General features: G+C 69.8%; 50 protein-coding genes and 1 pseudogene. 23 read left to right on the plus strand and 28 right to left on the minus strand.

The window, feature by feature from the left end:
* Both gspM and EK403_RS17230 read left to right on the plus strand, forming a co-directional pair.
* Positions 1-377, plus strand: a 377-nt coding sequence (gene gspM / locus EK403_RS17225) for a type II secretion system protein GspM (protein ID WP_245479763.1), incomplete at its 5' end; no start/stop codon positions are given.
* Complete coding sequence (locus tag EK403_RS17230) at positions 374-1,003, plus strand: hypothetical protein (RefSeq protein ID WP_128778704.1); 630 nt, start codon at positions 374-376, stop codon at positions 1,001-1,003. The genes gspM and EK403_RS17230, both read left to right, overlap by 4 nt.
* A gap of 15 nt (positions 1,004-1,018) precedes the next feature.
* On the opposite strand, the gene EK403_RS17235 is transcribed toward EK403_RS17230, so the two are convergent.
* Positions 1,019-1,591 (minus strand): ActR/PrrA/RegA family redox response regulator transcription factor, encoded by a 573-nt coding sequence (locus tag EK403_RS17235; protein WP_128778705.1) that lies wholly within the window; start codon positions 1,589-1,591, stop codon positions 1,019-1,021.
* Between the two features lie 173 nt (positions 1,592-1,764).
* Positions 1,765-2,304 carry a translation initiation factor IF-3 gene (gene infC / locus EK403_RS17240; RefSeq protein ID WP_245479766.1) on the minus strand — a complete coding sequence of 180 codons (540 nt, stop codon included), beginning with the start codon at positions 2,302-2,304 and terminating at the stop codon, positions 1,765-1,767.
* 284 nt (positions 2,305-2,588) lie between these two features.
* Between infC and EK403_RS17245 the strand changes: the two genes are divergently transcribed.
* Both EK403_RS17245 and EK403_RS17250 read left to right on the plus strand, forming a co-directional pair.
* Complete coding sequence (locus EK403_RS17245; protein ID WP_128778707.1) at positions 2,589-3,080, plus strand: YaiI/YqxD family protein; 492 nt, start codon at positions 2,589-2,591, stop codon at positions 3,078-3,080.
* Positions 3,077-4,141, plus strand: coding sequence for an MBL fold metallo-hydrolase (locus tag EK403_RS17250; RefSeq protein WP_128778708.1), 1,065 nt, complete (start codon positions 3,077-3,079; stop codon positions 4,139-4,141). The genes EK403_RS17245 and EK403_RS17250 overlap by 4 nt, the downstream gene beginning before the upstream one ends.
* 12 nt (positions 4,142-4,153) lie before the next feature.
* Here the strand turns inward: EK403_RS17250 and EK403_RS17255 are convergent, their stop codons facing one another.
* The 3 genes and pseudogenes from EK403_RS17255 to EK403_RS17265 form a co-directional block, all read right to left on the minus strand.
* On the minus strand, positions 4,154-4,741 hold the full coding sequence (locus tag EK403_RS17255; RefSeq protein ID WP_128778709.1) for a Smr/MutS family protein: 588 nt from the start codon (positions 4,739-4,741) through the stop codon (positions 4,154-4,156).
* On the minus strand, positions 4,738-5,862 hold the full coding sequence (gene mltA / locus EK403_RS17260; RefSeq protein WP_128778710.1) for a murein transglycosylase A: 1,125 nt from the start codon (positions 5,860-5,862) through the stop codon (positions 4,738-4,740). Before mltA ends, EK403_RS17255 begins: the two co-directional genes overlap by 4 nt.
* 10 nt (positions 5,863-5,872) lie before the next feature.
* Positions 5,873-6,593 (minus strand): annotated as a pseudogene (locus EK403_RS17265) (Tim44/TimA family putative adaptor protein).
* 237 nt (positions 6,594-6,830) lie between these two features.
* On the opposite strand from EK403_RS17265, the gene EK403_RS17270 reads away from it, so the two are divergent.
* Positions 6,831-7,289 (plus strand): FxsA family protein, encoded by a 459-nt coding sequence (locus EK403_RS17270; RefSeq protein WP_128778711.1) that lies wholly within the window; start codon positions 6,831-6,833, stop codon positions 7,287-7,289.
* 135 nt (positions 7,290-7,424) lie between these two features.
* Positions 7,425-7,904, plus strand: a complete 480-nt coding sequence (secB, locus tag EK403_RS17275) for a protein-export chaperone SecB (protein WP_128778712.1) — start codon at positions 7,425-7,427, stop codon at positions 7,902-7,904.
* Between the two features lie 7 nt (positions 7,905-7,911).
* On the opposite strand, the gene dnaQ is transcribed toward secB, so the two are convergent.
* The 5 genes from dnaQ to EK403_RS17300 form a co-directional block, all read right to left on the minus strand.
* Complete coding sequence (gene dnaQ, locus EK403_RS17280; protein WP_128778713.1) at positions 7,912-8,616, minus strand: DNA polymerase III subunit epsilon; 705 nt, start codon at positions 8,614-8,616, stop codon at positions 7,912-7,914.
* 6 nt (positions 8,617-8,622) lie between these two features.
* Complete coding sequence (gene coaE, locus EK403_RS17285; RefSeq protein ID WP_128778714.1) at positions 8,623-9,207, minus strand: dephospho-CoA kinase; 585 nt, start codon at positions 9,205-9,207, stop codon at positions 8,623-8,625.
* A 145-nt stretch (positions 9,208-9,352) separates the two neighbouring features.
* Entirely contained in the window at positions 9,353-10,189 is an 837-nt protein-coding gene (locus EK403_RS17290; RefSeq protein ID WP_128778715.1) for a shikimate dehydrogenase, read from the minus strand.
* Positions 10,186-10,803, minus strand: coding sequence for a Maf family protein (locus EK403_RS17295; RefSeq protein ID WP_128778716.1), 618 nt, complete (start codon positions 10,801-10,803; stop codon positions 10,186-10,188). The genes EK403_RS17290 and EK403_RS17295 overlap by 4 nt, the downstream gene beginning before the upstream one ends.
* Positions 10,800-11,678: a pyruvate, water dikinase regulatory protein gene (locus tag EK403_RS17300; RefSeq protein WP_128778717.1), complete on the minus strand. Its 879-nt coding sequence runs from the start codon at positions 11,676-11,678 to the stop codon at positions 10,800-10,802. The genes EK403_RS17295 and EK403_RS17300 overlap by 4 nt, the downstream gene beginning before the upstream one ends.
* Positions 11,679-12,010: 332 nt before the next feature.
* Here EK403_RS17300 and hemE point away from each other — a divergent pair, with 332 nt between their 5' ends.
* From hemE to EK403_RS17325, 5 genes are all read left to right on the plus strand, one after another.
* Positions 12,011-13,081 (plus strand): uroporphyrinogen decarboxylase, encoded by a 1,071-nt coding sequence (gene hemE / locus EK403_RS17305; protein ID WP_428979624.1) that lies wholly within the window; start codon positions 12,011-12,013, stop codon positions 13,079-13,081.
* A 222-nt stretch (positions 13,082-13,303) separates the two neighbouring features.
* Complete coding sequence (gene hemJ / locus EK403_RS17310; protein WP_128778718.1) at positions 13,304-13,732, plus strand: protoporphyrinogen oxidase HemJ; 429 nt, start codon at positions 13,304-13,306, stop codon at positions 13,730-13,732.
* A 279-nt stretch (positions 13,733-14,011) separates the two neighbouring features.
* Complete coding sequence (gene rho / locus EK403_RS17315) at positions 14,012-15,277, plus strand: transcription termination factor Rho (protein WP_128778719.1); 1,266 nt, start codon at positions 14,012-14,014, stop codon at positions 15,275-15,277.
* A gap of 166 nt (positions 15,278-15,443) precedes the next feature.
* Positions 15,444-16,235, plus strand: a complete 792-nt coding sequence (locus EK403_RS17320; protein ID WP_428979625.1) for a TPM domain-containing protein — start codon at positions 15,444-15,446, stop codon at positions 16,233-16,235.
* Positions 16,229-16,885, plus strand: coding sequence for a TPM domain-containing protein (locus EK403_RS17325; RefSeq protein WP_128778721.1), 657 nt, complete (start codon positions 16,229-16,231; stop codon positions 16,883-16,885). Before EK403_RS17320 ends, EK403_RS17325 begins: the two co-directional genes overlap by 7 nt.
* 48 nt (positions 16,886-16,933) lie before the next feature.
* Here the strand turns inward: EK403_RS17325 and cysK are convergent, their stop codons facing one another.
* The 8 genes from cysK to ubiE all read right to left on the minus strand — a co-directional run bounded on the left by cysK (position 16,934) and on the right by ubiE (position 23,471).
* On the minus strand, positions 16,934-17,920 hold the full coding sequence (gene cysK, locus EK403_RS17330) for a cysteine synthase A (RefSeq protein ID WP_128778722.1): 987 nt from the start codon (positions 17,918-17,920) through the stop codon (positions 16,934-16,936).
* 114 nt (positions 17,921-18,034) lie between these two features.
* Positions 18,035-18,493: an RrF2 family transcriptional regulator gene (locus EK403_RS17335; RefSeq protein WP_128778723.1), complete on the minus strand. Its 459-nt coding sequence runs from the start codon at positions 18,491-18,493 to the stop codon at positions 18,035-18,037.
* An 18-nt stretch (positions 18,494-18,511) separates the two neighbouring features.
* Positions 18,512-18,967 (minus strand): dUTP diphosphatase, encoded by a 456-nt coding sequence (dut, locus tag EK403_RS17340; RefSeq protein ID WP_128778724.1) that lies wholly within the window; start codon positions 18,965-18,967, stop codon positions 18,512-18,514.
* Positions 18,964-20,175 carry a bifunctional phosphopantothenoylcysteine decarboxylase/phosphopantothenate--cysteine ligase CoaBC gene (gene coaBC, locus EK403_RS17345; RefSeq protein WP_128778725.1) on the minus strand — a complete coding sequence of 404 codons (1,212 nt, stop codon included), beginning with the start codon at positions 20,173-20,175 and terminating at the stop codon, positions 18,964-18,966. The genes dut and coaBC overlap by 4 nt, the downstream gene beginning before the upstream one ends.
* Positions 20,172-20,609, minus strand: a complete 438-nt coding sequence (locus EK403_RS17350) for a type II toxin-antitoxin system VapC family toxin (RefSeq protein ID WP_128778726.1) — start codon at positions 20,607-20,609, stop codon at positions 20,172-20,174. The genes coaBC and EK403_RS17350 overlap by 4 nt, the downstream gene beginning before the upstream one ends.
* Positions 20,606-20,881, minus strand: coding sequence for a FitA-like ribbon-helix-helix domain-containing protein (locus EK403_RS17355; protein ID WP_128778727.1), 276 nt, complete (start codon positions 20,879-20,881; stop codon positions 20,606-20,608). The genes EK403_RS17350 and EK403_RS17355 overlap by 4 nt, the downstream gene beginning before the upstream one ends.
* Before the next feature lie 63 nt (positions 20,882-20,944).
* A complete protein-coding gene (ubiB, locus tag EK403_RS17360; protein WP_128778728.1) occupies positions 20,945-22,522 on the minus strand; it encodes a 2-polyprenylphenol 6-hydroxylase in 1,578 nt (525 codons plus the stop codon).
* 175 nt (positions 22,523-22,697) lie between these two features.
* Positions 22,698-23,471 (minus strand): bifunctional demethylmenaquinone methyltransferase/2-methoxy-6-polyprenyl-1,4-benzoquinol methylase UbiE, encoded by a 774-nt coding sequence (gene ubiE, locus EK403_RS17365; RefSeq protein ID WP_128778729.1) that lies wholly within the window; start codon positions 23,469-23,471, stop codon positions 22,698-22,700.
* A 198-nt stretch (positions 23,472-23,669) separates the two neighbouring features.
* Here ubiE and mutM point away from each other — a divergent pair, with 198 nt between their 5' ends.
* Positions 23,670-24,551 carry a bifunctional DNA-formamidopyrimidine glycosylase/DNA-(apurinic or apyrimidinic site) lyase gene (gene mutM, locus EK403_RS17370; RefSeq protein ID WP_128778730.1) on the plus strand — a complete coding sequence of 294 codons (882 nt, stop codon included), beginning with the start codon at positions 23,670-23,672 and terminating at the stop codon, positions 24,549-24,551.
* Positions 24,552-24,685: 134 nt separating this feature from the next.
* On the plus strand, positions 24,686-25,468 hold the full coding sequence (locus EK403_RS17375; protein WP_128778731.1) for an enoyl-CoA hydratase: 783 nt from the start codon (positions 24,686-24,688) through the stop codon (positions 25,466-25,468).
* Positions 25,469-25,617: 149 nt separating this feature from the next.
* Here the strand turns inward: EK403_RS17375 and hslU are convergent, their stop codons facing one another.
* A complete protein-coding gene (hslU, locus tag EK403_RS17380; RefSeq protein ID WP_128778732.1) occupies positions 25,618-26,910 on the minus strand; it encodes an ATP-dependent protease ATPase subunit HslU in 1,293 nt (430 codons plus the stop codon).
* Between the two features lie 191 nt (positions 26,911-27,101).
* Positions 27,102-27,650 (minus strand): ATP-dependent protease subunit HslV, encoded by a 549-nt coding sequence (hslV, locus tag EK403_RS17385; protein WP_128778733.1) that lies wholly within the window; start codon positions 27,648-27,650, stop codon positions 27,102-27,104.
* A gap of 154 nt (positions 27,651-27,804) precedes the next feature.
* Here hslV and EK403_RS17390 point away from each other — a divergent pair, with 154 nt between their 5' ends.
* The 10 genes from EK403_RS17390 to coaA all read left to right on the plus strand — a co-directional run bounded on the left by EK403_RS17390 (position 27,805) and on the right by coaA (position 34,412).
* Entirely contained in the window at positions 27,805-28,785 is a 981-nt protein-coding gene (locus tag EK403_RS17390; protein WP_164919656.1) for an ELM1/GtrOC1 family putative glycosyltransferase, read from the plus strand.
* Between the two features lie 91 nt (positions 28,786-28,876).
* Positions 28,877-29,470 carry an imidazoleglycerol-phosphate dehydratase HisB gene (gene hisB, locus EK403_RS17395; protein ID WP_128778735.1) on the plus strand — a complete coding sequence of 198 codons (594 nt, stop codon included), beginning with the start codon at positions 28,877-28,879 and terminating at the stop codon, positions 29,468-29,470.
* Between the two features lie 19 nt (positions 29,471-29,489).
* The gene (locus EK403_RS17400; protein WP_128778736.1) at positions 29,490-29,972 is read left to right on the plus strand and encodes a DUF2628 domain-containing protein; all 483 of its coding nucleotides are present in this window, start codon (positions 29,490-29,492) and stop codon (positions 29,970-29,972) included.
* 28 nt (positions 29,973-30,000) lie between these two features.
* The gene (gene hisH, locus EK403_RS17405) at positions 30,001-30,636 is read left to right on the plus strand and encodes an imidazole glycerol phosphate synthase subunit HisH (RefSeq protein ID WP_128778737.1); all 636 of its coding nucleotides are present in this window, start codon (positions 30,001-30,003) and stop codon (positions 30,634-30,636) included.
* A complete protein-coding gene (gene hisA, locus EK403_RS17410) occupies positions 30,633-31,379 on the plus strand; it encodes a 1-(5-phosphoribosyl)-5-[(5-phosphoribosylamino)methylideneamino]imidazole-4-carboxamide isomerase (protein ID WP_128778738.1) in 747 nt (248 codons plus the stop codon). The genes hisH and hisA overlap by 4 nt, the downstream gene beginning before the upstream one ends.
* Positions 31,380-31,441: 62 nt before the next feature.
* On the plus strand, positions 31,442-31,759 hold the full coding sequence (locus tag EK403_RS17415; RefSeq protein ID WP_128778739.1) for a hypothetical protein: 318 nt from the start codon (positions 31,442-31,444) through the stop codon (positions 31,757-31,759).
* 187 nt (positions 31,760-31,946) lie between these two features.
* Positions 31,947-32,183, plus strand: coding sequence for a hypothetical protein (locus EK403_RS17420; RefSeq protein ID WP_164919657.1), 237 nt, complete (start codon positions 31,947-31,949; stop codon positions 32,181-32,183).
* A 96-nt stretch (positions 32,184-32,279) separates the two neighbouring features.
* Positions 32,280-33,068 carry an imidazole glycerol phosphate synthase subunit HisF gene (gene hisF, locus EK403_RS17425; protein ID WP_128778741.1) on the plus strand — a complete coding sequence of 263 codons (789 nt, stop codon included), beginning with the start codon at positions 32,280-32,282 and terminating at the stop codon, positions 33,066-33,068.
* 67 nt (positions 33,069-33,135) lie between these two features.
* Positions 33,136-33,450: a phosphoribosyl-ATP diphosphatase gene (locus EK403_RS17430; RefSeq protein WP_128778742.1), complete on the plus strand. Its 315-nt coding sequence runs from the start codon at positions 33,136-33,138 to the stop codon at positions 33,448-33,450.
* Between the two features lie 5 nt (positions 33,451-33,455).
* Positions 33,456-34,412, plus strand: coding sequence for a type I pantothenate kinase (gene coaA / locus EK403_RS17435; protein WP_128778743.1), 957 nt, complete (start codon positions 33,456-33,458; stop codon positions 34,410-34,412).
* Between the two features lie 10 nt (positions 34,413-34,422).
* On the opposite strand, the gene EK403_RS17440 is transcribed toward coaA, so the two are convergent.
* The 8 genes from EK403_RS17440 to EK403_RS17475 form a co-directional block, all read right to left on the minus strand.
* Positions 34,423-35,235 (minus strand): lipo-like protein, encoded by an 813-nt coding sequence (locus EK403_RS17440; RefSeq protein ID WP_128778744.1) that lies wholly within the window; start codon positions 35,233-35,235, stop codon positions 34,423-34,425.
* A 474-nt stretch (positions 35,236-35,709) separates the two neighbouring features.
* Positions 35,710-38,130: a phenylalanine--tRNA ligase subunit beta gene (gene pheT, locus EK403_RS17445; RefSeq protein ID WP_128778745.1), complete on the minus strand. Its 2,421-nt coding sequence runs from the start codon at positions 38,128-38,130 to the stop codon at positions 35,710-35,712.
* A gap of 160 nt (positions 38,131-38,290) precedes the next feature.
* Positions 38,291-39,382 carry a phenylalanine--tRNA ligase subunit alpha gene (pheS, locus tag EK403_RS17450; protein WP_128778746.1) on the minus strand — a complete coding sequence of 364 codons (1,092 nt, stop codon included), beginning with the start codon at positions 39,380-39,382 and terminating at the stop codon, positions 38,291-38,293.
* Between the two features lie 180 nt (positions 39,383-39,562).
* Positions 39,563-39,928 carry a 50S ribosomal protein L20 gene (gene rplT, locus EK403_RS17455; protein ID WP_128778747.1) on the minus strand — a complete coding sequence of 122 codons (366 nt, stop codon included), beginning with the start codon at positions 39,926-39,928 and terminating at the stop codon, positions 39,563-39,565.
* Between the two features lie 45 nt (positions 39,929-39,973).
* Entirely contained in the window at positions 39,974-40,171 is a 198-nt protein-coding gene (rpmI, locus tag EK403_RS17460) for a 50S ribosomal protein L35 (protein WP_128778748.1), read from the minus strand.
* Between the two features lie 176 nt (positions 40,172-40,347).
* Positions 40,348-40,878 carry a hypothetical protein gene (locus tag EK403_RS17465; RefSeq protein ID WP_128778749.1) on the minus strand — a complete coding sequence of 177 codons (531 nt, stop codon included), beginning with the start codon at positions 40,876-40,878 and terminating at the stop codon, positions 40,348-40,350.
* Positions 40,879-40,909: 31 nt separating this feature from the next.
* On the minus strand, positions 40,910-41,710 hold the full coding sequence (locus EK403_RS17470) for a TSUP family transporter (RefSeq protein ID WP_245479764.1): 801 nt from the start codon (positions 41,708-41,710) through the stop codon (positions 40,910-40,912).
* A gap of 223 nt (positions 41,711-41,933) precedes the next feature.
* Positions 41,934-42,803 (minus strand): DUF1194 domain-containing protein, encoded by an 870-nt coding sequence (locus tag EK403_RS17475; protein ID WP_128778751.1) that lies wholly within the window; start codon positions 42,801-42,803, stop codon positions 41,934-41,936.
* Positions 42,804-42,920: the final 117 nt, after the last annotated feature.

The following is a 42,920-nucleotide window of genomic DNA, read 5'->3' on the forward strand; positions in this document are numbered from 1 at the left end:
CCGAGAACCAGAAGAAGCTCGACGCCAGGTCGATCTATCTGCCGGGGGACGGGGTGGAGCTCGCCCGGGCTGAGCTCCAGAAGCTTCTGGTCGAGGCGGTCAGCGCCGCCGACGGCAAGCTGATCGAGAGCCAGGAGCCCGGAACCGAGCGCGCCTCCGACGCGCCGGACGACGGCCGCGTCGACCTCCGCGTCACCTTCGACGCGACCAATGACGGGCTGCTCGACCTGATCTACGGGCTCGAGACCCGGCTGCCGCTGCTCACCATCGAGCGACTCGAGACGCGCCGACTCGACGTGACCGGCGAGGACGATCCCGAGGATCCGACTTTGCGGGTTTCGCTCGTGGTGCGTGGCCACCGGAAGGTGACGTCGTGAGGGCCGCGCTCATCGCCGTGGCGCTCGCGCTCGGAGCCGCGACGGCGCTCGCCGGGCCGTCCGGCGGCCCCGTCGACGAAGCCGCTGACGCGGCCGAGGACTCCGGCGCGGCCCCGTCGCCCGAGACGCTCGCCCTCAACCCGCTGGCGGCGCTCGACAAGGGTTCGCTCACGGGCTTCCGGGACATGCCGCTGTTCACGCCGTCGCGCCGCCGGCCCGAGCCGCCGCCCCCGGTCGCCGAGGCCCCGCCGCCTCCGCCGCCGCCCCCGCCGGCGCGCAAGCCGTCCCCGCCCCCCGAGCTCAAGCTCGCCGGCGTCGTGGAGGGTCCGGAGGGATCGATCGCCGTCGTGGAGAATACCGGCGGCGGCGGGAAGATCGAGCGCCTGCGGCTCGGCGATCAGGTCGGCGGCTGGCTGGTGACGGCGATCGACGCCTCGACCCTCAAGCTCACGCTCGACGAGCGCGAGGAGCAGTACCGCATGTTCGAGCGGACGGAGCCGTCCGCCGCTTCCGCAGACGAGGAGACGCCCGACCTCGACGTGGACGGCGCGCCGCCCCGCCGACCGAAGCCGCCCCGTCAGTCGAACCGCGCGACGCAGCCCGACGATGAGGACGAGGATCAGTAGGCTGAATCTAGGGCCTCAGCGCGGGGCGCGCTTGGCGAGGATCCGCTGCAGGGTGCGGCGGTGCATGCTGAGCCGCCGGGCGGTCTCCGAGACGTTGCGTCCGCAGAGCTCGTAAACCCGCTGGATGTGCTCCCAGCGCACGCGGTCGGCTGACATCGGGTTCTCGGGCGGTTCGGGCTTGTGGTCGCCGGCGATCAGGGCGTTGTGGATCTCGTCCGCGTCGGCGGGCTTGGCCAGATAGTCGACTGCGCCGAGCTTCACGGCCGTCACCGCCGTCGCGATGTTGCCGTAGCCCGTGAGCACGATGCCGCGAGCGTCCGGACGTCGCGCCTTCAGCGCGGAGATGACGTCGAGGCCCGAGCCGTCGCCGAGCCGCATGTCCACCACCGCGAAGGCCGGCGGCGACCGGTCGACCGCCTCGAGCCCTTCGCGGACCGACTCGGCGACGGTCACGGCGTAGCCGCGCGCCTCCATGGCGCGTCCGAGGCGCTGCACGAAAGCGCGGTCGTCATCCACGATCAGGAGGCTCATGTCTCCGCCGGGCGCCGTGGTCTCGGCTCCCGATGCATGCTCGGCGCTCACTTGCATCGTCTCTCTCGGCCTGGGTACGCAAAGGCCGCCGACTTCAAGCGCGACCAATCGAAGCACTATACCGTCGCCCGCAGCCGATCAATGGGCGCGCATCGGCGCCTTCGGCGGAGCCAGGCAGGGCTTTGTCTCAGGGTTAAGCGCGCCGGAGGGGCCCCGGCGCGGGGAGCCGGTCAGCGCGGGGCCAGGACCATCGTCATCTGGCGGCCTTCGAGCGACGGATCGCTCTCGACCTTCGCCAGCAGCGAAACCTCCTCGCGGACCTTCACCAGCAGCTTGAGCCCGAGGTCCTGGTGCGCCATCTCGCGGCCGCGGAACCGCAGGGTCACCTTGACCTTGTCGCCCTCGTCGAAGAATCGGCGCATCGCCTTCATCTTCACGTCGTAGTCGTGATCGTCGATGTTGGGACGCATCTTGATCTCTTTGACTTCGACGATCTTCTGGTTCTTGCGCGCCTCGGCGGCCTTTTTCTGGCTCTGATACTTATATTTGCCGTAGTCGAGCAGCTTGCAGACCGGCGGGACCGAATTCGGCGCGATCTCGACGAGGTCGAGCCCGGCGTCCTCTGCGGCCTGCAGCGCGTCGTTGATCTTTGTCGGGCCGAGATTGTGCCCATCGGCGTCGATGAGCTGGACTTCGAGGACTCGGATCTCCTTGTTGACGCGCGGTCCTTCTTTCTGAACCGGCGCGACGGGCCTCATGGGACGACGAATGGCGGCGCTCTCCTCTTGACGACGATGGGGCGACAACCGGCAGAACGCAAAAAACCCCGTGACAAAACACGAGGCGCTCGCGTCGGCGTGCAGCCGCCGGCGTCTTGGCCAAAGATCGTGACAAAGCGCCGCGAAGTCAATGACCGTGCGGTTCCCGCCCGCGGCGGACCGGGCGGCGCCGCTGGATTTTTGGGCTCGCAGTCGCGGACCGGGCGCGCCATGTTCTTGGCGATCCGGGCTGCGGCGAGAGCCGTTCCGCCCCGTTCCGCAGCAAACAGAGGCCCATGTCGTCCGATCGACGCCTCCCCCGAATCCTGGTCGACGCCGACGCCTGCCCAGTCAAGGACGAGGCGATGCGCGTCGCCGACAGGCACGGGCTGGACGTGATCTTCGTCGCGAACCGCTTCATCGCGGTTCCCCGCGTAGAAGGCGTCAGGCTCCAGGTGGTGAGCGACGGCCCGGACGCCGCCGACGACTGGATCGTCGACGAAGTTGAAGCGCATGACATCGTGGTCACGGCCGACATCCCGCTCGCCGCGCGCAGCCTCGAGAAGGGCGCGGCGGTCCTCGGCCCCACGGGCAAGCCCTTCACGACGGCTTCGATCGGCGCGGCGCTCGCGACCCGCGACCTGATGAGCCATCTGCGCGAGACCGGCGAGATCACCGGAGGGCCGAGGCCCTTCGCGGCCCGCGACCGGTCGCGCTTCCTGCAGGAGCTCGAGCACGCGGCGAACCGGTCGAAACGGACGCTCGCCGCCGAGGCGGCCGAGGCGTGACGCGGCGAGGCGTGCTCGCGGCGCTCGCCGCGCCCGTGCTGGGCTCCGCCTGGTTCGCGCACGCCCGCGGGCGCAACCCCTATTACGAGGGGCCGGTCACCGACCATTTCGACGGCCTGCGCTTCTTCAACCCCGACCATCGCTGGTCCAAGACCCCGGTCGAGGCGTTCCGCGCGCTGACGCTCGCCGAGAAGGAGCCTTGGCCCCTGACCTGGCCGAGCCCGTTCGCCGACCGTCCGCCGGCGCGCGTCGAGGGCGCGGGCCTGCGGCTCGCCGCGATCGGCCACGCCACCCACCTGATCCAGACGGCCGGGCTCAATCTGCTGACCGACCCGGTCTGGTCGGAGCGCGCCTCGCCGGTCGGCTTCGCGGGGCCGAAGCGCGCCAATCCGCCAGGGATCGCGTTCGACGACCTGCCGAAGATCGACGTCGTCCTGCTGTCCCACAACCATTACGATCACATGGACCTGGAGACGCTCACGCGGCTCCATCTGCGCGACGCGCCGCGCGTCGTCACCCCGCTCGGCAACGACGCGATCCTGAAGGCGCGCGATCCGCGGATCCGCGCCGAGGCCTTCGACTGGGGCGACCGCGTCGAGCTTTCCGACAAGGTCTCGGCGACTCTCACGCCCGCCTATCACTGGTCGGCCCGCGGCGTGACCGACCGGCGCAAGGCGCTCTGGGCGGCCTTCGCGATCGACGCAGGCAGCGCGGGACGAATCTATTTCGCGGGCGACACCGGGCTCGCGGGCGGCGCGATCTTCACCGAGGCGCGCGAGCGGCACGGCCCCTTCCGCCTCGCGATCCTCCCGATCGGCGCCTATGAGCCGCGCTGGTTCATGAAGGACCAGCACATGAACCCGGCCGACGCCGTGACGGCCTTCCGCCTGCTCGGCGCGGAGCACGCGGTCGGCTGCCACTGGGGAGTTTTCCGGCTGACCGCCGAAGGCGTGGAAGCGCCCGCGGGCGCGCTCGCCGAAGCGCTCGCGGCCGAGGGCGTTGCCGACGAGCGCTTCAGGGCGCTGAAACCCGGCGAAGTCTGGGAGGCGCCGGTCGCCTGACCGCGCCCAGGATCACGGCCGGCCGCCCTTGCGGATCCGCACATAGAGCGCGCCTATGCCGCCATGGACCGGGTCGGCGGGCTCGAACCCCACCACCACGCTCCGGGCCGCCGGCGACGACAGCCAGATCGGCACCGACCGCCGCAGCACGCCGCGCTCGGCATAGGGGTCGCCTTCGAGCCGCGCAGGGCCGCCCTTGCCGGTGATGACCAGCACGATCTTGTGGCCGCGCGCCTGCGCGCCCGACAGGAAGGAGGCGAGCCTGCGATGGGCCTCCTCCTGCCGCAGCCCATGCAGGTCGATGCGGGCGTCGATCGCCACCACGCCGCGCGCGAGGCGGCGGCGGAAGCGAGTCTCGAGCGGCGCAAGCGGGGGCGGGGCCGGAGAGGCGGGGGGACGCGGGGCGGACGGCGGAGCGCCGCCCTCTTGCGGGTTCGGACGCCGCGAAGGCGCGGCCTCCGCGACGGCGGCCGCCTCGGCCTTGAGAGCCGCCGCTGCGGCCTCCTTGTCGGAGCGCGACAGCGGCTTGACCGACTCCACGACCTTGGCCCAAAGCGCGAGCTCCGCTTCGCTCAGCCGCCTGCGACGGCGCTCCGTCACGGGCCGGCCTCGCGCGGCAAAAGCACGAAGAACTCGGTCTTCTGCTTCATGCCGCCCGCGATCGCCCCGGCGCGGTCGCCCGTCCCGGCGAAGTAGTCGCCGCGCGCCGCGCCGAGGATCGCCGAGCCGGTGTCCTGGGCGACGGTGAGCCGACGGATCGCTTCGCCGCCTGGAAACCGGCCCTCGAGCCAGAACGGCATCCCATAAGACCAGAGGCCGCGGTCGACCGCGATCGACCGCCCGGGGGTCAGCGGCACGTTCTGCGCGCCGAGCGGCCCGTCGGCATGGCTCAGCGTCTCGTCGGTCCGGAAGAAGATGTAGGACTGGTTCTCGCGCATCAGCGCGCGGCCCTCTCGCGGATTGTCGGCGAGCCACCGGCGGATCGACGCCATGCTGGCCGCGCCCTTTTCGATCGCGCCGCGCTCGACCAGAAGACGGCCGATGCCCGTGAATTTGCGCCCGTTCCGCCCGTCGAAGGCGAGCCGCATGGTCGACCCGTCCGGAAGGCGGACCCGGGTCGAGCCCTGGATGTGGACGAAGAAGGCGTCGACGCGCTCGGCGTAGACGAGCTCCAGCCCGCGGCCCGACAGGGCGCCGTCCTCGATCGACGCGCGGTCGGGATAGGGCTCGTAGCCGCCGGGCGCTTTCCGCGCGCCGCCGAGCCCCTCGGCAACGCCGGGCAGCGTCTCGCCGTCCGGGATCGTGACGAGGTCCATGGGCCGCGCCAGCAGCGGCGTGTCGAAGCGCGCGGTCGGGACGCGAGAACCGTCGATCTCAGGCTCGTAATAGCCGGTGAGCGTCCCGGGGCCGACGCGATAGGGCTGGAACGCGGTTTCGAAGAAGGCGCGGGCCGCAGTCGCGCCGAGCCGGTCCATAGAGGCCGCCTTTTTGCAGACCGCCTTCAGGGCGTCGCCGGGCGGCTGCGCCGGGCGGGACGGCGGACGATCCTCGAGGATCGCGCCGCAGGAGGACCGGAACGTCTCGAAGGCGGCCGCATGATCGTCCTGCGCCCAACCATCCAGCGCGTCGAAGGAGACGGGCGCGAGTCCCTGCGGAGCGGCGGCGGCGACCTGCGCGCCGAGCATCATGCCGGCCACGAGCGCAGCGCCTCGTCCGCCCATGTCAGGGCTGTCAGACCGCTTCGGTCGAGATCAGCCGCCAGTTCGGGTCGCGCGAATTGAGCTCGCGCGCGAAGGTCCAGACGTCGACGAGATCGGCGATCTCGGTCGGGCTGCCGTCGATCACGGCGCCGGTCCGGTCGCGTGTCGCGGTGATCAGCTTGGAGACGAAGCGCACGGTGATCTGCGCCGTGCGGCCCACGACCTCGACCACGGTGATCTCGGACTTCTCGATCGAGACGAAATTCGATTCGACCGACTCGCCGCGATTCTCGCGATCGGCGATGGCGGCCGAGAAGCTCTCGAACACGTCGCGGGCGAGCAGCGGCTTCAGGGTTTTGCGGTCGCCGGCCGCGAACGCCGTGACGATCATTTCATAGGCCGCGCGCGCCGGCCACGAACTCGCGGGCGTCGAAGCCGCGTTCGGCCTCGGCGAGCTGGTCGAGGCCGCGGGCGACCGGCGTGCCGGGCTCCGCGACGCCGGTCCAGCGGGCGCCGGCGTCCTCTGGCTCCTCGGTAGGCTCCGCCTTTGGCTGCGGCTCGGAATTGCGCTGGGGCAGCGGGATCACTTTATCGGCGCCGGCCTCCGGATTGGGCTGGGGGCGGCCGACGAAGGGGTCCTGCGGGCGCCGCTCATTGCCCGTGCGCGTGCCCAGCACGGAGCGCAGCCGCAGGAAGATGAACACCGCCAGCACGAGGATGATGATCGTGTAGATGTCGAAGCCGTCGTTCATCTCGTCTCGCAGTCGTGGGTCTCTTGGCCCTGACGCCGGCGCCGCTCCTCTGGCCGAAGGCTTCGGAGCGTCCGGAGCGCCGTGCGCCGTCCGCTCACGCGAAGGGCATCCGCCTATATGTGAGGAGATCGCGCCGCTATTCCAGCCGCCCGCCGCGCCGGCTTGAATTCCGTCGCATCCTCTCCCCACATAACCCACTGTCGCGCATTGCGCATCAAGGGACGCTGACAGACGACCATGCCCCGACTTCTCGGCCTTGTTCTCCTCCTGCCGGTGATCGAGCTGATCGCCTTCGCGCTGGTCGCCATGGCCATCGGTCTCGGCAAGGCGGTGCTTCTGCAGCTCGCGATCTCGCTGATCGGCGTCGCCATGCTGGGTTCGCTCATCACCGAGGCGAAAGCCAAGGCGCGGCGCAATGGCGGCCTCGTCTCCTTCGCGCTCGACCAGCAGCACGGCCTTCGCGGGCTGGCGGGCCTGCTGTTCGCGATCCCGGGCTTCGTGACCGACGCGCTCGGCGTGCTGGCGCTCGTGCCCGAAGCCCGCCGCAGGATCCGCCGGCTGATCGTCGGCCCCGAACGGCCGACGGCCGCCACGAGGACGCCGCGCGGTCCGGCGCGTCCGGCGGAGGTCGGCACGGTCGACCTCGACACGCGCGAATGGCGCGAGGTCGAACCCGCGGGCGGCCCGAAGACCTGAGCCGGCCGGCTGGCGTCGCCGGTCTCATCCTTTCGCCTGAAGGGGGCGCGCCTTGCCGTTTCGGCGAGGCGCGTGTTACGCCGCGCCCGATCGCGGCGCGCGGCGCCCGGACCCCTTTCGGACAAGAGACCAGACATGGCCAACACCAACGGCGCGCCGGCGCCCGAGAACAAGGCTCCCGCCATCAACGTGCTGGCGCAGTACGCCAAGGACATGTCGTTCGAGAACCCGAACGCGCCGCGCTCGATGGCGCCGCGCCAGACCTCCCCGCAGATCGAGATCAACGTCAACGTCAACGCCCGCAAGGTCGGCGACACGGATTTCGAGGTCGAGCTCGCGATCGAGGGCCAGGCCAAGGACGCCGATTTCCAGATCTTCCGCGTCGACCTCACCTATGGCGGGGTGTTCCGCGTCATCAACATCCCCGAGGACCAGATCCATCCGGTGGTGATGATCGAGTGCCCGCGCCTGCTGTTCCCTTTCGCCCGGCAGATCGTGGCCGACTCGGTGCGGAACGGCGGCTTCCCGCCGCTGATGATCGACCCGGTCGATTTCGCCGCGCTCTACCGCGCCCGCGCCGAAGAAGCGCAGCGCTCCGGCCAGCAGCCGTCCTGAGGACGGCTCAGGCGGTCGCGCCGTCCGCTTCGGCCAAATATTCCCGCCAGATCGGCGTCCCGCTGAGCGTCGCGACGAAGGCCGCGTGCGCGGCGATCTCGGCCTCGGTGATCCGCGGCGCGAGCGGGACCGGCCGTTGCGCCACCTTGGCCCCGCTCAGCCCGCCCTTGCCGGCCAGATGCGACAGGCCGAGCGAGGCCTGCCGCCCGCCCAGCAGCTCCAGATAGACCTCCGCGAGAATCTCGCTGTCGAGCAGAGCGCCGTGCTTGGTGCGGCGTGAATTGTCGATCCCGTAGCGCTGGCAGAGCGCGTCGAGCGAAGCCTGGCCGCCGGGATTCTTGCGGCGGGCGAGCATCAGCGTGTCGACGACCCGCTCGCGCGCGATCTTCGGCTTGCCGACCTTGCCCAGCTCGGCGTCCAGGAAGCCGACGTCGAAGGCCGCGTTGTGGATCACCAGCGCGTCGTCGGCGATGAATTCCAGGAACCCGTCCGCGATCTCGGCGAAGCGCGGCTTGTCCGACAGGAATTCGGTCGAGAGGCCGTGAACGCGGAACGCCCCTTCGGGCATGTCGCGCTCGGGATTGACGTAGACGTGGTAGCTCGCGCCGGTCGGGATGCGGTTCAGGAGCTCCACGCAGCCGATCTCGACCACCCGGTCGCCGGTCAGCGGATCGAGCCCGGTGGTCTCGGTGTCGAGCACGATCTCGCGCATGGCGGCTCAGCCTCCCGCGAGCTTCGCCAGCGCCGCGCGCACCTGGGCGCGGGCGTCCTCGACCCCGGTCGAGGCGTCGATCACGACGTCGGCGCGGGCGCGCTTCTCGGCGTCTGGCGTCTGCCGGGCCAGGATGCCGCGAAACGCCTCTTCGGTCATGCCCGGCCGCTCCATCACCCGCCGCCTCTGCTCGTCCTCGCCGGCGCTGACCACCACCACCGCGTCCATCTCGCCGTCCCGGCCGGTCTCGAAAAGCAGCGGGATGTCGAGAACCACGGCCGTGGCGCCCTCGGCGCGCGCCCGGGCCAGAAACTCGGCCTCGGCTTTGCGCACCAGAGGATGGACGATCGCTTCGAGCTTCTCCAGCGCCGCGCGGTCGCCCAGCACCCTCGTCCCCAACTCCTTGCGATCGACGGCGCCGTCGCGGGTCGTTCCTGGGAACGCGGCCTCGATCAGCGGCGCTGCCTCGCCGGCATAGAGCCGGTGGACGGTCGCGTCGGCGTCGTGCACCGGCGCGCCCTCCTCGGCGAACAGCCGGGCGGTCGTGGACTTGCCCATGCCGATCGAGCCCGTGAGGCCGATGACGATCACGGGCGGCGGGCTCCGACCTGATGTCCCCGCCTCGAGCCGGGACCGATCCAACGCAAAGAGTCACGAAGGGAATTGTTCGCCGGAAGCATGGCGCGCGCGGAGACGGACGGATCCCGGCTCGAGGCCGGGACGTGAGGGTCGCGTTTCATCGCCCTTCAATGTCGGCCGCGACCAGCGCCCGCAACTCCTCAGTCACCTCGGGACGCGTTCCGAACCAGCGCTCGAAGCCCGGAACCGCCTGGTGCAGCAGCATGCCGAGGCCGTCCACGACCCTGTTCCCGTGGGCGCGCGCCTGCGCGAGCAGGCCGGTCTCCAGCGGGACGTAGACGAGGTCGTTGACCACCGCGTCCTCGGGCAGTTCGCCGAGATGGACGTCAAGCTTCCCTTTGCCCACCATCCCGAGCGACGTGGCGTTGACCAGCACCTGGGCCGACTGCAGCCAGCGCCACAATTCGTCATAGCCGCAGGCGCGGCCCGCCGGCCCCGCGAGCGCCGCCACGGCCTCGGCCTTGTCCGCCGTGCGGTTGACGACCGCGATCCGGCCGAAGCCGCGCGAGGCGAGCGCCCGGACCACGGCCCGCGAGGCGCCGCCTGCGCCCAGCACCACGGCGGTCCCGCGGTCGCCCTCCCAGTCGGGCGCGCCCTGGTCGAGATTGGCCAGAAAGCCGATCCCGTCGGTGTTGGCGCCGAAGAGCCGTCCGTCCTCGAGCCACAGGGTGTTGACGGCGCCGAGCGCGGCCGCGTCGCCATCCGCCTCGTCGACCAGCGCGAAGCCCGCCTCCTTGTGAGGGATCGTGACGTTGCCCCCCACGAAGCCTTCGCGCCCGAAGCCGCGGACGAAATCGGCAAAACCCTCGGGGGGGACTTCGGCATGCTCGTAGGAGCCCGCAATCCCATACTGCTTTAGCCAGTAACCGTGGATCATAGGCGAGCGCGAATGGCGCACGGGCCAGCCGATCACGCAGGCGCGAGGCGCGCTCACGAGGCGAGCGCGCCGAGCGAACGCAGCGCGGCGAGGACGGGCAGCAGCGGCAGGCCTAGGATCGCGAAATAGTCGCCCTCGACGCGCTCGAAGAGCTGCGCGCCGATCCCCTCGAACTGATAGCCGCCGACACTCGTCAGCGCGCCTTCGCCGGCGGCCTCGAGATAGGCGTCCAGGAAGTCCTCGCCGAGCGGCCGCGTGGCCAGCCGGACCTCCGCCACGCCGCTCCACAGCACATGTCCGTCGCGCACGATCGCCGCGCCGGAGAACAGCGCGTGCGTCCGGCCCGAAAGCCGCAAGAGCTGCGAGCGGCCGGCGTCGCGGGAGACGGGCTTGGTGAACCGCTCCCCGTCGAGCGAGAGCGTCTGGTCCGCCCCGACCACCAGCCGTCCCGCCAGCCGGCTTGAGACGTCGATCGCCTTGGCGACCGCGAGCGCGCCCGCGACGTTGGCGGGGTTCGCGCCGTCGCCTGAAAGCTGCGCCTCGACGGCGCGCTCGTCGAGCTCGGCGGGCCGCGCCTGCACGGGCAGACCGGCGTCCTTGAGGATCGCCATGCGGATCGCGCTCTTCGAAGCGAGGACGAGCGGCGCGGGCTCGCGCCACAGCGCGCTCACGGGCCTGTCCCGCCAGCGACGGGGGACTCGACGGCGCGGCGCGCGCGATGCTCGTTCAGCATCGAGACGATCGACGCCGCGGTCTCCTCGATAGAACGCCGCGTGACGTCGATCATCGGCCAGCCGTTGCGGGCGCAGAGCTTGCGTGACGAGACGATCTCGGCCGCCACGGCGTCGCGGTCGACATAGGCGGCCTCGCTGAGCCGGCCCCGCATCGCGCCTTCCAGCCCCAGGATCCGGTTGTGGCGCACGGCGACGATCCGGTCGGGGGTCGCGATCAGGCCGACGATCAGCGGAGCCTCGAGCTCTTCGAGCCCGGGCGGCAGCGGCGCGTCGGGCACCAGCGGCACGTTCGCGGTCTTCACACCGCGGTTGGCGAGATAGATCGAGGTCGGGGTCTTGGACGTCCGGCTCACGCCGAGCAGCACGACGTCGGCGCCTGCGAGGTCGTGGGCGCCCTGGCCGTCGTCGTGGGCCATCGTGTAGTTCAACGCGTCGATCCGCCGGAAATAGTCCTCGTTGAGGTCGTGCTGGGCGCCGGCCTGGGCGGCGCTCTCCATGCCGAGGAAGCTGCGCATCAGCTGGAACAGCGGCGACAGCACTGAGAGGCACGGGCAGCCGAGCTCGCGGGCTCGCGCTTCGAGCGCCACGATCAGCCCTTCGTCGACCAGCGTGTAGAGCACGATGCCCGGGTCTTCGGCGATCTCGTTCAGCACGCGCTCGAGCTGCCGGGCCGAGCGCACCAGCGGATAGACGTGCTCGACCGCCTCGACGCTGCGGAACTGGGAGGCGGCGGCGCGCGCCACCGCCATCAGCGTCTCGCCGGTCGCGTCGGACACCAGATGGAAATGGAAAGTCGGGCGCGGCGTCGACATCGGCGTTTCGGACGAGGCGTCCCGGCGCCGACAAGGAGTCGACAGGCTGTGGACGGCTGTGGACGGATCGCCGTCGCTCCACGCGTCGGCGGGGCCACTGTCGCCGAGGCGGCGAATTTCATCAACAGGGGCCGCGAGACGGGAGAGCGCGGGACGACGGATCGGGAAAGGGTGAACAAGTCCTTAACGACGCTGTTCCGCCGCACTTCTTAACGGACCGTTAACGCGGGCTTCCTGTGGACGGCTTGTGGAGCTTTCGGAACGGCTGTAATCCGCCCCCCTAGAAAAAGAAGCAGAAGAGTCTCTCTAAGGATTATTGGGAAGGAGAGTCGGTGAGCGGAGCTGTGGGCGAACGCCGGCGGGAAGGACGCGTAAAGCACGCGTCGGGCCTCATCAGGGCGCTGTCCGGAGAGACGCTTACGCCGCCTCCGGTCTGGCTGATGCGGCAGGCCGGCCGCTATCTGCCGGAATATCGCGAGCTCCGCGCCAAGGCGGGCGGCTTCCTCGATCTCTGCTTCACGCCCGAGCTCGCCGCCGAGGTCACGCTGCAGCCGATCAGACGCTATGACCTCGACGCCGCGATCCTGTTCTCCGACATCCTGGTCGTGCCGCATGCGCTCGGCCAGGAGGTGCGCTTCGTCGAAGGCGAGGGGCCCCGGCTCGATCCGATCGCTGACCGCAAGGAGTTCGGCCGCCTCAGTGACGAGATCGACCTGGGCGCGCTTGCGCCGGTCTACGAGACGGTGTCGCGCGTCCGGAGCGCGCTTGACCAATCGAAAGCGCTGATCGGCTTCTGCGGCGCGCCTTATACGGTCGCGACCTACATGGTGGCGGGCCGCGGCGGCGACGAGCAGGCGCCCGCTCGCCTCCTCGCCTATCGCGAGCCTGAGCTGTTCGCCGAACTCATTGACCGGCTGGTCGCGGCCTCCGTTGCGCATCTCGTGGCGCAGCTCCGCGCAGGGGCCGACGCGGTGCAGATCTTCGACAGCTGGAGCGGCGATCTGCCCCCGGGCGAATTCGCGCGCTGGTCGACCGCGCCGATCGCCGAGATCTGCGCGCGCGTCAGGGCGGAGGTTCCGGGCGCCAAGATCATCGCCTTCGCGCGCGGCGCAGGCGCCAAGCTCGCGGATTTCGCCGGCGCGGTGCCGGCCGACGGCTTCGGCCTCGCGACCTCCGAGGACCTGCGGGTCGCCCGATCGGCCGTCTACGCCTCCAGGGCGCTCCAGGGCGCGGTCGACCCGATCGCCCTGGTGGCGGGCGGCGAGGCGCTCGACCGCGCCGTGGACGAGGTCCTGGACGCTCTGGGCGGCTATCCGATGATCCTCAACCTCGGCCACGGCGTGAGGCAGGAGACGCCGCCGGAGCATGTCGCAAGGCTCGTGGCGCGGGTCCGGGGAGCGTAAGGCGTCATCCCGGCCGCAACGAAGCGGAGCGCCGGGAGCGTATGGAAGTCTGATCGTAAACCTCGTCGTCGTCCTCCGGCTTGACCGGAGGACCCATCGTCGGCGTCGAGCTCCGCGCTCGACTTGGATGGTCCGGTCAAGCCGGACCATGACGAGCTCAATTCTGCGAACGATCCCGACGCTCCGCTTCGCTGCGGCCGGGATGACGACTTTGGAAAGACCATGGACCTCTATCTCTGGATCAAGGCCCTGCATGTCATCGCGGTGATCGCGTGGATGGCCGCGACGCTCTATCTGCCGCGCCTCTTCGTCTATCATTCGGTCGTCCCGCGGGGCTCGGAGCAGTCCGAGACCTTCAAGGTCATGGAGCGTCGGCTGCTCAAGGCGATCATGACCCCGGCCATGATCGTGGCGTGGCTCGCCGGCCTGTTCCTCGTCTGGAAGGGCGGATGGATGGCCTCGGGCTGGCTGCACGCCAAGCTCGTCCTCGTGATCCTGCTTTCGGCGATGCACGGCTTCCTGGCCGGGCAGGTCCGCGCCTTCGCGCAGGATCGCAACGAGCGGAGCCAGAGGTTTTTCCGGATCGTCAACGAGGTCCCGACCGTGCTGATGATCGCGATCGTCGTGCTGGTGGTGGTGAAGCCGTTCTGACGGCCCGGATTTGAATTCGCCGTGAAAGCCTCGCCCGAGACTTGTGGCCGGACGCGCGAGCCGATATGTATCTGTTCAGCCTTCGAGTCGGGCTTTCGCGTCCGAAGCTCAGGCGACACAGCCGATCGCCTCTCGCGAACGGTTCCGCGGCCCGCTCCCCGACGATCAAAAACTGCGGCGTACAAGTTTCCGTCCGCGGTTCCGCCGTCCGGCGACGCTCTCTTCATATCCCGCCACTGACGACGCGAGGCCCCGCGTCGGTTCCCTCAAAGGCCTTCGATGCCAGAAGTCAGGCTCTTCGATCTCAAAGCCAAGTCTCCGACCGAAATCCTCGCCCAGGCCGAGGAGCTCGAGGTCGAGAACGCATCCACGCTCCGCAAGCAGGAGCTCCTGTTCGCGATCCTGAAACAGCTCGCCGCCCGCGAGGTCGACATCATCGGCGGCGGGGTGGTGGAGGTCCTGCAGGACGGCTTCGGCTTCCTGCGCTCGCCCGACGCCAACTACCTGCCGGGTCCGGACGACATCTACATCTCGCCCTCGCAGATCCGCCGCTTTTCTCTGAGGACCGGCGACACGGTCGAGGGCCAGATCCGCTCTCCGAAGGAGGGCGAGCGCTATTTCGCGCTGCTCAAGGTCAACACGATCAATTTCGAGGACCCGGACAAGGCGCGCCACAAGGTCCATTTCGACAACCTCACTCCGCTCTATCCCGACGAGCGGCTGAGGATGGAGATCGAGAACCCGACCAAGAAGGACATGTCGACCCGCGTGATCGACATCGTCGCGCCGCTCGGCAAGGGCCAGCGCGCGCTGATCGTGGCCCCGCCGCGCACCGGCAAGACGGTCATGATGCAGAACATCGCGACCGCGATCGCCGCCAATCACCCCGAATGCTACCTCATCGTCCTTCTGATCGACGAGCGGCCCGAAGAGGTCACCGACATGCAACGCTCGGTGAAGGGCGAGGTGATCTCCTCGACCTTCGACGAGCCGGCGCAACGCCACGTGCAGGTCGCCGAGATGGTGATCGAGAAGGCCAAGCGCCTGGTCGAGCACGGCCGCGACGTCGTCATCCTGCTCGACTCGATCACGCGGCTCGGCCGCGCCTACAACACCGTCGTGCCGTCCTCGGGCAAGGTGCTGACCGGCGGCGTCGACGCCAACGCGCTGCAGCGCCCGAAGCGCTTCTTCGGCGCGGCGCGCAACATCGAGGAAGGCGGCTCGCTCACCATCATCGCGTCGGCGCTGATCGACACCGGCTCGCGCATGGACGAGGTGATCTTCGAGGAGTTCAAGGGCACCGGCAACTCCGAGATCATCCTGGACCGCAAGGTCTCGGACAAGCGCGTCTTCCCGTCGATGGACATCACCCGCTCGGGCACCCGCAAGGAAGAGCTCATCGTCCCGGCCGACACGCTCAAGAAGATGTATGTGCTCCGCCGCATCCTCAATCCGATGGGCACGGTCGACGCCATCGAGTTCCTGCTCGACAAGCTGCGGTCCACCAAGACCAACGCCGACTTCTTCGAGTCGATGAACACCTGAGCGTCGCCGCCCTCATGTCCCGGCCTTGAGCCGGGACCTATTGTGCTCCGCGCACTCAAGTCATTGTTCGGAGCGTTTCAATAGCGGCCGTCGCGCCGAATGGGTCCCGGCTCAAGGCCGGGACATAAGCGCGGCGCTTGCCCCCTCCGCCGGTCTCGTGCACCGAATGACGCCGATGGCGATCAGGCGCTTCATTTTCTTTCTGACGGCGGCGGTCGCGATCGCCTGCTCGTCGTTCGCCGCCCCCGTCCGCGCGGACCTCACCTTTCCGGCCTTCACCAACTACGTGGTCGACGCCGCGAACGTGCTGCCTCCCGCCGAGGAACAGGCGCTCGTCGCCAAGCTCAAGGCGTTCCACGATCGGTCCGGCCACCAGTTCGCGGTCGCGACCGTGCCGTCGCTGCAGGGGGCGTCGGTCGAGGATTACGGCAACCGGCTGTTCCGCGACTGGAAGATCGGCGACCAGACCCGCAACGACGGCGCGCTGCTGCTCATCGCGCCGACCGAGCGCAAGGTGCGGATCGAGGTCGGCTACGGCCTCGAGGGCGACCTCACCGACGCGGTCTCGCGCCTCATCATCGAGAACGCCATCCTGCCGCGCTTCAAGGCCGGCGACCTGCCGGGCGGGATCGCGCGCGGCGCCGACGACGTCATCGCGGTCTTCTCCGGCCAGGCCGACGACTACCAGCGGCGCGCCGCGCTGGCGGACAGGTCGAAGGAGGAGACGCCGCTCTTCGTCTCGATCTTCATGGTCTGCTTTTTTCTGTTCTTCCTCTACGTGTTGTGGCGCGCGATCAGGTCCGGGGGCGCTCGCGGCGTTTCACGCCGCCACGGGCCCTGGATCATCGGCGGCCCCGGCATGGGCGGCGGGGGGTGGTCCGGCGGCGGGGGAGGCGGCGGCTTCGGCGGCGGCGGCGGAGGATCGTCGGGCGGCGGCGGAGCTTCGGGCGGATGGTGACGCTGCACGAAGCTCCCGCAACCTCGCCCTCGGACCAGCTCCTGAGCGAGGCCGACCGGCGCCGCATCGCAGACGCGGTCAAGGCGGTCGAGCTCCGGACCGCGGCCGAGATCGTGGTCGCGATCGAGACTGACCCCTGCGAGGAGACCGACGCGACGATCGCGCTCGTGGTCTCGGGCTTTCTGGCGATCGCCAGCGCCGGACTGTTCTGGCTGCTCGGGCTTTCGCTCCACGCCATCATGCTGGGTCAGGCCACGGTCTTCGCAGCGCTTGCGGCCTTGGCGTCGTCGTCACGGGTCCGCCGGGCGCTGATGATCGACCGGCTTCCTTCCGCGGCCGCCCATGAGACCGCAGCGCGCGCCTTCGCCGAGCTCGGCCTCGGCCGGACGAAGGAGCGCACCGGCGTGCTGATCCACGTCGCGATCGCGGACCGCAACGTCGAAGTGATCGCGGACGAAGGCGTGCACGCCGCGGTCGCGCCCGAGACCTGGCGCGAGACCGTGCACGACGTGGTCGCGGCCGCGAAGCAGGGCCGGCTGGCGGACGGGGTCGTCGCCGCGGTCAAACGCTGCGGCGACGCCCTGTCCGAGGCCCTGCCGCCGGAGCCGGGCCTCGGCGACGAGCTTCCGAACGAGCCCGTGATGCGCTGAGAGGGGGGATCTCCACCCTCCCCTTTGCAAGGGGAGAGAAGGAGCCCCTCAGAGCCCTTCGAACAGCGCCGTCGACAGATAGCGCTCGGCGAAGCTCGGGATGATGACTACGATGGTCTTGCCGGCGGCCTCCGGACGCGCGGCGATCTCCAGTGCGGCCGCGACCGCCGCCCCCGACGAGATGCCCACCGGGATGCCTTCGAGCCGGGCGATCAGACGCGCGGTCTCGAATGAGGTCTGGTTGCCGACGGTCACGACCTCGTCGATCACCGACCGGTCGAGCACGCCCGGCACGAAGCCCGCGCCGATGCCCTGGATCTTGTGCGGGCCCGGCTGGCCGCCGGACAGCACCGGCGAATCCTCGGGCTCCACCGCCACGACCTTCAGCGACTCCTTGCGGGGCTTCAGCACCTGGCCGACGCCCGTGATGGTGCCGCCGGTGCCGACGCCGGAGACGATGTAGTCGACGTCGCCATGGGTGTCGTTCCAGATCTCCTCGGCCGTGGTGCGACGGTGGATCTCGGGATTGGCGGGGTTCTCGAACTGCTGCGGGATCACCGCGTTCGGGATCTCCTTGACGAGCTCCTGGGCGCGCGCGACCGCGCCCTTCATGCCCTTCGGCCCCTCGGTCAGCACGAGCTCGGCGCCGAGAAGGGCCAGCATCTTGCGACGCTCGATCGACATCGTCTCGGGCATAACGAGGATCAGCCGGTAGCCGCGCGCGGCCGCCACGAAGGCGAGCGCGATGCCGGTGTTGCCGGAGGTCGGCTCGACCAGGACGCTGTCGGGCTTCAGGACGCCGTCGCGCTCCAGCGCGTCGATCATCGAGACGCCGATGCGGTCCTTCACGCTGGCGATCGGGTTGAAGAATTCGAGTTTGGCGAGGACATGCGCCTTCACGCCCTTGTGCGCGACCAGCCGATCGAGCCGCACCAGCGGCGTGTCGCCGATCGTGTCCGTGATCGAGTCGTAGACGCGTCCGCGTCCGGGCGCGCGCGCGGGCTCCGGGGCGGGCTTGAGTGCGGGCTGGCTCATGGCATCCTCCCTGGGATCGCCGCCGACGGTTCGCGTGCGACGTCCAATCTTCATGCTGAGCGGGACGCTAGCAAAGACACAGTCTCGTGTCGATGAATTGGATTAATTACTTATCTATATCGTAAAATCGTAGGTCGGCCGGGGGTCGCCGAAAACGGCGCGCCGCTCGGCCTCGCGGCAGAGCTCGTCGACGCTGATCTCGCCGAGCCGCTCCAGAAAGCCCTCGGAGGCCGAGCGAATCATCGGCGTGACCACCTCGGAGACGAGCGCCGAGCCGTCTTCGGACGGCTCGGCGTCGCGCCCGTCCTCGCCCTCGCCGAGCGCCGCACGCACGATGTCGGCGATCGAGATGCGCCGCCGCTCCCGCGCGAGCTCGTAGCCGCCGCGGGGCCCACGCACGCCCTTCAGGATTCCGGCGCGCACCAGCACCTGGAGCAGCGTCTCGAGATGGCGCGGCGGCAGGCCGTGCCGCGCCGCGAGCGTCTTGGCCGCGATCGGGGTCGGCCGCGCATGGTAGGCGATGTCGACGACGGCGGCGACCGCAAGCAGGCTCCGGCGCGGCAGCAGGTTCATGGCGTCTCCCTCCGGGCCTCAGCGCCCGGTCGAACCGAAGCCGCCCTCTCCCCGTGCGCTGGGATCGAGCGCGTCCGCTTCGCGGAGTTCGGCCCGCGCGACGGCCGCGACCACGAGCTGCGCGATCCGCGCGCCGCGCTCGACCACGAAGTCCGCTTCTCCCAGGTTGACGAGCAGAACTTTGACCTCTCCGCGATAGTCCGCATCGATCGTTCCGGGCGCGTTGAGCACTGTGACGCCGTGCCGGAGCGCGAGCCCCGACCGAGGGCGCACCTGAGCCTCGAATCCCGCTGGGAATTGGAGCGACAGACCCGTCGGGACAAGAGCGCGTCCGCCCGGAGGAATGGTCAAAGGCGCGTTGTCGGGGACCGCCGCCCTGAGATCGAGCCCGGCGGCGGCCTCGCTCTCATAGGCCGGAGCCGGCAGGCCCGCGCCGTGCGGCAGCCTCAGGACCTTGAGCGCCGGACCCGTCATCCCGATACCTTGAGCGCCGCGGCGAAACGCTGGACGAGCGCTTCCGCCACCGCTTCCTTGCTCATCGCCGGCCAGGATTCGACGCCGCCTGGGCTAACGAGATGAACGGTGTTGGCCTCGCCGCCCATGATCCCCGTGGCGGGCGAAACGTCGTTCGCCACGATCAGGTCGCACCCCTTGCGCTCGAGCTTCTGCCGGGCGTGCTCGACGACGTTCTCGGTCTCGGCCGCGAAGCCGACGACGAGCTGCGGGCGGGCGAGGCCGCGCGACACCGTCGCGAGGATGTCGGGGTTCTCGACCAGCGCCAGCGATGGCGGCCCGCCCGCGCCCTTCTTGATCTTCTGCTCCGCGCCCTCGGCGACCCGCCAGTCCGCGACCGCGGCCGCGAACACCGCGAGGTCCGCAGGCAGCGCCGCCTCGACCGCCGCCAGCATCTCGCGCGCGGATTCGACCTTCACCACCGTGACGCTCGCCGGATCCGGCAGGGAGACGGGCCCCGAGACCAGCACGACCTCGGCGCCGGCCTTCGCGGCCGCGGCGGCGATCGCATGGCCCTGCCGGCCGGAAGAGCGGTTCGCCAGCACCCGCACGGGGTCGATCGGCTCGTGGGTCGGCCCCGAGGTCACCAGCACGCGCCGGCCCGCGAGCGGGCCTTCGGTCTTCGCGGCGCGCAGCCTGGCCTCGACCGCGGCCACGATGTCGAGCGGCTCCGACATGCGGCCGAGCCCGCTCTCGCCGCGCTCGGCCATCGCTCCGGTCGCGGGTCCGACGAACGCGACTCCGTCCTCGGAGAGGCGGGCGACGTTGCGGCGGGTCGCGGGGTGCGCCCACATGGTCGGGTTCATGGCCGGCGCCGCGAGCACCGGCGCGGTGGTCGCAAGCAGCGCCGTCGAGGCGAGGTCGTTCGCGAGACCGTTGGCCATCTTGGCCAGCAGGTCGGCGGTCGCCGGGGCCACGACCACGAGGTCGGCGTCGCGCGCGAGCCGAATGTGGCCGACGTCGTGCTCGTCGGTGAGGTCGAACAGATCCTGGAAGCAGCGTTCGCCGGTGAGCGTCGCGACCGAGAGCGGCGTCACGAACTCCGCGCCGCCCGCGGTCAGGATCGCGCGCACGGAGAAGCCGCGCTCCTTCAGCCGCCGGATCAGATCGAGCGACTTGTAGGCCGCGATGCCGCCGCCGATGACCAACAGGATGCGGGAGGAGGTCATGGGGCCGGGTGGTCCCAGGGGTTGATGAGGGTAAGCCCCAACCCGGCGAAATCCCCGACGTCACGGGTCGCGACGGGCGCCATGTAGCCGACTGCTATCGCAGCGATCTGAAGATCAAGCGTATGGTCGTGATGAAGACCTGCCTGGCGGCGGGCGGCGGGCAAGCGCGCATAAATTTCGGCCGCGATCCTATCGAACGGCAGAATGCGGCGGTCGAAAAGGTCGTCGAACATGCGTCGCGCGGCGGCGACCATAGTGTCCCGACGCTTTCCCGCGGCCAATCGCTGAAGGCCGGCCCCAATCTCAGCGACTGTGATGGACGTCGTATATACGGTCTGCGGAGGCAGACCGTCGAGCCAATCGAACACCGCACGTGACTGGTCATGTGCGGGTTTCATGACTTCTGACAGCACGTTCGTGTCGACCACGATCATTTGTCGTAAGCGTCGTAGGCCGGCCCGCTGAAGTCTGGCGGTTCGCGCCCGGAACCGCGTTTCGGTACGTCGAGATTAACTCCGCCGAGCGGGTCGAAGATCGCGGCGATCGCGGACGCCAAACCACCGTCCACCCCGCCATTGCTCGCCGGGAGCGCGTGATGAAGGATCTGGCGCGCTTCCTCCTCCATGGAACGCCCTTTTTGCGCAGCACGAATCCTGAGACGGAGCTTCAACTCGTCGTCTAGATTTCGAATGGTTAAACTCGCCACGATCACCCTCTTAGAGAAGGGCTTAAGGCTAGCTCACAGGTGATCGCATCGCAATCAACGCACTCACCGGAACAGATAGACCAGCGCCGCCACCGCGATCGCGCCGAGCGCGACATTGCCCCAGAGCGCGGCGCGCTGGACGCCGCGGGTGATCGCCTGGATGCTCTCGTCCGAATAGCTCAGCCCCCCCCCGCGGACGACCTCCTCAAGCTCCACCGAGATGCGCTCCACGCGCAAGAGCAGCTCCGGCACGGCCGCGAGACCGCGGACGAGCTGGCGGAGCTCATCGGCCGCGGTCTCGGCGATCCCGAGCGGACCCAGATTGCGCTCGATCCATTCCCGGACGACGGGCTCGGCGGTCTTCCACATGTCGAGATGCGGGTCGAGCGTGCGCGAGACGCCTTCGACCACCACCATGGTCTTCTGCAGCATCAGCAGCTCGGGCCGGGTCTGCATCTGGAACAGTTCGGTGACCTCGAAAAGCAGCGTCAGCAGCCGCGCCATCGAGATCTGATCGGCGGTCCGCGAATGGATCGGCTCGCCGATGGCGCGCAGCGCCCGGGCGAACTCCTCGACCGACTCCTCCGGCGGCACGTAGCCCGCCTCGAAATGCACCTCGGCGATGCGCCTGTAGTCGCGCACGATGAAGCCGTGGAGGATCTCGGCGAGGAAGCGCCGCTCCTTGCGGCCGAGCCGGCCCGTGATGCCGAAATCGACCGCCACGATCGCGCCGCCGGCGTCGACGAACAGGTTCCCGGGATGCATGTCGGCGTGGAAGAAGCCGTCGCGCATCGCGTGCCGCAGGAAGGTCTGCATCAGGTGTCGGCCGAGCGCCGGCAGGTCGAGGCCCGCGGCCTCCAGCCCTGCGCGGTCGGAGAGCTTGACCCCGTCGACCCAGTCGAGTGTGAGCACCGTGCGGCCCGAGCGCTCCCAGTCGACGGCCGGAACGCGGAAGCCCGGGTCGGCCGCGGTGTTCTCGGCGATCTCGGAGATCGCCGCGGCCTCGAGACGGAGGTCCATCTCGATCGCGACAGAGCGCGCCAGCGTCTCGACCACCACCACGGGCTTCAGCCGCCGCGCCTTCGGGACGCGGCGCTCGATGAAGCGCGCGACGGCGAAGAAGGCCTGCAGGTCGCGTGCGAAGCGGCGCGTCACGCCGGGCCGCAGCACCTTGACCGCGACCGCGCGCTCGACGCCCTCGGGGGTCAGGACCGCGGCGCGGTGCACCTGGGCGATGGAGGCCGCGGCCACCGCCGGGCCGAACCTCGTGAACAGCATGGAGATCGGCGCGCCGAGCGCCTCGGCGACCGCGGCCTCGGCCTGCTCCTGGGGGAACGGCTCGACCCGGTCATGCAGCCGTTCGAGGTCGAGCGCGACCCTCGCGCCCACGACGTCCGGCCGGGTGGCGAGGAATTGCCCGAGCTTCACATAGGACGGGCCGAGCCGCTGCAGCGCGCGCGCCAGCCCCTCCGCGCCGTCGCGCGCCGAGCGCTTCTCGAGCAGCCGGCCGAGCCGGATCAGCGTCCGCATGGAGGGCGGCAGCTCGATCGGATCCGCGAGGCGGAGCGCGCCCTCTCGCGCCATCACGAAGCCCGCGCGGGCGAGGCGCGCCAGGTTCGACGGCAGGCTCAGCGCGGACATTGCGAAACGCCGATTCGACCCTTGGGAGACGCGCCTTGCGTGCTTCGAGACGCCCGCTCGCGCGGGCTCCTCAGCATGAGGACCGCGGAGGGTTCCAGATCACCACGGCTCCTCATGCTGAGGAGCCGGCCAAAGGCCGGCGTCTCAAAGCACGCAGAACGCCTCCGCTTCGCCGTCAAATCCGGAAGCCCAGATGGAGCGCCGCCACGCCGCCGGTCATCGGCGTCGCCGAGACCTGCTCGAAGCCGGCCTCGCGCATCATGTCCGCGAAGGTCTCGGCGTCGGGGAAGCGGCGGATCGATTCGACGAGGTAGCGGTAGGGCTCGGCGTCGCCCGCGACCGCCTTGCCGATCCTCGGGATCACGTTGAACGAGAAGGCGTCGTAGAGCCGGTCGAGGCCGGGCGTGTCGACCTTCGAGAACTCGAGCACCAGCGCCCGCCCGCCGAGCTTCAGCACGCGGCGCATCTCGCGCAGCGCCCTGGGGATGTCCGGCACGTTGCGGATTCCGAACGCGATCGTGACGGCGTCGAAGGATTTTTCGGGGAAGGGCAGGTCCTCGGCGTTGCCCTGCACGAAGGTCAGCCGGTCGGAGAGGCGGCGCTTGGCGGCGCGCTCGGCGCCGACAGCCAGCATCGCGCCGTTGATGTCGAGCGCCGTGACCGCGACGGCCGCGCCGCCCCGCGCGAGCGCCCGGAACGCGATGTCGCCGGTGCCGCCCGCGACGTCGAGCAGCCGGAACGCGCGGGCCGAGCGCGGCAGGCCGATCGCCGTCACCATCGCGGATTTCCAGGCGCGGTGCAGGCCGCCCGACATCAGGTCGTTCATCAGGTCGTAGCGCGACGCGACCTTGTGGAACACGTCGTCGACCAGCCCCTGCTTCTCGCCCGGCGCGGCGTTCGCGAAGCCGAAATGGGTCCGGTTGTCGAAGGTCTCGTCCTTGAGGGCCATGGCGTCCATAACGATCGGGCGGGGCGGCCGGACCCTAGCCCGCGCCGGATTGGGACGCCAGCGCCGCCCTCATGTCCCGGCCTTGAGCCGGGACCCATAAACCGCGACATAACCGGAGCAAACGCTGCTGCCGCTCGTCCCGGCCGCAGCCGCCGCCAATGAGTCCCGGCTCAAGGCCAGGACGTGAGGTCCCGTCTCATGCCCGAACTTCCCGAAGTCGAGACCGTCCGGCGGGGGCTCGCGCCCGTGATGGAGGGGCGCGTCATCGAGCGGGTCGAGGCGCGGCGGCCGGACCTGCGTTTTCCCTTTCCGGAACGCTTCGCCGAGCGGCTCGCGGGCCGGACCGTCACGTCGCTCGGACGGCGGGCCAAATATCTGCTCGCCGATCTCGACGATGGCGAGGTGCTGGTCATGCATCTCGGCATGTCGGGTTCGTTCCGCGTCCTGCTGCCTGAAATGGCGACCGCGCCCGGCGCCTTCCATCATCCGCGCTCGAAGGCCGAGGCGCACGACCATGTGGCGTTCCGGCTCTCGGGCGGGGCGACGATCACCTACAACGACCCGCGCCGCTTCGGCTTCATGGCGCTGATCCCGCGTTCGGGGCTCGCGGCGCACCCGCTGTTCCGTCACGTCGGCTTCGAGCCGCTGGGAAACGAGCTCGACGGCGCGCTGCTCGCCAGACTGTTCGCCGGCAAACAGACGAGCCTCAAGGCGGCGCTGCTGGACCAAAGGCTGATCGCGGGGCTCGGCAACATCTATGTGTGCGAGGCGCTGCACAGCGCGCGGCTGTCGCCGAAGCGGCTCGCGCACACTCTCGCCCGGAAGGACGGCGCGCCGACCGGACGCGCGGCGCGGCTGGCTCCCGCGATCCGGGCGACGCTCGAAGCCGCGATCGCGGCCGGCGGCTCGACGCTGCGCGACTTCGCGCATGCCGACGGCGCGCTCGGCTATTTCCAGCATTCCTTCCGGGTCTACGACCGCGAGGACGAGCCGTGCCCGACGCCAGGCTGCCGCGGCGTGGTGCGGCGGATCGTGCAGACGGGGCGGTCGACGTTCTTCTGTCCGGAGTGCCAGAAATAGGGTGGCGTCATCCCGGACGCGCCTTAGGCGCGATCCGGGATCGTCATCCGGAAGAAGCGCCTTATTCTGAGCGTCATCCCGGCTCGCCGGCTGCCGCCAACGTCCGGGATGACGCCCTTCACCTGTGAGGCCCCATGTCCGACGCCCCCTTCGAGACCCTGATCGTCGAGACACGCGGCGGCGTCGGGCTGATCACGCTGAACCGGCCCAAGGCGCTCAACGCGCTGAACGCGACGATGATCCGCGAGCTTGGCGAGGCGCTTGCGGCTTTCGAGGCGAACGAGGCGGTCGGCGCGGTCGTGATCACGGGAAGCGACAAGGCCTTCGCGGCCGGCGCCGACATTCGCGAGATGGCGGACAAGAGTTTTTCGGACGTCTATCTCGCCGATCTGGGAGGCGGATGGCGGCGCGTCGTCGAGTGCCGCAAGCCGCGGATCGCGGCGGTCTCGGGCTATGCGCTCGGCGGCGGCGCCGAGCTCGCGCAGATGTGCGACATCGTCTTCGCCTCGGAGACCGCGAAGTTCGGCCAGCCCGAGATCACGCTCGGCATCATCCCGGGCTTCGGCGGCACCCAGCGGCTCACGCGCGCGGTCGGCAAGGCCAAAGCCATGGATCTGGTCCTCACCGGCCGGATGATGGACGCTCAAGAAGCCGAGAAATCCGGCCTCGTCTCCCGGATCGTGCCGGCCGAGAAGCTGCTCGACGAGGCGCTCGAGGCCGCGGCCAAGATCGCGTCCTTCTCGCGCGCCGCGGTTCTGGCCGCCAAGGAGGCGGTCGACGTCGCGGCCGAGGTGGGCCTGTCGGAAGGCGCCCGCTTCGAGCGCCGCGCCTTCCAGGCGCTGTTCGCGACCGAGGACCAGACGGAAGGCATGGCGGCCTTCGTCGAGAAGCGGAAGCCTGAGTTCCGCAACCGCTGAGCCGAGCCGCCGCCCTCATGTCCCGGCCTTGAGCCGGGACCCATTTTGCGCCGGGCTTTAAGACTGAGGACCGTCGCGGCCAGAGCTTTACCTGCGCCGCCAGAGCCGAATGGGTCCCGGCTCAAGGCCGGGACACCAGCGCATCGGCGTCACAGGATGAACCGGCTCAGATCCGCGTTCTTGGCGAGGTCGCCGACGAACCTCCGCACATAGTCGCCGTCGACCGTCACGGTCTCGCCGGCGCGGTCGGCGGCCGAGAAGCTGATCTCGTCCAGCACCCGCTCCATCACGGTCTGCAGCCGCCGCGCGCCGATGTTCTCGACCGTCGAGTTGACCTCGACCGCGATGTCGGCGAGCGCGTCGATGCCGTCCTCGGTCACATCGAGCGTCACGCCCTCGGTCGCCATCAGCGCGACGTACTGCTTGACGAGGCTGGCCTCGGTCTCGGTCAGGATCCGGACGAAGTCCTCGCGGCTGAGCGCCGACAGCTCGACGCGGATCGGCAGCCGTCCCTGCAGCTCCGGCAGCAGGTCCGAGGGCTTCGCGACGTGGAACGCGCCCGAGGCGATGAACAGGATGTGGTCGGTCTTCACCGCCCCGTGCTTGGTCGCCACCGTGGTGCCCTCGATCAAGGGCAGCAGGTCGCGCTGCACGCCCTCTCGGGAGACGTCGCCGGCGCGGCCCTCGCGGGCGCAGATCTTGTCGATCTCGTCGAGGAACACGATGCCGGCGTTCTCGACCGTCCTGATCGCCTCGGCCACCAGGCTCTCCTGGTCGAGCAGCTTGTCGCTTTCCTCGGCGATCAGCGTGTCGTGGCTGTCCTTCACGGTGACGCGGCGGGTCTTCTTCTGGCCGCCCATGCCCTTGAACATGTCGCCGAGCGAGATCATCCCGACCTGGCCCGGCATGCCGGGGATCTCCATCATGGAGGGCCCGGAGGACGCGACCTCGATCTCGATCTCCTTGTCGTCCATCTCGCCGTCGCGCAGCTTCTTGCGGAAGCTCTCGCGCGTGGCGGGGCTCGCCGTCGCGCCGACCAGCGCCGTCAGCACCCGCTCCTCGGCCGCCATATGGGCCTTGGCCTGCACGTCCTTGCGCTTCTGCTCGCGGACGAGCCCGATCGCGGCCTCCAGCAGGTCGCGGACGATCTGCTCGACGTCGCGGCCCACATAGCCGACCTCGGTGAACTTGGTCGCCTCGACCTTGAGGAAGGGCGCGTTGGCGAGCTTGGCGAGGCGGCGCGAGATCTCGGTCTTGCCGACGCCGGTCGGCCCGATCATCAGGATGTTCTTGGGCAGCACCTCTTCGCGCAAGGCGCCCTCGAGCTGCAGGCGACGCCAGCGGTTGCGGAGCGCGATGGCCACGGCCCTCTTGGCGTCGCGCTGGCCGACGATGTGCCGGTCGAGCTCGGAGACGATTTCGCGGGGGGAAAGGTCGGTCATCGGTCTTCTTTCAGCGGCGCCGCGATCGCGGCCCAGTGGTCGCCGGCCCGAAGCGCCGACTGCAGGGGAAGAGACGTCATCCCGGACGGCCGCCAGGCCGATCCGGGATCGCGGTCAGGATAAGGCGCCTTTTCGGAGGACGATCCCGGCTCTTCGCGGCTTCGCCGCTTCGGCCAAGATGACGGCGGGCCTCACCCGTCCGTCTCCATGCTCTCCACCGTGAGGTTGTCGTTGGTGTAGACGCAGATCTGCGCCGCGATCTTCATCGACTTGCGCACGATCGCCTCGGCGTCGAGCTCCATGTCGACCAGCGCGCGGGCCGCCGACAGCGCGTAATTGCCGCCGGAGCCGATCGCCGCGACCCCGTCCTCCGGCTCCAGCACGTCGCCGGTGCCGGTGATGACGAGCGCGGAGGTCTTGTCCGCGACCAGCATCATGGCCTCGAGCCGCCGGAGGTAGCGGTCGGTGCGCCAGTCCTTGGCGAGCTCGACGGCGGCGCGCAGCAGCTGGCCGGGATGCTGTTCGAGCTTCGCCTCGAGGCGCTCGAAAAGCGTGAAGGCGTCGGCGGTCGCGCCCGCGAAGCCGGCGATGACCTCGCCCTTCGCGATGCGGCGCACCTTGCGCGCGGTCGCTTTCATGACGGTCTGGCCAAGGCTGACCTGGCCGTCGCCGCCGATCACCACGCGCCCGCCCTTCTTGACCAGCAGGATCGTGGTGCCGTGCAGGATTTGGTCGGACATGGGGGCTCCGGGAGGGGGAATGGAGCCCAGATAGTCATTGCCGACCGTAACGCAATGTGAGCGCCTGACCGCCACATTGCCTCCCACTTCTGCACGATAAAGGTTGTGCGAGGGGACGTCGGGGTCGGGGGAATTGAAGACCGTCATCGTAAGCGTGGACAAGGCCGGACACGTCAATCAGTGCCTCGCCGTCTGCGAAGCGGCGGGATGGCGCGCCGACGAGATCGTGCGGATTCCGTCGCCTGGCCGCATGACGGCTGCGTGGGATCGCTTTGTTCTCAACCTGCGCAAGCGGGCCGCGACCCGCGCGGCGCGCCCCGAGAGACGCGAGCCCGGCCGGCTGCGGATCGTGGCGAGCGGCCGCGCCGCAGAGGACGTGGTCGCAAGCTACCGCACGCTCTATGGCGACGATCTCTTCGCCCTATTCAGCGGCAGGCCCCAGTGGCTGAAACCGATTTTCGACGTGGCGCTTGCGCCGCGCCATGGCCTCGAAGCAGGCGAGTGCGTCAAAACCGCCGTCATTCCGGCCTCGAAGACGGTGATCTTTCGGAGCGGGCCGCCCACGCGCCGTCTCGGGGGACGATCCGAGGGCAGCCGCGCGGGCCTCGCGGCGCTGATCGGCGGCCTCAACAAGGCCTTCGTGATCGACGTCGACCGGATCGCCCGTCAGCTCGACGAGATGGCGGCGCGGCGGGATGGAGAGCCGCTGTCGCTGGTGTTCTCGCGGCGGACGCCGCAGCACGTCGAGACGCGGCTGAGGCGGATCTTCGATAACCGCGTCGCGCGCTTCGTCGACCGCGCGGACCGCGCCGGATTCGAGCAGGTGGTGGCGAGCGCCGGCGAGTTCGTGGTGACGCCCGACAGCATCACCATGGTGTGCGAAATGTGCGTGACTGGCCGCCCGGTGCACGTCTTCGACCTCGAAGTCTTCGACCGCGGCGCCAGCACCTACCGGTTCCTCGAGGACCTCCTGGAGAGCGGCGACGTGACGCTCGCGACGGGAGGAACCGCCCGGTCCTGCGAGCCCGGCCTGTTCGCCGTGCCGCCGGCCGCGCTCTCGCTCTACGAGGCCTGGGAGACCGGCCCGATCGCCTCGCCCCCATGCGCGCCTCGCGGGACAGCTTTGCACAGCTGACCGCGCCACGACGACGCAGGGCGTTCGCGCGCGCCCTCAAGGCGTGATAGGCACGCGCCCCATCGCATTCCAGACGGTGGAGCGAGCGCTCATGCGTCGCGCCGAAGTGACCCGCAAGACGTCCGAGACCGAGATTGCGCTCAGCGTCGATCTCGACGGCGCCGGCGCGTCCGAAATCTCAACCGGCGTCGGCTTCCTCGACCACATGCTCGAGCTCTTGTCGCGTCACGCCATGATCGACCTGAAGGTCGAGGCGAAGGGCGACGTCCATGTCGACTTCCACCACGTGACCGAGGATGTCGGCATCGCGCTCGGTCAGGCGGTCCGCAAGGCGCTCGGCGACATGAAGGGACTGACCCGCTACGCGGACTGCCTGATGCCGATGGACGAGACCCTGACCCGCGTCGCGATCGACGTGTCGGGCCGGCCGTTTCTGGTCTGGCGCACCGCGTTTCCCGCGCCGAAGATCGGCCAGTTCGACAGCGAGCTTGTGCGCGAGTTCTTCCAGGGTTTCTCGACGCACGCCGCGGTGACGCTGCATGTCGAGACGCTCTACGGCGCGAACGCTCATCACATCGCCGAAAGCTGCTTCAAGGGATTGGCGCGCTGCCTGAAGGCCGCGCTCGCCGTCGACCCGCGGGCCGGCGACCGTTTGCCCTCCACCAAAGGCCGGATCGGCGACTGAACAGGAACCGCTGCTCACGATGCGCAACTGGCTGATCTACGAACCGCCGGGCGGCGCCCGCCCGGTGCTGGAGGACGCGGAGAAATTCGTGACCGTCCGGGAAGGCTTCTCCAAGGCCGCGTTCTTCCTCGCGCCCTTCTGGCTCATCTGGCGCCGCTGCTGGCTCGCGCTGGCGCTGTGGGCCGTCGCGGTCGCGCTCGTCGTCGTGGTGTTCCACATGGCCGACCTCCAGGGCGGGCCGGGGATCGTGTTCCTCGCGCTGCCGAGCCTCGCGGTCGGGCTCGAATCCTCCTGGATCAGGGCGCGGGCGCTCGAGAAGCGCGGCTATGCGCTCGCCGGCAGCGCGCTCGCCCGCACCCGCGAGGAGGCGGAGGTCGCGTTCTTCCAGGACTGGCTCTCCGAGCGCCCCGTCGTCCAGCCCCAGCAGACGCCGCGCGCCGCTTACCGGCCGGAGGCGCAGGGCGTGCTCGGCCTGTTCCCGCGGCCCGGCGCCGCGGGATGAGCATGGCCGCCGCGCGACAGGCGACGCCGTGACGGTCGCGGTCGTCGATTACGGCGCGGGCAATCTGAGGTCCGTGGAGAAGGCGCTGGCGCGCGCCGGCGCGACGGATGTCGTCGTGACCGCCGATCCGAAGACGGTGGCGGCCGCCGACCGTGTCGTGCTGCCGGGCGACGGCGCCTTTCCCGATTGCCGGGCCGCGCTGTTCGGCGTCTCCGGGCTCGGCGAGGCGCTCGACGAGGCGGTGATGCGCCGCGGGCGGCCGTTTCTCGGCATCTGCATCGGCATGCAGCTGCTCGCGACCGAGGGCGAGGAATACGAGCCGACCCCCGGCCTCGACTGGATTCCGGGCCGGGTGGTGCGGATCGAGCCGGGCGAGGCCGGCCTTAAGGTGCCCCACATGGGCTGGAACACGCTCCGGGCTCACCGGCCGCATGTGCTGACCGCGGGCCTCGACCTTGGCCCGCACGGCCTCCACGCCTATTTCCTGCACGCTTTCCACCTCGCCGCGGCGGACGAGCGGGACGTCGTGGCCGCGGCCGACTATGGCGGGGCGGTCACGGCGATCGTCGCGCGCGACAACGTCGCCGGCGTGCAGTTCCATCCCGAGAAGAGCCAGCGCCTCGGGCTGGAGCTTCTGGCCAATTTCGCGAGGTGGCGGCCGTGATCCTCTATCCGGCGATCGACCTCAAGGGCGGCGAGGTCGTGCGCCTGCGCCAGGGCGAGATGGACAGCGCGACCGTCTACGGCGCCGATCCGGCCGCGCAGGCGGCGTCCTTCGAGGCCCAGGGCTTCGAGTGGATCCATGTCGTGGACCTCGACGGCGCCTTCGCGGGCGAAAGCCGCAACGCCGAGGCCGTCGAGGGCGTGCTCGCCCGGGTGGCGATCCCCGTCCAGCTCGGCGGCGGCATCCGCGACATGGGCGGCGTCGAGGCGTGGCTCTCGCGCGGCGTGACCCGCGTCATCCTCGGCACCGCGGCGGTGCGCGACCCGGACTTCGTGAAGGCCGCAGCCAGGGCGCATCCCGGCCGGGTCGCGGTCGGGATCGACGCCAGGGACGGGCTCGTGGCCGTCCAGGGCTGGGCCGAGGTCTCTGACATGACCGCGCTCGACCTCGCGAAGCGCTTCGAGGACGCGGGCGTCGCCGCCATCATCTACACCGACATCTCGCGCGACGGGCTGCTGTCGGGTCTTAACCTCGGGAGCACGCGCGAGCTCGCCGAGGCCGTGAGCATTCCGGTGATCGCCTCCGGCGGCCTCGCAGGGATCGAGGACGTGCGCCGGCTGATCGAGCCGGAGAACGCCGTGATCGCCGGCGCGATCACGGGACGGGCGCTCTATGACGGGCGGCTCGACGCGGCCGAGGCGATCAGCGCGCTTAAGGCCGGCCATACGGGAAACAACGGATAAGAATAGGCGTGCCGCGCTGTTATGGTCACTTGATCGCAAGTCTTTACGATCCGGGTGGCCAGATGAAGATCGTCGCCGCATCGACCGCTGGGGTCTTTTTCGCTTGGTCCGCACCGGCCGCCCAGGCGGCGAGCATCCTTCTCACGGACGCCAAGATCGTCGGCGGAGAACTCGTCGTCTCCGGAAAGACCCAGCCGGATCGCAAGGTCGTGTTGGACGATCAGTTTGGCCAGAAGGCGAACGGCGCCGGCGGCTTTGTCTTCCGCCTGTCCGACTATCGGCCGCCGACCTGCATCGTCACTCTGACGGCCGGCGACGCCAGGGCGACGGGCGTGGTGGCCAATTGGGGGCCGCGCGGCGTCTCGCCCCGCGGCGCCTGACGCGCCGACGACCGCTACCTCGCCGATGAGCTGGTGACGTTCAAGGGCTCGACCTGGCGCGCGCTCGCCGAGAGCAGAGGCCGGCGCCCGGATCAGGACGAGACGAAATGGCAGCTGTTCGCCGCGAGAGGAAACGAGGGCGCCGACCGGCCCGCAGGGACCGCCCGGCGTGACCGGGGCCAACGTCTTGACCAGGTTGAGCATCACCCACGAGGGCGGTTGCAAGACGTTGGTGTTGTATGTCGGCGGCGCTCGGAATGGAGACACCGCGCTGATCACGCCGCGGGCCGTTCTTCCGACCGGCGCGTATCTTCAAGCCCTCGGCTCCTTCTCCGACAATTACGTCACGGTGAGGTTCTGCAACGACTCCGGCGCAATCCTGCGGCTCAACGAGACGCAGATGCACGTCACGACGTTCCGTTGAGCGGCGCGGCGCCCGTCGGGCGTCTGAGGCGTGGCGGCGCGCAGACGTATCGCCTATAGGAGCGGCGGCCGCTGTTGGCCGCCGACCGGACCCCCGATGCTTAAAACCCGCGTCATCCCCTGTCTCGACGTCAAGGACGGCCGCGTGGTCAAGGGCGTGCGGTTCGTCGACCTGCGAGACGCCGGGGACCCCGTGGAGGCCGCGATCGCCTATGACGCGGCGGGCGCGGACGAGCTCTGCTTCCTCGACATCACCGCGAGCCACGAGGAGCGGGCGATCCTGCTCGACGTCGTGGCGCGCACCGCCGAGAACTGCTTCATGCCGGTCACGGTCGGGGGCGGGGTGCGGTCGGTCGAGGACGTGCGGGCGCTGATGCTCGCGGGCGCCGACAAGGTCTCGATCATGTCGGCGGCGGTGAACGACCGCTCGGTGGTGGCGCGCGCGGCCGAAAAATTCGGCGCGCAGGCCATCGTGGTCGCGGTCGACGCCAAGAAGGTCTCGGCCGCGGGCGAGACCCCGCGCTGGGAGGTGTTCACCCATGGCGGCCGGCGCCCGACCGGGCTCGACGCGGTCGCCTATGCGGCCGAGGTCGCGGGGCTCGGGGCAGGCGAGATCCTGTTGACCTCGATGGATCGCGACGGCACCCGCGACGGCTACGAACTCGAACTCACCCGCGCGGTGGTCGACGCCGTGGGCGTGCCGGTGGTGGCGTCGGGCGGCGTCGGCTCGCTCGATCACCTGGTCGAGGGCGTCGCGAAGGGCGGCGCGAGCGCCGTGCTCGCAGCCTCGATCTTCCATTTCGGCGAGCACACGATCGGCGAGGCCAAGGCCCGCATGGCCGAGGCCGGGCTGCCCGTCAGGCTCGATCCTGTTGGTGACGGTTAAGCTAAGGTTTGCGCCGGCCGGAAGCTCGGCTTAACAGAGCTGGGCATTTCAGCGAGCGGAGCCGCCCATGAGCTTCACCCTCGACGATCTCGACGCCATCGTGTCAGGCCGCGCCTCGGCGGAGGCGGGAGAATCCTACACCCGCGTCTTGCTCGACGCCGGTCCCGCGCGTTGCGCCAAGAAGCTGGGCGAGGAGGCGGTGGAGGCGGCGCTCGCGGTGGTGAGCGGCGCCAAGGTCGAACTCGCCGCGGAGGCCGCGGACGTGCTCTATCACCTCCTGGTGGCGCTCAAGGTCCGTGGCGTTCCCCTGAGCGACGTGATGGCGGTGCTCGAGAAGCGGACAGCGCAGTCGGGCCTCGCCGAGAAAGCGTCGCGGACGTAGGGCTTATGGACGATCGGCCGAAGCTCCCGAGCCTCTCGCCCTATACGACCTTCTCCCGCAAGGAGTGGGCGGCGCTTCGCGCCGACACCCCGATGACGCTCGACGACGCCGATCTCGAACGTCTCGGCTCGCTCAACGACCCGATCGACATGTCCGAGGTCGAGCAGATCTATCTGCCGATCGCCCGCCTGCTCGCCTTCTACGTGGCGGCGCGCCAGCAGCTGTTCCGCGCCACCCAGCGCTTCCTCGGCCATTCCGAAACCCGCGTGCCCTATGTGGTCGCGGTGGCCGGCTCGGTCGCGGTCGGCAAGTCGACCACCGCCCGCGTGCTGCGCGCGCTGCTCGCCCGCTGGCCCGCGATGCCGAAGGTCGACCTGGTGACGACCGACGGCTTCCTGTTGCCGAACGCGGTGCTGAAGCGCGAAGACCTGATGGGCCGCAAGGGCTTTCCGGAGAGCTACGACGTCCAGTCGCTGTTGCGCTTCGTCTCGGACATCAAGGCCGGCAAACCCACGGTCTCGGCGCCGGTGTACAGCCATCTCGTCTACGACGTCCTGCCGAACGAGCGGATGACGATCGAAAAGCCCGACATCGTCATCCTAGAGGGGCTGAACGTCCTGCAGACCGGGGAGAAGCCGAAGAACGGCCGCGTCGCGCCCTTCGTGTCGGACTTCATCGATTTCGGCATCTATCTCGACGCCGAGGAGCCGCTGCTGCACCGCTGGTATGTCGAGCGCTTCATGCGGCTGCGCGAAACCGCCTTCCTCGACCCGCAGTCCTACTTCCGGAGATTCGCTCAGGTCTCGAAAGCCGAGGCGCTGAAGACCGCGGAAGCGCTCTGGGCCGAGATCAACCTGCCGAACCTGCGCGACAACATCCGCCCCACGCGCCCGCGCGCCGACCTGATCCTGAAGAAGGGCCGCAGCCACCGCATCGAGGAGGTGCGGCTCAGGAAGATCTGAGCCGGGGTCCTCAACCCCTGCGGCGCATCGCGACCATTGCGGGGCTGGGCGGATAGACTGCTGCCGAACGCGGCGCCTGGCGGCGCTCCGCCCATTCGACGGTGCGATAGTCGAAGCCGTGGACGAGCGTCGGCTTCACGACCTCGAAATAGGGCGAGATGTCGAAGTCGCGCGGCATGTAGAGCGAGTGGTGGCGGATGTGCAGGATCTCGCGCCGCGCCCCCTCGTCGGTCACGGTCTCGATCCGCGGCAGGATCGGATAGCGCACCTGCTCGAAGGCGCGCGCGATCAGCGACGAGCAGATCGCCCGCGTCGGCAGCCCCGAGCCCAGCATCAGCAGCCGCCGTCCGCAGCGCGGCGAGATGAAGGGCAGCGGCGTCAGATAGCGCATGAGATCAAAAATGTTCTTGACGTCGTATTCGTAGCCGAGTCGCAGGATGCAGTAGCGCGCGACCTGTTCGCGCTCCCTTACGTCGAGGTCGAAGGGGCGGCAGATGCGGGTCTGCTCGCTGGCGTATTTCGACAGCGGCGCGGAGGCGCAGCCGATGCCGAGCTCCATCTCGACCAGCGTGTGGCGCTCGCCGTCCGGCTCCCGGACGTCCAGCATGTCGCCGACATAGAGCGCGGCGTGCGACCAGATCGACGAGGTCATCCGCCGGATGACCGAGGCCACGCGCGAGCGGCCCGCGATCAGCAGCACGTCGCCGATCTCGAGCGAGGCGCGGAGCTTCTCCGGGTCGACCGAGACGAGCGGCTCGCGCCTGACCTCCCGGTTCAGGTAGCCGACCGCCCCTCGACCGATCGCATTGCCGAGCCAGTCCATCCGGCGAACCTCGACGCGTCGCCCGATGCATGGCGACAGGATCAGGATGAAGGCGCCCAGCTTTCGATCGGCCTTCGAAAACCGCGGCCGAAGACGCCTTTTTGCCGATCTTGGTTAACAAATGATCGCCAAATCGGGCGTCGAGCGAGTCGAAACCGGAACGAATCATGAATCGGCGATTCGGCCGCGATTCGTTCTACTGGAACGAAACATGACTCGACTCGGGCGGACCCGGGCTCGACTCGGGCTCCAGAGTCGAGTTGCAGCTATGCTTGACAAATACCAAAGCGCGAGATGCGAAGACTCTGGGCCGGCAAGTCGGCGCAAGTCCGACGCCCCCTCATCCTTACCTTCTCCCGCAAGCGGGAGAAGGTGACTTCGACGTTGCGCTTTGGGCCGGCGATGGGGCGCCACGCGGCCGACTTCCCTCTCCCGCTTGCAACAGAGGATAAGGGTGAGGGCCCGTCCGGAGGCTCACCCCCTCAGCGTCGCGCCCGTGGACTTCTCGACCTGCGCCACGATGCGCGACGCGGTCTCGTCGATCTCGGCGTCGGTCAGCGTCTTCTCGCGCGGCTGCAGCGTGACGGCGAGCGCGAGCGAGATCTTGCCCTCGGGCACGCCCGCGCCCTCGTAGCGGTCGAACAGGTCCACGCGCGTGATCAGCTTCCGGTCCGCAGCCTGCGCCGCGCGCATCAGCTCGGCCGCCGGGACGTCGCGGTCGACCAGAAAGGCGAAGTCGCGGGTCAGCGGCTGCAGCGCGGAGCCTTCGAAGGGCGGCTTCGCGCGGGTGGGCTTCGCCTTGGGGTGAGGGAAGGCGTCGAGCGTCAGTTCGAAGCCGACGAGCGGGCCCGAGAGGCCGAGCGCGTTGAGCGTCCGCGGATGCAGCTCGCCGAACGCTCCGAGGACCACCTTCGGCCCGAGCTGGAGCGCGGCCGAGCGGCCGGGGTGGAACCAGGCCGGCGCCGACCCCTGAGCGATCTGTACGGCGCTGGGCGAGACCCCGAGCGCCGCCAGCACGCCGAGTGCGTCGCCCTTGGCGTCGAAGGCGTCGACGGAGAGCGCCTGTTCGCCCCAGTGCCGGCCGGCGCCGCGGGCCTTCGCCGTCCCCCGCCTGACGCCCGCGGCCGACATCCGCTGGTCCTCGGGCCGGTCGCCCAGAAAGGTCTGCCCGACCTCGAACAGCGCGACGTCGCCGGTCCCGCGGTCCGCGTTGCGCTGGGCGGCGGCCAGCAGGCCCGGCAGCAGGCTCGGGCGCATGTCCGACAGGTCGGCGGCGATCGGGTTGGCGAGCGCGATTTCGGGCTTCCCGCCGCCGAAGGCCTCGGCCTGCGCGCGGCTGACGAAGGACCAGGTGACCGCCTCGACCATGCCCCGGGCGGCGAGCGTGCGCCGCGCGGTGCGCGCGCGGCGCTGGACGGGGCTGAGCTTCGCCGAGGCGAGCGAGGCGGCCTGCGGCAGCGGCGTCGCCTCCACACGGTCTAGCCCGGTGATGCGCACCACCTCCTCGACGATGTCGGCCTTGCCCTCGACGTCCGGCCGCCAGCTCGGGACGGCGACCTTGAGCGTCTCGCCCTGGCCCGACACCCAGAAGCCGAGCAGCGACAGTGGCGCCTTGACCTCGGCCGGCGTCACCGCGAGGCCGGTCAGCCGCTTCACCTCGGAGACGGGGAAATCGATGATCAGATCGCGCTCCGGGACCTCGCCCGCGACGATGATCTCCGAGGCCTCGCCGCCGCAGATCTCGAGGATCAGCTTGGTGGCGAGCTCCAGACCGGGGATCGTGAAGGCGGGGTCGACGCCGCGCTCGAAGCGGTGGCGGGCGTCGGAATGGATGTTGAGCGCGCGGCCGGTGCGGGCGATGTTGACCGGCTCCCAGAGCGCGCTCTCGATCAGCACGTCCGTGGTGGAAGCGTCGCAGCCGGTCGCGTCGCCGCCCATCACGCCTGCGAGCGACTCGACGCCCGAATCGTCGGCGATCACGCCCATCGTGTCGTCGAGTTCATAGGTCTTGCCGTCGAGCGCGACGAAGCTTTCCCCTGTCCGCCCACGGCGAACCACGAGGTCGCCCTTCACCTTGGCGGCGTCGAACACATGGAGCGGCCGGGCGCGGTCGAAGGTCAGATAGTTGGTGACGTCGACCAGCGCGTTGATGGGCTTCTGCCCGATGCTCCTGAGCTTGCGCTGCAGCCATTCGGGGGAGGGACCGTTCTTCACGCCGCGCACCATGCGCAGCGCGAACAGCGGCGACAAAGGCGGCGTGTCGCCGAAGTCGAAGCACACGTTGACGGGGCACGGATAACCCCCGCGCACGGGCGGGAGCGGGTGATCCTTCAGCTCGCCGATCTCCGCCGCCGCAAGGTCGCGGGCGACGCCATGGACGCCGAGGCAGTCCGGCCGGTTCGGGGTCACGGCGATCTCGATCACCGGGTCGTCGAGCCCGACCGTGGGAGCGAACGGCTTTCCGACGACGGCGTCCGACGGCAGCTCCAGGATGCCCTCATGCTCCTCCGAGAGCCCGAGCTCGCGCGCCGAGCACAGCATGCCGGCCGAGGCGACGCCGCGGATCTCCGAGGCGCCGAGCTTGACGCCGGAGGACGGGATCACGGTCCCGGGCGCGGCGAAGACGACCTTCAGCCCCGCCCGTGCGTTCGGCGCGCCGCACACCACCTGCAGCGGCTCCGCCTTGCCGACGTCGACGCGGCAGACCTGCAGCTTGTCGGCGTTCGGATGGCGGTTCGCCTCGAGCACGTGACCGACCACGAAATCCGACAGCGCCCCCGCCTTGTCCTCGACGTCCTCGACCTCGAGCCCGATGCGGGTGAGCGCGTCGGTCACGGCCACGAGATCGGCGTCGCCGGAGAGGTGCTCTTTCAGCCAGGAGAGGGAGAATTTCATGCGTCGCGGTCCTCGGGCGGATCGGGGAGATCGCCTGCGTGCTTCGAGACGGCCCTTCGAGCCTCCTCAGCATGAGGAGGATGCCAATAGAAACGCCCCTCATGCTGAGGAGCGGACCGCAGGGCCGCGTCTCGAAGCACGCAGCACGGTCCTGCGGCGCTTAGGAGCTCAATCCCCCCGCCAGCGTCGGGACGTCGACCGGGCGGAAGCCGTAATGCGCGAGCCAGCGGGCGTCGGCGGCGAACAGGTCGCGCAGGTCCGGCATGCCGTATTTCAGCATGGCGAGCCGGTCGATCCCCATGCCCCAGGCGAAGCCCTGATGGACGTCCGGGTCGAGCCCGACATTCTTCAGCACGTTCGGGTGCACCATCCCGCAGCCGAGAATCTCCAGCCAGTCGTCGCCCTCGCCGATGCGGATCTCGTTCGGCAGCTTCCGGCAGCGGACGTCGACCTCCATCGAGGGCTCGGTGAAGGGGAAGAAGGACGGCCGGAAGCGCAGCTCGACCGACGGCACCTCGAAGAAGGTCTTCAGGAACTCCTGCAGCACCCATTTCAGGTGCCCGAGATGCGCCTGCTCGTCGATCACCAGCCCCTCGACCTGGTGGAACATCGGCGTGTGCGTCTGGTCCATGTCGAAGCGGTAGGTGCGGCCCGGGCAGATCACCCGGATCGGCGGCCGCGACGCCTCCATGGCGCGGATCTGCACCGGGCTCGTATGGGTCCGCAGCAGCAGGCGCTCGCCGTTCTCTTTCTCGGGAAGGAAGAAGGTGTCGTGCATCTCCCGGGCCGGGTGGCCGACAGGGAAATTGAGCTTGGTGAAGTTGAAGTCGTCGGTCTCGATGTCCGGGCCTTCGGCGACCGAGAACCCCATCGCCGAGAAGATCGCCACGATCTCGTCGGTGACCTGGCTGACCGGGTGGATGCGTCCGGTCTCGAGGCCGCTTTCGCGGACCGGCAGCGAGACGTCGAGCCGTTCGGAGGCGAGCCGCGCCTCGAGCGCGGCGTCGGCCAGCGCCGACTTTCGCTCTGCAAGGGCAGCCGCGACGCGGTCGCGCAGCTGGTTCAGCGCCGGGCCGAAGGTCTTGCGCTCGTCGGGGTCCATGGACCCGAGCGTCTTCATCTTCTCGGACACCGAGCCCTTCTTGCCGAGAGCCGCCACGCGGACGACCTCAAGCGCCGGCTCGTCCCGCGCGCCGGCGACCGCGGCCAGGACTTCGGCTTCGAGGGTTTGGAGAGAGGAGAGGTCGGTCATCTTCGGATGATCCCGGCATGCGCCGAAACGAAAATGGGGCGCGATCGCGCCCCACCGTCATTCCGGGCTTGTCCCGGAATCCATTTCCTCAGCGTTGAGTTCAGTCCGGCGCCCGCTGCGGAAATGGGTCCCGGCACGAGGCCGGGACGACGTCGTGGTTCTGAGCGAGCCTTGCGGCGCTCAGCCTTCCTTCGGCAGCGCGCCCTTGGCCCTCTCGGCGAGCGCGCCGAAGGCGGCCGGCTCGGCGATGGCGAGCTCGGAGAGCAGCTTGCGGTCGACCTCGATCCCGGCCTTGGCGAGACCGTCGATGAAGCGCGAATAGGTCAGACCGTGCTCGCGGACCGCGGCGTTGATGCGCTGGATCCAGAGCGCCCGGAAGGTGCGCTTCTTGTTCTTGCGGTCGCGGTAGGCGTACTGCATCGAACGATCGACGGCCGCCTTGGCGGCGCGGATCGTGTTCTTGCGGCGGCCGTAGAAGCCCTTGGCGGCCTCCAGCGTCTTCTTGTGCTTGGCGTGGGACGTGACGCCCCGTTTTACGCGAGCCATGGGTCTATCTCTTCAGCGTTCGAATGGATGGAATAAGCGCGCAGGTCAGCCGTAGGGCAGGAACGTCCTGACGATCCGCGTGTCCGCGGGGGTCAGGATCGTGGTGCCGCGCTGGTTGCGGATCTGCTTGTTGGTGCGCTTGATCATCCCGTGGCGCTTGCCCGCCTGGGCGGAGATGACCTTGCCGGTCGCGGTGAAGCGGAAGCGCTTCTTCGCCGCCGACTTGGACTTGAGCTTGGGCATTTTGCTCTCCGGTCTTGGTGGAGGCTTCGCGACAGGCGCCCGGCCGGCCGGCGGACCGGACGGAGGGAACCGAGCGAAAACCTCGAGCGATCTTGGCGCGCCACGGCAGCCCATACCGGCCGGGCGCGCGCGAAGCCGGGCTTATACGCGGCGGCCCCGCGCTTTGCAACGGTTCGTCAGCGTGCGGCTCCCATCGGCGCGTCCTTGGGAGAGCGCGTGATGGCGATCGCCGTCGTGCGGGCCGGGGAGCCGCTCAGCTGGACGGTGACGGGACCGTCGTCGAGCTCGAAGCGCACGCTCTTGCGCGCGCCGTCGCAGTCGAGCACGCCCGAAAACCCCGCCTCCTCGAGCGCCTTGCCGTTCTGCACGACGTCGATCCAGACGCGGTCGGTCATGGTGAACTGATAGACGCCGGCCTCTGCCTCGAAGCGCAGCACGCCGCCCGGCGCGTCCGGCGCCGGCGGGCGGCTCGGCGGAACCTCGAAGCCGGCCTTGGCGGCGTCGACCATGACGATCCGCACCGCCTTCGGCGTCTTGGTCTCGAGCGCGGCGCCGCTCTCGATCTGTTCGGCCGCGGCGAGCAGCGCCTTGTCAGCGTCGATCGGCCAGGCGAACTTGCCGCAGCCGCCGGTCTCGGCGGCCGAAGCGCAGAGCGGCGTCATCACGCACGCCATGACGGCGAGGCGGTTTCGGAAGGGCGCGGTCATGTCAGTCGTCGGCGCCTCGCTCGAGTCAGCCTCACCAGCCGGCAGTCGCGCGCACGGCCGCCCCGACCGGATGGGCCGCATCCAGCATCAGCCTGAGCGCCAAGGCAAGCGAGACGACGATCAGCAGCGGCCGCACCAGACGGACGCCGTGCTTCATCGCCAGAGCCGAGCCGATCTGGGCGCCGGCGATCGTCCCGACCGACATCGCGAGCCCCGCGCTCCATACGACATGCCCGGCCAGGATGAAGAAGATCAGAGCCGCGAGATTGGACGAGAAATTCAGAAGCTTGGTCCGCGCCACCGCCTTGACCGAGCCGTAGCCTGCAAGCGCGACCAGCCCGATCATGTAGAACGAGCCTGCGCCGGGACCGAACAGCCCGTCATAGGCTCCGATCGGCGCCGCGACCCCGAGCGCAAAGGCGCCGGGCGACATGCGGGCCGCGGCGCCGGCGTCCGACATGGTCGGGCCGAAGGCGAAATAGAGCGCGACCCCGACCAGCAGGAAGGGCAGCAGCGTCCGCATCGCCTCGACGGGCGCGAAGGCGACCAGGGCCGCGCCGATCACCGCGCCGGCGAAGGCGGCCGCCGCGAGCCCCAGGGCCCCGGGCGAGCGGAAGTCGATCATGCCGCCTTTCGCGAAGCGCCAGGTGGACATCGCGGTGCCGAGCGTGCCCTGCAGCTTGTTGGTGGCGACCGCGGACACCGGGTCGAGCCCGCCGAGCAGCAGCGCCGGCACCGTGATCAGCCCGCCGCCGCCCGCGATGGCGTCGACCGCGCCGGCGAACAGGCCGACCAGCGCGAACAGCAGAAGGAGCTCGGGAGAAAACAGCACGCGGAGACTTCGAGGCTGGCGGAACGCGACCGGCCGCGAGGCCTCGCGGCGGGCTTTTAGCATCGTTCGAGGACGATCGTCAGCGGTTCCGGCGATGTCCCGGCCGTGAGCCGGGACCTATTCAGCTTCGCGGCTTCAAAGCGCACGTCGCCGGCGTCGAGCCATCTTGGAAACCGCAGCGTGGGATGGGTCCCGGCTCAAGGCCGGGACGTGAGGGCGGCGCTCAGTTCCCGAATCTGTCCCGCCAGAGCTGTTCGCCCGACGTGCAGTCCGCCTTGCTGGGCCCTCGTTCGGCGGCCGTCGGAAGCGCGTCCGTTCCGCCGGGCGGGATGGCCGGCGCCTCGGGTCCAAGCCCCGCGATCTCGAGCACCAGCTTGGTGCGGACCGCCGCCGGGAACTGGTCGACGCTGCGGACCGGCACCATGAAGGCCCCGGGGCCGCCGATCACGCAGTCGCGGTAATAGACGTCGAGGTCGCCGACATCCATCATCGAGAAGCTCGGGCGCTTGAGCATCAGCGGCAGGCCGTTGATCACCACGCCGCGCTCTAGCACCTCGTCGCGGACCTGCTCGACGGTCTCGCCCTGGTTGTTGGGTCCGTCGCCCGAGACGTCGATCACCTGCCGCGCGCTCGCGAAGCCGTTGCCCTCGAACAGCCGCGCCGAATGGATCAGCGCGCCCGAGATCGAGGTGCGATAGGCGCGCCGAAGCGGAGCGGCCGCAAGACGGTCGGCGAAGGCGCGGGCGCTCGACGGCCCGTCGATCACCGTCCAGGGGATGACGGTGCGCTGCTCGTCTGCGCCGGCCCATTCCACATAGGAGACCGCGATACGGCCGAGCGGCCCGAGCGAGATGGCGTCGAGCACCGGCTTCGAGACGATCGCCGACACGTAGCCTTCTCGCTGGACCTGCTGCTCGTCGGCGTCCATCGAGTAGGAGATGTCGACGGCGAGCACGAGTTCGAGGTCAACGGGCGCGCCAGTCTCCGCCGCCCGCCCCTGCGCCGCGATCCCAAGCAGGATCGGGGCCGAGGCGATCAGAACCCGGCGCCCCGTCCGCGCCAAGCGTCCGCTCGAGTCCGCCGTCCGCGCCATCGGCCGTCCCCCGCGTCAGAGGGATAAACTCATGACGGGAGGATGACGCACATCGCGCAGTTCGCCTAGGGTCTGTACCCAATAGATTTGCGGTGTGGACTGCGTGCTGATTCAAGG

The sequence above is a fragment of the Hansschlegelia zhihuaiae genome (assembly GCF_004103825.1).
Classification (GTDB): domain Bacteria; phylum Pseudomonadota; class Alphaproteobacteria; order Rhizobiales; family Methylopilaceae; genus Methylopila; species Methylopila zhihuaiae.

Bases quoted from the DNA above. Each gene is read 5' to 3' on its own strand.
- EK403_RS17430 (WP_128778742.1), top strand. From the start codon at position 33,136: ATGAGCTTCACCCTCGACGATCTCGACGCCATCGTGTCAGGCCGCGCC.
- rplT (WP_128778747.1), bottom strand. From the start codon at position 39,928: ATGGCTCGCGTAAAACGGGGCGTCACGTCCCACGCCAAGCACAAGAAG.
- cysK (WP_128778722.1), bottom strand. From the start codon at position 17,920: ATGAGCCAGCCCGCACTCAAGCCCGCCCCGGAGCCCGCGCGCGCGCCC.
- ubiB (WP_128778728.1), bottom strand. From the start codon at position 22,522: ATGTCCGCGCTGAGCCTGCCGTCGAACCTGGCGCGCCTCGCCCGCGCG.
- hisB (WP_128778735.1), top strand. From the start codon at position 28,877: ATGCGTCGCGCCGAAGTGACCCGCAAGACGTCCGAGACCGAGATTGCG.
- EK403_RS17400 (WP_128778736.1), top strand. From the start codon at position 29,490: ATGCGCAACTGGCTGATCTACGAACCGCCGGGCGGCGCCCGCCCGGTG.
- hemJ (WP_128778718.1), top strand. From the start codon at position 13,304: ATGGACCTCTATCTCTGGATCAAGGCCCTGCATGTCATCGCGGTGATC.
- secB (WP_128778712.1), top strand. From the start codon at position 7,425: ATGGCCAACACCAACGGCGCGCCGGCGCCCGAGAACAAGGCTCCCGCC.
- ubiE (WP_128778729.1), bottom strand. From the start codon at position 23,471: ATGGCCCTCAAGGACGAGACCTTCGACAACCGGACCCATTTCGGCTTC.
- dnaQ (WP_128778713.1), bottom strand. From the start codon at position 8,616: ATGCGCGAGATCGTGCTCGACACCGAGACCACCGGGCTCGATCCGCTG.
- EK403_RS17320 (WP_428979625.1), top strand. From the start codon at position 15,444: ATGACGCCGATGGCGATCAGGCGCTTCATTTTCTTTCTGACGGCGGCG.
- pheT (WP_128778745.1), bottom strand. From the start codon at position 38,130: ATGAAATTCTCCCTCTCCTGGCTGAAAGAGCACCTCTCCGGCGACGCC.
- coaA (WP_128778743.1), top strand. From the start codon at position 33,456: ATGGACGATCGGCCGAAGCTCCCGAGCCTCTCGCCCTATACGACCTTC.
- EK403_RS17440 (WP_128778744.1), bottom strand. From the start codon at position 35,235: ATGGACTGGCTCGGCAATGCGATCGGTCGAGGGGCGGTCGGCTACCTG.
- EK403_RS17235 (WP_128778705.1), bottom strand. From the start codon at position 1,591: ATGCAAGTGAGCGCCGAGCATGCATCGGGAGCCGAGACCACGGCGCCC.
- pheS (WP_128778746.1), bottom strand. From the start codon at position 39,382: ATGACCGACCTCTCCTCTCTCCAAACCCTCGAAGCCGAAGTCCTGGCC.
- mltA (WP_128778710.1), bottom strand. From the start codon at position 5,862: ATGGGCGGACGAGGCGCTGCGCTCGTGGCCGGCATGATGCTCGGCGCG.
- mutM (WP_128778730.1), top strand. From the start codon at position 23,670: ATGCCCGAACTTCCCGAAGTCGAGACCGTCCGGCGGGGGCTCGCGCCC.
- hslU (WP_128778732.1), bottom strand. From the start codon at position 26,910: ATGACCGACCTTTCCCCCCGCGAAATCGTCTCCGAGCTCGACCGGCAC.
- EK403_RS17350 (WP_128778726.1), bottom strand. From the start codon at position 20,609: ATGATCGTGGTCGACACGAACGTGCTGTCAGAAGTCATGAAACCCGCA.
- EK403_RS17375 (WP_128778731.1), top strand. From the start codon at position 24,686: ATGTCCGACGCCCCCTTCGAGACCCTGATCGTCGAGACACGCGGCGGC.
- coaBC (WP_128778725.1), bottom strand. From the start codon at position 20,175: ATGACCTCCTCCCGCATCCTGTTGGTCATCGGCGGCGGCATCGCGGCC.
- EK403_RS17465 (WP_128778749.1), bottom strand. From the start codon at position 40,878: ATGACCGCGCCCTTCCGAAACCGCCTCGCCGTCATGGCGTGCGTGATG.
- hisF (WP_128778741.1), top strand. From the start codon at position 32,280: ATGCTTAAAACCCGCGTCATCCCCTGTCTCGACGTCAAGGACGGCCGC.
- rpmI (WP_128778748.1), bottom strand. From the start codon at position 40,171: ATGCCCAAGCTCAAGTCCAAGTCGGCGGCGAAGAAGCGCTTCCGCTTC.
- EK403_RS17415 (WP_128778739.1), top strand. From the start codon at position 31,442: ATGAAGATCGTCGCCGCATCGACCGCTGGGGTCTTTTTCGCTTGGTCC.
- rho (WP_128778719.1), top strand. From the start codon at position 14,012: ATGCCAGAAGTCAGGCTCTTCGATCTCAAAGCCAAGTCTCCGACCGAA.
- EK403_RS17245 (WP_128778707.1), top strand. From the start codon at position 2,589: ATGTCGTCCGATCGACGCCTCCCCCGAATCCTGGTCGACGCCGACGCC.
- EK403_RS17335 (WP_128778723.1), bottom strand. From the start codon at position 18,493: ATGAACCTGCTGCCGCGCCGGAGCCTGCTTGCGGTCGCCGCCGTCGTC.
- hslV (WP_128778733.1), bottom strand. From the start codon at position 27,650: ATGTCCGACCAAATCCTGCACGGCACCACGATCCTGCTGGTCAAGAAG.
- dut (WP_128778724.1), bottom strand. From the start codon at position 18,967: ATGACGGGTCCGGCGCTCAAGGTCCTGAGGCTGCCGCACGGCGCGGGC.
- EK403_RS17325 (WP_128778721.1), top strand. From the start codon at position 16,229: ATGGTGACGCTGCACGAAGCTCCCGCAACCTCGCCCTCGGACCAGCTC.
- EK403_RS17270 (WP_128778711.1), top strand. From the start codon at position 6,831: ATGCCCCGACTTCTCGGCCTTGTTCTCCTCCTGCCGGTGATCGAGCTG.
- EK403_RS17475 (WP_128778751.1), bottom strand. From the start codon at position 42,803: ATGGCGCGGACGGCGGACTCGAGCGGACGCTTGGCGCGGACGGGGCGC.
- EK403_RS17300 (WP_128778717.1), bottom strand. From the start codon at position 11,678: ATGTCGACGCCGCGCCCGACTTTCCATTTCCATCTGGTGTCCGACGCG.